The organism is Pseudomonas sp. ANT_J28 (genome assembly GCF_008370005.1).
GTDB lineage: Bacteria > Pseudomonadota > Gammaproteobacteria > Pseudomonadales > Pseudomonadaceae > Aquipseudomonas > Aquipseudomonas frigoris.
Genome location: NZ_VOBM01000010.1, coordinates 113,906 through 166,275, shown reverse-complemented (window position 1 = coordinate 166,275; position 52,370 = coordinate 113,906). Strand labels below are relative to the sequence as shown.

Genomic DNA, 52,370 nt, shown 5'->3' with positions numbered 1-52,370 from the left:
AGCGCGACTAGAGGAAAGAACCATGAATTAAGGACAGGAAAGGCCTGTTTTTCGACCGACTCATGATTTTTTGAACCTCAAGCAGAGAGGGCATGAAAAATCGGTGGGTACTTCAGACCTTCCCTAGTGGGTTACTTGCGATGCCGGTGCATTTCACCGACAGATTACAAGTGGTGAATGACGCAACCGGTGAGCCGATTCCTTATCACCCATACACCATTCAGCGTGGTGACGGCAGCGAAGAGCATGGCGTTACGGATGCGTCCGGGTTTACTCACACCGTCAATTCTCATTTGGCCGAGACCATTAAATTGTTTGTGGAGTGACTGGCATGGCTGGTGATGCAGCGGTGAAACAAGAGTTGCCTAAAAGAGAAGTAAAAACCCATACATTGACCTGTAAAACGGACCAGTCTATTAAACAAGTAGCTGTTACTTTGCGAGACTTGGTTATATTTTTTATTGGTGGTGCGGGCGATCAGGAGAGTTATTACGGTACAGGACCCAATAATAATATCGATTATGTGCGCCGGATTGCTGTTGACGACGCAAAGCAGTTGGAGATTTTGAAGCGCTGTCCATCGTGGGTGCTCAGTTATAATTCGTTTATTAGTAATGATGATCTTGAACGCAATGTGTTGAGTCGAATACCTAATTGCTCCACCGCAATTTACATTGTTGGCCACAGCCTCGGTGGTTGGAATGGTGCCCACCTTTCCAGTGTGCTGACAGACAAAGGCTTCAGAGTAAAAATGCTGATTACACTGGATCCAGTAGGTGAAGGGAAAATCGTCTACGGCATCTCAAGTATCTATAGACGGGAGCCAATACCCAAGGCTGACTACTGGGTAAACATTCGGGCTGCAGCGGTCGACTGGAATGTGTCGGATCTGGTCGCGGACTTTGGTGAACAGTGGGAAGTAACACAGGGACCTAATGTCATGGGGCGGGTGGACGTCAACCATGCCGATGCCGACAGGATGTTTGTGCAGACATTGCCTGGTGGCAAGTCTGCTCGGCAAATATTCAACGAGTCGATTTTGAGCTACTTTAGGGAGTGATTCTGGATGCATAAGTTTTTTTTGTTTTTAACAATCTTGCTGAGTGCATCTTGTTCTCTCAATCATGGAAGACCTATCGCAACGCTTGAATACTCCAGTGTAAAGGAACTTCGTAATACTGGGCTTTACCAAATTTATTTCACTTCCGATGTGGAGCTTCTCCAGTTATTCAAGTCGCGAATAGGTGAGGGGCTTGTCTGTTCTTTAGAAGATGATCTGGATTTTGCCGAAGCACACCATATACAGCGTTCCGGTTTTGGCTTGGTAGAAAAAGTGATTGAGCCGGCGCCATTGCTCTATCGAGCGAATGTCATTTTTAGTGAGTCAGAAAGCGGAAAAGGAGGAGAGGATTATTTGGAAGGAGAGGCCCTGATTCCGCTATTGAAGAAACGTGATTTTATTTCGTGCGTGTTTCGAGTTCATACCACCACGTACAATACGTACTTCTCCAAGGTCATGCACGTGCCGACCGCGGAACTGTTGAAGGCTATTTCTAAACAGTAAAACAAGCCTAGGTGATGCGAGGTTGTTTGCCGGGAAAAAGCAGCCTCTCACTCAGTCACTGGCTTCCCAATTACTATTGATCAATCCGTCGAGGACTTGTCGAACGGTAATCTTGAAAGCCCCGGCCTTCCCTTCGGAAAACGCCGCTTTCCACGCCGTATAGCCCTGACTGAAATCCGGAATCTCTGAAGTTTCCCCCACACGGTTAGCGAGGCTTCGCTCCAGAGCTTTTGCCTGGAAGGGCAAGTGAGGCATGTCGTTGAACTCCTTGCCTGTCACAGGATTGATCATCCGAAAGCCATCGACCCTGATGTGAACGACCTTGCCCAGTTTCGGATAATTTTCGATTTTCAGGATCGTGAGAGTCGATCCATCCTCGCCCGGCCGGTTTTTGTAGGCCCAGATATCACCGACCTTCAAGTCTTTCGATGCGCTGAATGCCGCCATGGACCAGAGCACGCTGCATAACAGCAGAGCCTTTGAAGCAATCTTCATTTTTCTTAATTGAGTGGGGGTACGGCTGCAATGGCCGGGCATTTTAAAGCGTCGACGTAGAAAATCTTGGTACACCTGTAAATCCACACAATGTGGGATCGATATTTATATATTGAGATTTTTATGCGTCCGGGTCTATAGTCCAGCTCACTCACTGCCAATAAACAAAACAGGTGAAGCGATGCTGGCGCAATTGATCGCGCTCGATTGGGGGACAACCTCATTACGTGCTTACAAACTCGCCGCGGGTGGCCAGGTGCTCGAACAGCGTTCGCTGTCGTCGGGGATCATGCAGCTGCCCAGGACGCCGCGAATGATCGCGGGTCAGGAATGTACCGACGGTTTTGAACTGGCCTTCGATGAGGCCTGCGGTGACTGGCTCGACGCGCAGCCCCATTTGCCGGTGATTGCGTGCGGCATGGTCGGCAGCGCACAAGGCTGGCGTGAAGCGGCTTACCGCGATACGCCGGCGAACGTCGCCAATCTCGGAACTTCCCTACAGACGGTTCGCAGTCTTCGCGGTGTCGATGTGCACATCGTGCCGGGCGTGATTCAGCGTTCGCGCCTGCCGAACGTGATGCGTGGTGAAGAAACCCAGGTGCTTGGCGTTCTGCACAATCTGCCGGACGAGGCGGGCAACGATCTGTTGATCGGCTTGCCGGGCAGTCATTCGAAATGGGTGGAAGTGGCCGACGGCTGCATCGTGCATTTCGATACCTTCATGACTGGTGAAGTCTTCGCCGTGCTCAGCGAGCACAGCATTCTGGGGCGCACCCAGCAAAAGGGCGCGTCCTTCGATGGCCAAGCCTTTGATCGTGGGGTGCAGGTGGCGCTGTCGGCGGATGGCGAGATGGGGCCGCTGTCGACAGTGTTCAGTGCCCGCAGCCTCGGGTTGACTGGCGAACTCAGCGCCACCGCTCAACCGGATTACTTGTCCGGCTTGTTGATCGGCCATGAGCTGTCGGCGCTGGCCAGCGTGCAGCGCCGCCGACGCAACAGCGTTCATCTGCCTTCGATCGTCCTCATCGGTAACTCTCAACTCTGTGCTCGCTACGGACGGGCGCTCGACGCTTGTGGTTTTGCCCGGGTGACCCTGGCCGAACAAGCCACCGAACGCGGCTTGTGGCAGTTGGCGGTTGCCGCCGGACTGATCAAATCCAACCCATCCCGTTAAACCTGACTGGAGGTCTGACATGCTCAAGCAAGCATTGGCGCAAAACGGTCTGATCGCGATTTTGCGTGGCCTGCGCCCGCAAGAAGCGGCGGCCATCGGCGAAGTCCTTTACGCCGCCGGATTTCGCGTCATCGAAGTGCCGCTCAATTCCCCTGAGCCGTACGAAAGTATCCGCATCCTGCGCAGTACCTTGCCCGCCGATTGCCTGATCGGTGCCGGTACGGTGTTGACGCCGGAGCAGGTCGAGCAAGTGAAAGCGGCGGGGGGGCAAGTGATTGTCATGCCGCACAGCGATCCCAAGGTGTTGCGCGCAGCGAAAGCGGCGGGGTTGTTCCTGTCGCCGGGTGTGGCGACGCCGACTGAAGCCTTCGCCGCATTGGCCGAAGGGGCGGACGTGCTGAAGATGTTCCCGGCCGAGCAGATGGGCCCGGCAGTCGTCAAAGCCTGGCTCGCGGTGCTGCCCGCGGGAACGATTCTGGCGCCGGTCGGCGGAATCACGCCGGACAACATGCAGGTGTTTATCGACGCGGGCGTCAAAGGCTTCGGCCTCGGTTCGGGGTTGTTCAAGCCGGGCATGACACCAGAGGAAGTGGCCGTAAACGCCAAGGCGTATGTCGCTGCATGGAACGCTCTGCGTTAAGACTTTTTGGCGCCGACTTCGCTACATCTATAAGAGCTGCACTTATAAAAAGAGAGCACAAGATGAAAATCACCAAACTGACCACCTTCATCGTTCCGCCGCGCTGGTGCTTCCTCAAGGTCGAAACCGACGAGGGCGTGACCGGCTGGGGCGAACCCGTGGTCGAAGGCCGCGCTCACACTGTCGCCGCCGCCGTTGAAGAATTGTCCGACTACCTGATCGGCAAAGACCCACGCAACATCGAAGACATCTGGACCGTGCTTTATCGCGGCGGCTTCTACCGGGGCGGCGCAATCCACATGAGTGCGCTGGCCGGTATTGATCAGGCGTTGTGGGACATCAAGGGCAAGGCCCTGGGTGTGTCGGTCAGCGATCTGCTGGGCGGTCAGGTGCGGGACAAGATTCGCGTCTATTCGTGGATCGGCGGCGACCGCCCGGCGGACACCGCTCGCGCTGCAAAGGAAGCCGTCGAGCGTGGTTTCACTGCGGTGAAAATGAACGGCACCGAAGAGCTGCAATTCCTCGATTCCTTCGAAAAAGTCGACCTGGCCCTGGCCAACGTCGCCGCCGTGCGCGATGCGGTGGGGCCGAACGTCGGCATCGGCGTGGACTTCCATGGCCGGGTGCACAAGCCCATGGCCAAGGTCCTCATGAAGGAACTCGACCCGTACAAACTGATGTTCATCGAAGAACCGGTGCTCAGCGAAAACTACGAAGCGCTGAAAGAATTGGCGCCGCTGACCAGCACCCCGATTGCCCTCGGTGAGCGGCTGTTCTCGCGCTGGGATTTCAAGCGTGTGCTCAGCGAAGGTTATGTCGACATCATCCAGCCGGACGCGTCTCACGCCGGCGGCATCACCGAAACACGCAAGATCGCCAACATGGCCGAAGCCTACGACGTGGCGCTGGCGCTGCATTGCCCGTTGGGCCCGATTGCACTGGCGGCGTGTCTGCAACTGGATGCGGTTTGCTACAACGCGTTCATCCAGGAGCAGAGCCTGGGCATTCATTACAACGAGAGCAATGACCTGCTGGATTACGTCAAGGATCCGCGGGTGTTCGACTACGACAAAGGCTTCGTGAAAATCCCGAATGGCCCGGGCCTGGGGATCGAGATCAACGAGGAGTATGTGATCGAGCGCGCGGCAGTCGGCCACCGCTGGCGCAACCCGATCTGGCGCCATGCCGATGGCAGTTTTGCCGAGTGGTGAGTTCCCCCTGACTCCACACATTCCCCCTGTGGGAGCGGGCTTGCTCGCGAAAGCGGTGTGTCAGTCGACTTAAATGGTGGCTGATACACCGCATTTGCGAGCAAGCCCGCTCCCACAGGGTGCAGTGCAAGTCTTTACATCGACCTCAATAAACATAAGAAGAGGCATTCCCCATGCAACCGCAAACCCTCACCGGGCAGGCGTCGTTGGTGACGCCCAGTCGCAAGCGTTTTTTCATCATGGTGCTGCTGTTTATCACCGTGGTGATCAACTACCTGGACCGCAGCAACCTGTCCATCGCCGCCCCGGCGCTGACCAGCGAACTGGGCATCGACCCGATCCACGTCGGGCTGATTTTCTCGGCATTCGGCTGGACCTATGCCGCCATGCAAATCCCCGGCGGCTGGCTGGTGGATCGGGTGCCGCCGCGGATTCTTTATAGCGTCGCATTGCTGCTATGGTCGATCGCCACGGTGATGCTCGGCTTCGCCGCCAGCTTCATCGCACTGTTCGTATTGCGCATGGCGGTCGGTGCACTGGAAGCGCCGGCGTACCCGATCAACAGCCGTGTGGTCACCACCTGGTTCCCCGAGCGCGAACGCGCCACGGCCATTGGTTTCTATACCTCCGGGCAATTCGTCGGTCTGGCGTTCCTGACACCGGTATTGGCCTGGCTGCAACATCAATATGGCTGGCACATGGTGTTTGTCAGCACCGGTGCGGTGGGCATTCTCTGGGCGGTGATCTGGTACGCGGTGTACCGCGAGCCACGGGATTTTAAAGGCGCCAATGACGCTGAAATCGACTTGATCCGCGAGGGCGGCGGGCTGGTGGATATCCAGGCTGAGCAAGCCAAGGTCAAGGCGAAATTCAGCTGGACCGACCTCGGCATCGTTCTGACCAAACGCAAATTGTGGGGTATCTACCTCGGGCAGTTCTGCCTCAACTCGACGTTGTGGTTTTTTCTGACATGGTTCCCGACCTACCTGGTGAAATATCGCGGCATGGACTTCATCAAGTCCGGCCTGTTGGCGTCGCTGCCGTTTCTCGCCGCCTTCGTCGGTGTGCTCTGTTCGGGGTTCTTCTCCGACTGGCTAATCCGCCGCGGCTACACCGTGGGTTTCGCCCGCAAGTTGCCGATCATTGGCGGCCTGCTGATTTCCACTTCGATCATCGGCGCCAACTTCGTCGAGTCGACACCGCTGGTGATTGCCTTCCTCGCGTTGGCGTTCTTCGGTAACGGGCTGGCTTCGATCACCTGGTCGCTGGTTTCAACGTTGGCCCCGGCGCGATTGCTCGGGTTGACCGGTGGGGTGTTCAACTTCATCGGCAACCTGTCGGCGATTACCACGCCGATCGTCATCGGTTTCCTCGCTACCGGTGATTCGTTCGCTCCCGCGATCACCTATATCTCGGTTCTGGCGTTGATTGGCGCGCTTTCCTACATCTTGCTGGTCGGCAAAGTCGAGCGTATCAAGTTGTAGTCGCAGCCATCGGGCGACCATAATGCCGCCCGTTCACTCGCTCAACGGTAAAGGCTGGATATGCAGGAAGACGCCCCAAAAATCGCCAAGGACGCCGCACCGACCGGCACCCAGACATTGCTTCGTGGTCTGGGTGTGGTTCAGGCGGTGGCCAGTGGCGCCCGCGATCTCAAGGAAATCGCCCGGTTGATCGGCACGACACGCAGCACAACGCATCGTCTGGCCAGTTGCCTGGTGGACGAGCGTTATCTGCGTGTGGTGCCGCAAGTCGGTTATCTGTTGGGGCCGAAGTTGATCGAGCTAGGCTTCCAGGCGCGTGAAGAATTGCCGCTGGTCACATTGGCCGGGCCGTATCTGGATGAGTTGTCGGCGTTGACCGGCGACACCATTCACCTGGCGATTCGTGAAGGCGACGAGGTGCTGTACCTGCACAAGAATCCGGGGCGCAATGGCCCGGAAATGCGTTCGCGGGTTGGTCATCGCATGCCGTTGGCGCGCACCGGGATCGGCAAGGCGCTGATGCTCGATGACACGCAGGAAGAATGGCAGCGGCTGTACGAAGTCAGCTTGCCGGCGGGTGGGGAAAATCAGTTCTGGCCGCAGCACCCGGAGCAGTCCTGGGAGCAGTTTCAGCAGCGCATGGTCGAGTATGTGGCAGGCGGTTATGCGTTCGATCTGGAAGATAACGAACCGTCGATCCGCTGTGTGGCGGCGCCGATCCGTGATGCCAGCAAGCGCATCGTTGCCGGCATCAGCATCGCCAGCACCGTGCCATATATGCCGCTGGAGAAAATGGCCGAGCTGATTCCCCTGATCAAAGGGGTCACGGCTCGGCTCTCGGCAGAACTTGGCGCGAAGGTTTAGACCTTGAGCGTTGCCATGTCGATCACGAAACGGTACTTCACATCACCGCCAATCATGCGGGCGTAAGCCTCGTTGATCTGGCGGATGTCGAGCATTTCGATGTCGCAGGTGATGTTGTGCTCGGCACAGAAATCCAGCACTTCCTGGGTTTCGGCGATGCCGCCGATCAGCGAGCCGGCCAGCACACGACGGCCCAATACCAGTTTGGCGGCGTGGACCGGTGGATCGATCGGTTCGATCAGGCCCACCAGAATGTGCACGCCGTCGAAACGCAGCGTATCGAGGTAGGGGTTGAGGTCGTGCTGCACCGGAATGGTGTCCAGCAGGAAGTCGAAATGTCCTGCGGCGGCCTTCATCTGTTCGGCATCGGTGGACACGATCACGTGGTCCGCACCTTGGCGACGACCTTCTTCAGCCTTGCTCGCCGAGCGGGTGAACAGCGTGACTTCAGCGCCCATTGCCTTGGCGAACTTGATGCCCATGTGGCCGAGGCCACCCATGCCGAGAATCCCGACCTTGTCGCCCGCCTTCACGCCGTAGTGCTTGAGCGGCGAATAGGTGGTGATGCCGGCACACAGGATCGGCGCGGCGCTGGCCGGGTCGAGTTTCTCGGGGATGCGCACCACGAAGTGTTCGCTGACCACGATGCTGTCGGAGTAGCCGCCCATGGTGTTGCTGCCATCGACGCGGTCCGGGGTGGCGTAGGTCATGGTCGGACCTTCGAGGCAGTATTGCTCGAGGTTGGACTGACAGGCTTCGCAGCTGCGGCAGGAATCGACCATACAGCCGACGCCGACCAGATCGCCGATTTTGTGTTTCGTGACGTTCGCACCGATGGCGGTAACTTTGCCTACGATCTCGTGGCCGGGCATCAGTGGGTAAACGGCAATGCCCCACTCGTTGCGTGCCTGATGGATGTCGGAATGGCAGACGCCGCAGTAGAGAATATCGATCGCAACGTCGTCGGCCCGAGGGCTGCGGCGTTCGAATTTCACGGGGGCGAGGGGAGTGGTGGCCGACTGGGCGGCGTATCCGATGGCGGTGTACATGATGAACCTCGCAAAAGCTGTGACGGGTGAGGTGGCGCATTCTGGGCTCCGTACCGGCCACCGGCCATGGCGATTCCTCCGGGTGTCATGCCTAATCCTCCGGCATCAGCCTTCAATGCGTCGCATTGGCCATCAGACCTGCGATGATGCTTTCATCCCTGTATCTGCGACTTTTTTGTGAAGAGCCCTCATGTTGTTGACCCGTCATCTCGATGCTAATGCCACGCTGGTTTCGCTGATTCAGCCTTTGACTAATCGCGATGGTTTCGCGCCCACGGCGTTGCCGGGTGTGCAGGTTTTGCGGGCCAGTTGTGATGTGGCTCGCGGCCCGCAAATTTACGAGCCGAGTCTGGTCATCATCGCGCAGGGCAGCAAACTGGCGTATCTGGGGCCGCGTACGCTGGAGTACGGCGCCGGGCATTATTTGATTCAGGCATTGCCGGTGCCGTTCGAATGCGAGACGTTTTCAGCACCCGATGGCCCTATGCTGGGCGTTTCCATCGCCATTGACCGGGTGTTGCTCGGTGAGTTGGTCTTGGCCATGGGGCTGGCGCCGGGGCGTAGTATTGCGGCGCAAACGCCAGAGTCCATGACCTCGGCGGTGCTCGACGATGCGATGCGTGGTTGTGTTGAACGGCTGCTGCGTTGCCTGCACGATCCGCTGGAATGCCAGGTCATGGGGCAGGCGCGATTGCGCGAGTTGTTGTTCGTCGCTTTGCGCGGGCCGCAAGCCGATGTATTGCGAGCGCTGGTGGAGCAACAAGGGCAGTTCGCCCGGATCGCGGCGTCCCTGAGTCATCTGCATGCGCATTACACCGAGCCGCTGAACGTCGAAACCCTGGCCAGTTGCGCGAACATGAGTGCGTCGACCTTTCATGAGCATTTCAAACGCAGTACGCTGTTGTCGCCAGTGCAGTACTTGAAGCGCTTGCGTTTGCTCAGGGCCCAGCAGTTATTGCTGGGCGAGGGATTGGGCGTGGCGCAGGTGGCGCATCGGGTCGGGTATCAAAGTACGTCGCAGTTCAGTCGCGAGTACAAGCGCTACTTCGAGCGTAATCCCGGTGACGAACGCGCTGCCTGACAGACAACAAAAAGGCCCCCGTTCGGGAGCCTTGATGTTCAGGCATTCGACTTACATGTTCGGGTAAGTCGGGCCGCCAGAACCTTCCGGCGCCACCCAGGTGATGTTCTGTGCAGGGTCCTTGATGTCGCAGGTCTTGCAGTGAACGCAGTTCTGGGCGTTGATCTGGAAGCGCTTCTCGCCGTCTTCCATGGTCACCACTTCGTACACGCCGGCCGGGCAATAACGCTGGGCAGGCTCATCGTACAGCGGCAGGTTCTTGGCGATCGGGATGCTCGGATCGGTCAGCTTCAGGTGGCACGGCTGTTCTTCTTCATGGTTGGTGCCGGAGATGAACACTGAGCTGAGTTTGTCGAAGCTGATCTTGCCGTCCGGTTTCGGGTAGTCGATCTTCTTGCAGTCGGCCGCGAGTTTCAGGCAAGCGTAATCCGGCTTGGTGTCGTGCAAGGTGAACGGCAGTTTGCCGCCGAAGATGTTCTGGTCGAGCCAGTTGAAACCGCCGCCGACGATGGCGCCGAACTTGTGGATCGCCGGGCCGAAGTTGCGGCTGGCGAACAGTTCGTCGTAGAGCCAGCTCTTCTTGAACGCGTCGACGTAAGTGGTCAGCTCTTCAGTGCCGTCTTTTTCAGCGAACAGCGCTTCGGCCACGGATTCAGCGGCGAGCATGCCGGACTTCATCGCGGTGTGGCTGCCTTTGATCTTGGCGAAGTTCAGGGTGCCGAGGTCGCAACCGATCAGCGCGCCGCCCTTGAAGACCATTTTCGGCAGCGAGTTCAAGCCGCCTTTGCTGATGGCGCGAGCGCCGTAGCTGATGCGCTTGCCGCCTTCCAGGTACTGCTTGAGTACCGGGTGATGCTTGAGGCGCTGGAACTCGTCGAACGGCGACAGGTAAGTGTTGCTGTAGGACAGGTCGACGATCAGACCGACTACGACCTGGTTGTTTTCCAGGTGATAGAGGAACGAGCCACCGGTGTTCTCGGTGCCCATGATATCCAGCGGCCAACCGGCGGTGTGGACCACCAGGCCTGGTTGATGCTTGGCCGGGTCGATTTCCCAGATTTCTTTCAGGCCGATGCCGTAGTGCTGTGCGTCGGCATCGCTGTCGAGGTTGAAGCGTTTGATCAGTTGCTTGCCGATGTGGCCGCGGCAACCTTCGGCGAAGAGCGTGTACTTGCCACGCAGTTCCATGCCCGGGGTGTACAGGCCTTCTTTCGGATGGCCTTCGCGGTCAACGCCCAGATCGCCGGTGATAATCCCGCGGACCACGCCGTTCTCGTCGAACAGCGCTTCCTGAGCGGCGAAGCCTGGGTAGATTTCCACGCCCAGGTTCTCGGCCTGCTGAGCCAGCCAGCGGCACAGGTTGCCCAGGGAAATGATGTAGTTGCCTTCGTTGTGCATGGTCTTGGGCACAAAGAGGTCAGGAATCTTCTGCGCACTGTCAGCGTTCTTGAGAACGAAGATGTCATCGCGAGTGACCGGCGTGTTCAGCGGCGCGCCGAGTTCTTTCCAGTCCGGGAACAATTCGTTCAGGGCGCGTGGTTCGAACACGGCGCCGGACAGGATGTGAGCACCGACTTCGGAGCCTTTTTCGACCACGCAGACGCTGATTTCCTTACCGGCTTCGGTGGCCTTCTGCTTCAATCGGCAGGCGGCGGAAAGACCAGCGGGGCCGGCACCGACGATGACCACGTCGAATTCCATGTATTCGCGTTCCACAGGTTATCTCCTACTCAAGGCTCAACAGTTTTTTTTCTAATTGGAGGTTTGGTGTCGCATCCATGAATCCCTGCGCAATGCAGGAAGAGGACAATCGATGAACCACCTTTCTCTCTAAGGTGGCGCATTATATCTACACCACTCCTAGCGTCCAATACAAACGTTTGTTTGAATCGGCTCAAAGCCAGAGAAATCAAAGTCACGCGGCTTATGACTGGCCATTTTGCCGTATTGACCGGAATAGGCGTTCCGGTCAAGATACGGTCGGTTTTGCGCTCGCCGTAGGCTGACTGTTGGTTTCAAGAGCACCTCTAAAGACAGGGCGATGGCAGTACAAGGTGATGCGCAGCGCAGGTTCTGGCGCGCAGTTTACACGCCGCGATAATGAATGACTCGTCAGTCACCACTGACGAACGGTCATCTTCATCGTGAGCGCTTGTCACGTGACACCTTTGCCAGCGTTTTTAGAGGTGCCCTTGCGCCGATGAGCATCAAACCGCCAGGTTCGCCTAGGCGACTTTCTTTTCACCGGAGAGTAACGAGGAATCCATGAAGGTTCTTGTAGCTGTCAAACGCGTTGTGGATTACAACGTCAAGGTTCGCGTCAAGGCGGACAATTCCGGCGTCGACCTCGCCAACGTCAAGATGTCGATGAACCCGTTCTGCGAAATCGCAGTGGAAGAAGCCGTACGCCTGAAAGAGAAAGGTGTTGCGACTGAAATCGTCGTCGTCTCCATCGGCCCGTCCACCGCTCAAGAGCAACTGCGCACCGCGCTGGCTCTGGGTGCCGACCGCGCCATCCTCGTCGAATCCGCTGAAGACCTGACTTCGCTGGCCGTTGCCAAGCTGCTCAAGGCTGTTGTCGACAAGGAACAGCCTCAGCTGGTGATCCTTGGCAAACAAGCCATCGACAGCGACAACAACCAGACTGGCCAGATGCTCGCGGCATTGGGCGGCTACGGTCAGGGCACGTTCGCGTCCAAAGTCGAAATCAGCGGCGACACGGTTGCCGTGACTCGCGAAGTCGACGGCGGCGCGCAGACGGTTTCCCTGAAGCTGCCGGCCATCGTCACCACCGACCTGCGTTTGAACGAGCCGCGCTACGCGTCCCTGCCAAACATCATGAAAGCCAAGAAGAAGCCTCTCGAAGTGCTGACTCCGGACGCTTTGGGCGTTTCCACCGCCTCCACCAACAAGACCGTGAAAGTCGAAGCGCCAGCTGCACGCAGCGCGGGTATCAAGGTCAAGTCGGTGGCTGAACTGGTCGAGAAACTGAAAAACGAAGCGAAGGTAATCTAATCATGACTATCTTGGTAATCGCAGAACACGACAACAAAGTGCTGGCCCCGGCCACGCTGAACACCGTGGCTGCCGCCGTTAAAATCGGTGGTGACATCCACGTTCTGGTTGCAGGTCAGGGCGCTGGCGCCGTGGCTGAAGCCGCTGCGAAAATCGCTGGCGTCGCTAAAGTGCTGGTGGCCGATAACGCCGCCTACACTCACCAACTGCCGGAAAACGTTGCTCCTCTGGTTGCCGAGTTGGGCAAGGGCTACAGCCACATCCTGGCTGCTGCCACGTCCAACGGCAAAAACATCCTGCCGCGCGTTGCCGCTCAGCTGGACGTTGACCAGATCTCCGAGATCATCTCGGTCGAAAGCGCTGACACTTTCAAGCGCCCGATCTACGCCGGTAACGCCATTGCAACCGTTCAATCGAACGCTGCGGTCAAAGTGATCACCGTGCGTGCTACCGGTTTCGACCCGGTGGCGGCTGAAGGTGGTTCGGCGGCTGTTGAAGCCGTTGCAGCTGTTCACGATGCTGGTATTTCCAGCTTCGTCGGCGAAGAACTGGCCAAGTCCGATCGTCCGGAACTGACCGCTGCCAAGATCGTCGTTTCCGGCGGCCGCGGCATGCAGAACGGCGACAACTTCAAACACCTGTACGCCCTGGCCGACAAGCTGGGCGCTGCCGTCGGTGCTTCCCGCGCCGCGGTCGACGCAGGTTTCGTACCCAACGATATGCAGGTCGGTCAGACCGGCAAGATCGTTGCTCCACAGCTGTACATCGCCGTCGGTATTTCCGGCGCGATCCAGCACCTGGCCGGCATGAAAGACTCCAAAGTGATCGTTGCGATCAACAAGGACGAAGAAGCGCCGATCTTCCAGGTGGCCGATTACGGCCTGGTGGCGGACCTGTTCGAAGCCATCCCTGAGTTCGAGAAGCTGGTCTAATCCAGCGGCCTGACTTATAAAGAGCCCGACCTTTTGGTCGGGCTTTTTTTTTGTTCCGGATTTGAGTGGGAGAGTGTCGCCATGGATCTGCGCCGCGTTTACGGCTGGTCATTGCTGCTGGGTCTGACGGTGTTGCCGGCGCTGTCCGTCGCCGCGGGCAAGTGCGAACGCCTGGTGGTGACCGGCAGCCCGGACGCGCCGCCGTACCTGTGGCAAGACCCGAAAAACCCCAAGCACCTGATCGGCGCCAGTGCTGACCTGTTGCAGCAAGTGGCGGGGGAGCTGGGGATCAAGGTCGAACTGCTTTATGCCGGCAAGCGCTCCCAGGCCCTGGACGAAGTGCGCAGTGGGCGAATGGACATGCTGGCGGATGCGTCATTGACGGTCAGTGAACTGGACACACTGGATTACATTCATCCGCCGTTACTGGAAAACGATTACCTGGTCTGGACCCGCAAAGACTCGACGCTGGTCTACAACGAAGCGCAGGACCTTCACGGTCATCCCGGCGCATTGTCGGAAAAGTCTCGAATGACTGCGGCATTCGGCACGTTCGCCGAGCAGCAATTGACCCTCACACGCACGACAAACCTGACCCGGGCTTTTCAGAAATTGCTGCTGGGCGAGGTGGAATTTGTCCTCGCGGGACGCTACTCGGGCATGGCCGCCGCGCAGACGCTGAGCATGGCCAACGACCTGATCGCCCATCCACAACCGATCGACAAACCCGGCTTGTTCCTCGCGGTTTCCCACAACTCCGCCTGCAACGATCCGTGGTTGCGCGGACAGCTGGCCAAAAAGATGACAGAATTGCCCGCGTCCGGACTGACGGAAGCCGTGCTGCAACGCAATATCGAGCGCTGGAAGGCGCAGCTCTCACAACCGCAGCAACAACCTGTCAGTACCCCAAAACAGTAGGGATTTTTAGTGAGTATTCGACCTCTTTTCGCTGCCCTGGCCGTTCTGGCTCTGGCGGGTTGTGCAGCCGATCCGGCGCCGAATGAACAAATGCGCCTGACCGAACAGGCACTCGAACAGGCCAAGGCCGTTGGCGCCACCGCCGCCGACGTGCCGGAAATGAAACTGGCTGAAGACAAGTTCAACCGCGCCAAGGGCAGCATGAACGACCAGTCCTTCAAGAACGCGCGCATGCGCGCCGAGCAGGCCGAGCTGGACGCGCGTCTGGCCGAAGCCCGGGTTCTGACCCTCAAGAGCGAAGAGCAGTTGAACGTGCTCAATACCCGCATCACTCGCCTGCGCAAGCAACTGGGAGATGCCCAATGAGCCTCAAGACCAAAGCCCTGGGCGGTTTGATCCTGGCAGGCTGCGCCAGCCTCTATGGTTGTGCCGGTCAGCACAGCGAGGCCACGTTGCAGCAAGCCAGTACCGACTTCCAGAAGGTCAAGGAAGATTCCAACGTGTTGCGAATCGCGCCCAAGGACGTGATACGCGCCGGTGAATCGCTGGCCCGTGCCGATCGACTGTCCAGCTACTGGGGCAGTGGATCTGACGTGCTGCATTACGCTTACCTGAGTGAACGCTATAGCGAAATCGCGCGAGAACACACCAATCAGGTGCTCAACGAAGAACGTGCGGCAAAGCTCGAACTGGAGCGTCAGCGCCTGCAGCTGGCCCTGCGCGAATCCAAACTGCTCAGCGTGCAGCAGCAGGGCAAGTGGCTCGAAGAACAGATTGTCGCGTTGGCGACCACCCAGACCGACCGCGGCCTGGTGATGACCTTGGGCGACGTGCTGTTCGACACGGGCGAAGCGGAGTTGAAAAACTCGGCGAATCGCGTGGTGTTGAAGATCGTGCAGTTCCTGCAGCTCAACCCCAAGCGCGTGGTGCGCATCGAAGGCTACGCCGACAGTACCGGCGGCAAGCAGGAAAACCTCAAGCTGTCCCGTGACCGTGCGCAATCGGTGGCAGACGTGCTGATGGATTTGGGCATCGACGACAAACGTATTCAGGTCGAAGGCTACGGTGATGAATATCCGGTCGACGTGAACGCCTCGGAACGGGGTCGTGCGCAGAACCGTCGGGTGGAAATTGTGTTCTCTGACGAAAAAGGCCAGCTCGGCGCTGCCCGTTAAGGGCTGCGTCACTGGAAAACCCGGCCTGCTCGTCAGCGCCGGGTTTTTTTACGCCTGCTAATCAACTCACAAAACAGTACAGTTTTTGCTGACACTGCACTGTACGGTCGACTATTGTGGCAACTGTCCCCGTACACTTCTAAACTGTTCCGGTATTGTTTCACACAAGAATAAAATGCCCGTGAAATCGAGTGCTGCGTCATGACCAATCTCTTGCTCTACCAACGTATTGCTCAACAACTGGCCGAAGACATCCGCCGTGGCGTCTATCAACCGGGGGAGCGCGTGCCTTCGGTGCGCAAGATGAGCTCGCAGCTCAACGTCAGCCATGCGACGGTGTTGCAGGCTTACGCCAACCTCGAGGATCAGGGGCTGATCCGCGCCCGGCCGCAGTCCGGTTACTACGTGCACCAGACCCCGGCCCTGACCGCGCCGACACCGGACATCGCCCGGGTCGAGCGTCCAGGTCTGGTCACTCGCAGCAGCATCATCCAACAAGTTCTGGTCGAATCCCGCCGCGAGGGTGTGTTTCCCTTGGGCGCGGCGGTACCGAGCGTTGACTATCTTCCGGTGCGGGCGCTGCATCAGCAACTGGCCAAAGTCACCCGTTTCCATAGCCCGCGGGCGTTCAGCTACATGTTCAGCCCGGGTTTCGAACCGTTGCGCCGACAAGTGGCGATCCGCATGCGCGATGCCGGCGTGGTGGTCGATCCGTCGGAAGTGGTGATCACTCACGGCTGTGTTGATGCGTTGCAGATGTCTCTGCGCGTGCTGACCCGCCCGGGCGACCTGATCGCCGCCGAGTCGCCGACCTACTACGGTTTGCTGCAATTGGCTGACCTGCTGGGCCTCAAGGTCATCGAGATTCCGAGCGATCCGGCCACCGGTATGAGCCTTGAAGCCCTGCAATTGGCGGCCAACCAGTGGTCGATCAAGGCGCTGGTGCTGACCACTCGTTTGAGCAATCCATTGGGCGGCACCATGCCCGAAGAGCGGCAAAAGCAACTGCTGCGCCTGGCCTCGGATTTCGATATCCAGATTGTCGAAGACGATATCTACGGCGAACTGATGTTCGAGCAGGGTCGCACCAAATCACTTAAAGCCTACGATCGGCTGGATCGGGTGATCTATTGCTCAAGCTTCTCCAAAACCCTGTCGCCGGGCGTGCGGATCGGCTGGATGATTGCCGGCAAGTACCAGCAGGAAATCCAGCGTTTGCAGACCTTCAGTACCCATTCGGCCTGCAGCGTCACGCAAATGGGCATTGCGGCGTACCTGGAGAACGGCGGCTACGACCGGCATTTGCGCTATATCCGTCAGGAGTACCGCAAGAACCTCAGCGCTTTCCAGCTGGCGGTGCAGCAATATTTCCCGGAAGGCACGCAGATGACCCGGCCGACCGGCGGCTTCATTCTGTGGGTCAGCCTGCCGGGGCGGGTCAACACTCAGGAGTTGCATGTTCGTGCGTTGCAGCAGGGCATCAGCATCGCGCCGGGGCTGATTTTCAGTAACACCGAGCAGTTCAATCACTGCATACGGCTGAACTGCGGCACACCCTGGAACCGTGAAGCCGAACGTGCATTGATGACCCTGGGCATGCTCGCCACCCAGCTCTGTCAGGAGATGGTCGGCGGCTTTTGAGGGGGGCGGGCAGGTTATTCCTGCCCGAGCTTGTCATGTCGCGTGCAACAAGCGAGCATATGGCTCCTGCCGTTTGTACCGTTGGGTCCATGAAGCCGATTTTTCCCGCCGTCTGGCTATCGATCTGCCTGCTGATGACCTTCCAGGCCGAAGGTGTATTAGCGGCTTCCGTTCAAGAAAAACCGGCAGCCAGCGCCACTTCGAAAAAAACAGCACCCGCCAAGAAAGCCGCGCCGGTCAAAAAGAAAGCGGCCAAGGTGAAAAAGCGACCGCCAATTGCCTCCAAGTCCAAACCTGCCAGTGAGATCGTGAAAACCAAGCTTCCTTCGGCCGATCTGGATTTGAGTCTGCCCCAGGACATGGTCGAGGATTTGAAGCCGATCGGTACGGTAGCGTTGCCACGGCACGATGCAGTATTGCCGCAAATGTTCGGTGACAAGGCTGGTCCGTTTCAGCTCAACGGAAGGCTGATCAGCAACGAAATGCAATTGCAACTGCGCAACGAAGAGCGCCGTGAAGTCGAAGGCGCAGCCCTGGAATTCGAGTTCAAACGATAATTCCTTCCCGTTCGTGACCCGCTGGCCAGACGCTTTGTCGGAGACTGGTCAGTCACGCTCGTTTAAGCGAAAAAACCCGGGTCCAGACAATTTTAAACAGGCGTTTTACCGGTTACTCTGTGCCACGTCCTTTAACACATCGCCCATCGAGGAGCTCGTCGTCATGAAATGCCGTGAAGGCTGTGGCGCCTGTTGCATTGCCCCTTCCATCAGTTCACCGATTCCCGGCATGCCCAATGGCAAACCCGCCGGAGAACGTTGTGTACAACTCTCTGTCGATAACCTGTGCGGCATTTTCGGCAAACCGGAACGTCCTGTAGTGTGTTCGGCGTTCGAAGCCGACATTGAAGTCTGCGGAAGCAGCAGTGACGAAGCGATCAATTTGCTGGGTTGGTGGGAGCAAATGACGGCGGCGTGATGTGTTCAACGAACGTATCTTCAACAATAAGGAATAAGACTATGGGTTCGCTGCAACGTATGGCTGTGCTGTGTGGTTTGACGGTTTTGCTCGCCACCACGGCTGCTCAGGCCGAAGACTGGAAAGTCGCCAAGGAACAGGAGGGCATCAAGATCTCCTTGAGCGAGGTGGCCGGCTCCGATTACAAGGCCTACCGTGGTGTCACGCTGATGAAGACCACCGTGGCCAAACTGCGCGCATTGCAGGAAGACGTGCCGGGGGCCTGCGCCTGGATTCACGAATGCAAGACCCAGAAATTGCTCAAACACGAAGGTGATCAGAGCTGGACCTACACTCAGTTCAATACTCCTTGGCCAGTTACCGAGCGTGATTCGGTGCTGCATGTGACCACCGTCGAGGGTGCCGATGGCAGCCTGACCCGTAAGCTTGAAGGTGTGCCGAAGTACATTCCTGAGGAAAAAGGCTTTGTGCGGGTGACCAAGGTCGACGGTTTCTGGAAGTTCGTGCCCAAGGGTGACCAGATTGAAGTGACCTATCAGGTGCACACCGAGCCGGGCGGTAGCATACCGTCGATGGTGGCCAACAAGTTTGTGGTCGATGCGCCCTTCAATACCTTGAAAGCCCTGAAAGAGCGCGCCGAGAAGTAACAGCGCTGCTCTTTTGATAAAACGCCCCGACTGGTTCGGGGCGTTTGCATTTTGTAGTAAAGACGCTGCTTTATTTTGTTTCCGAATATGCGTTGCACGAAATTTTCACAAAGCCTCCAAGACAATTCGCCCGCGTCAGACATGCCGGACAGTAATCAATGGCAATGCCGCGAGTGATCGTGCAACATTTGCGCACCGTGCAAGCCCCGGGGCCGAGTACTGGCCAACAGAGGGCAAGGCGCAGCTGTATTTTTGCAACTTCAACTTCCAATGGGTCCTAAAACGACATGGCAAACCCGGACGCCCTGAGTCAGCAGCGAGCTTCAAGTCGCCTGCTGCAACCGACCGTCAAATCGCATCTGGCCTACACGCTGCTGTGTGCCCTGGTCATGATGGTCATGTTCAGCCTGCTGCGCGTTGCGCTGCTGGTCTACAATCGCGCGATGATCCTCGACACCCCGGCCTCGACCTTTCTCGAAGCGTTCGCCAACGGTCTGCGTTTCGACCTGCGCCTGGTGGTCTACCTCAGCATTCCATTGCTGCTGGCGCTGTTCAGCGCCCGGGCGATGGCCGCACGCGGATTCTTCCGGTTCTGGCTGACCATTGCCTCGAGCATCGCCCTGTTCCTGGGCCTGATGGAGATGGATTTCTACCGCGAGTTCCACCAGCGCCTCAACGGCTTGGTCTTCCAGTATGTGAAGGAAGACCCGAAAACCGTGATGAGCATGCTCTGGTACGGTTTTCCGGTGGTTCGCTACCTGCTGGCCTGGGCCGTGGGCACGTTGATCCTGACCCTGGCGTTCAAGGGCGCCGACCGCGCCACCCGTCCTCGTGGCCCCTTCAGCGGCGGCAGCATCGGCACGCGCCAGATCGCCCCGTGGTACGCACGCATCGCGGTGTTTGTCGTCTGCCTGCTGGTTTTCGTGGTGGCCGCTCGTGGCACCCTGCGTCAGGGCCCGCCACTGCGTTGGGGTGACGTTTACACCACCAACTCGAACTTCGCCAACCAGTTGGGCCTCAACGGCACCTTGTCGCTGGTCGCCGCGGCCAAGAGCCGGATGTCCGAAGATCGCGACAACATCTGGAAGGCCACGTTGCCACAGCCTGAAGCGCAGAAAATTGTGCGTGACATGTTGGTAATGCCAGACGAAAAACTGGTGGATGCCGAGACCGCCGCCGTGCGTCGCGATTACACGCCGCCGGCCGACAAGACCCTGCCGATCAAGAACGTCGTCGTGATCCTGATGGAAAGCATGGCCGGTCACTCGGTGGGCGCCTTGGGCGCACCGGGCAACATCACGCCGCACCTCGACAAACTGTCGAAGGAAGGTCTGCTGTTCGACCGCTTCTTCTCCAACGGGACCCATACCCACCAGGGTATGTTCGCCACCATGGCGTGCTTCCCGAACCTGCCAGGTTTCGAATACCTGATGCAGACGCCGGAAGGCAGCCACAAGCTGTCCGGTCTGCCGCAGTTGCTCAGTGCCCGCAAGTACGACGACGTGTACGTCTATAACGGCGACTTCGCCTGGGACAACCAGTCGGGCTTCTTCAGCAACCAAGGCATGACCAACTTCATTGGTCGTAACGACTTCGTGAACCCGGTGTTCTCCGATCCAACCTGGGGCGTGTCCGACCAGGACATGTTCGACCGTGGTCTGGTAGAGCTCAAGGCGCGGGAAAACGGCAAGCCGTTCTATGCGCTGCTGCAAACCCTGTCCAACCACACGCCTTACGCCTTGCCGACACCATTGCCGGTTGAGCGCGTGACTGATCGCGGTAGCCTGAACGAGCATTTGACCGCCATGCGCTATGCGGACTGGGCGTTGGGCCAGTTCTTTGAAAAGGCCCGCAAGGAGCCGTATTTCAAAGAAACCCTGTTTGTGATCGTCGGCGACCACGGTTTTGGCAACGAGCGTCAGATCACCGAAATGGACCTGGGCCGATTCAACGTGCCGATGCTGATGATCGCACCGGGAATCCAGGAAAAGTTCGGCCAGCGTGACCATACAGTGGGCACGCAGATCGACATCGTGCCGACCATCATGGGCCGTATTGGTGGCGAAGTGCGTCATCAGTGCTGGGGCCGCGATTTGCTCAACCTGCCTGAAGGCGACACCGGTTTCGGCGTTATCAAGCCATCGGGTAGCGAGCAGACCACCGCCATCATCACGGCTGATCAGATTCTGGTGCTGCCGAAGGAAAAGGAAATGGCGCCGAAGATGTACCAGTACGAACTGGGCGCGACACCTCACGCCGAGATCGTTCCGGATGCACCGCGTACCGCTGAGCTGAAGCTCAAGCTCGAAGCGTTCCTGCAAACGGCGACCAAGAGCCTGATCGACAACACCGCCGGTGTGGTTGACGGCAAGCCGGACTAAGTCTTGATGCAATAAAAAAAGAGGCCCTTGAAAAGGGCCTCTTTTTTTTGCCGGTTAAACCTTTATATCTTGCCGAGCAACAGCAGGATCAACAGCACCACCAACACGACGCCGATGATACCCGACGGGCCATAACCCCAACTTCTGGAGTGCGGGAACACTGGTAAACCACCAATCAGCAAGAGGATCAGGATTACGATAAGAATTGTGCCCATGTCTATTTCCTTGTTGGAAGTGTTCTGGAATTACCTGGCGTTTAATTGTCAGCCGGGAGGCTATAAAACCGGGCTGCTTACAAAATCCGACTGTCGCGCATGAAAGAAAATTCCAAGTTTTTTTAATGTTTTTCGAAGAAAGGCTTATTTCGTTTTTAATGAGTCTAGTTGGTTAAGGCGCTGCCACGGTTTGCTCGGGCCATTCAGCAATCTGATGGAGCGTGGGTCGGGCATTGTCCTTCGCTACACTCGAAGCATCTTCCCCGGAACAACAAGGCTGTTTGCTATGCAAAATCGCATGATGATCACTGGTGCGGGCTCAGGCTTAGGTCGCGAAATCGCGCTGCGCTGGGCGCGTGAAGGCTGGCAGCTGGCCTTGTCGGATGTCAGCGAACCCGGTCTGCAAGAAACCCTGAAGCTGGTTCGCGAAGTCGGTGGCGACGGTTTTATCCAGCGTTGCGACGTGCGCGATTACAGCCAGCTGACCGCCTTCGCCCAAGCCTGCGAAGAGAAACTCGGTGGCATCGATGTCATCGTCAACAACGCTGGCGTTGCCTCGGGCGGGTTCTTCAGTGAACTGTCCCTGGAAGACTGGGACTGGCAGATCGCGATCAACCTGATGGGCGTGGTCAAGGGCTGCAAGGCCTTCCTGCCGCTGCTGGAAAAAAGCAAAGGCAAGATCATCAACATCGCGTCGATGGCCGCCCTGATGCAAGGCCCGGCCATGAGCAACTACAACGTCGCCAAGGCTGGGGTGGTGGCGTTGTCCGAAAGCCTGTTGATCGAGCTGGCGCAGGAGGAAATCGGCGTGCATGTGGTGTGCCCGTCGTTTTTCCAGACCAACCTGCTGGACTCCTTCCGTGGCCCGACGCCGGCCATGAAAGCCCAGGTCGGCAAGTTGCTGGAAAGTTCGCCGATTACCGCGGCCGACATTGCCGATTACATCTATCAGCACGTCGCCGCCGGCGAATTCATGATCCTGCCTCACGAACAGGGCCGCATGGCCTGGGCGCTCAAGCAGAAGAACCCGCAACTGCTCTACGACGAAATGACCGTCATGGCCGACAAAATGCGCGCCAAGGCCAAACAAACCGCAGGTTGAGCTTGCCCCCTACACAACACCGTCGTTAGGGTGGCCGCCATCGGCCATCCTCACGAGACGTTTGCATGCTCAATTACCTGTGGTTTTTTTTCGCCGCGCTGTTCGAAATTGCCGGCTGTTTCGCCTTCTGGATGTGGCTGCGCCAGGGTAAAAGCGCCTGGTGGGTCGTGCCGGCTCTGCTCAGTCTGACCTTGTTTGCGCTGCTGCTGACCCGCATCGAAGCGACCTACGCCGGTCGCGCCTATGCCGCTTACGGTGGCATCTACATCATCGCGTCGATCGGCTGGCTGGCGGTGGTCGAGCGGATTCGTCCGCTGGGCTCGGACTGGCTCGGCGTGGCGCTGTGTGTGATCGGGGCCAGTGTCATCCTTTTCGGCCCGCGCTTCTCCGCTTCCTGAAGGATCGGTCCTTCATTCAATGGGTTTGTAGGACGTTTCCATAGGAGCTGTTCAGCGCGCGCTGTAGGGCGGGACTGATTTGCTGCTGTCGCATTGTAGGTCCGCTGAGTGCAGGGCATCTTCAGGGTTCGATAACCCTGAAGGACGAATGCCATGCTTGTACTCAGTCGCGTTGTGGGCGAGTTGATTTCCATCGGTGACAACATTTCCGTGCGTATTCTTGCCGTCAACGGAGGCAGTGTGCGCTTCGGTGTCGAAGCGCCGCAAAACGTCAACGTGCACCGGTCCGAGGTCTACGACCGCATCCAGCTCAAACTGGCGAAAAACAAAGGACGCTGAGGTCTCAGTCGAACAGGTGCTTGGGCACATCGTGTTTGAGCATCAACTGGCATTGCTCGCTTTCCGGGTCGAAGACAATCAGCGCCTGACCCTTGGTCAATGCTTGGCGAACCCGCAGAACACGGGTTTCCAGCGGCGTGTCATCACCGTTGTCCGTACCGTCACGGGTCACGAAATCCTCGATCAGGCGGGTGAGGGTGTCGACTTCAAGTTGGTCGTGGGGTATCAGCATAGGCACCTCGGCTAAACAATGTCGCGATGCTACGGCGGTTGAACGCACAGGACCAGCGTTCGCTTAGTTATCGTTGCGCTGCCCCAACAAGCTATCCACGGACGGCACCCGCGTATCGCTTTCCATCTGCGTCTCATGTTCGATCTGATGACTGAACCGGTCCAGCGACCCCTTGGCAGGTTGTGCATCGCTGGCAAACACTGGCGGACTCAGAATGTAGGCGCCGAGCAGGCGGCTGAGGGCGGCGAGGCTGTCGATGTGGGTGCGTTCGTAGCCGTGAGTGGCGTCGCAGCCGAAGGCGAGCAGGGCGGTGCGAATGTCATGCCCGGCGGTGACCGCCGAATGGGCATCGCTGAAGTAGTAGCGGAACAGGTCACGGCGCACCGGTAACTCGTTCTCACTGGCCAGGCGCAGCAGATGCCGCGACAGGTGATAGTCATAAGGCCCGCCGGAATCCTGCATCGCCACGCTCACTGCATGTTCGCTGGAATGCTGGCCCGGCGCGACCGGGGCAATGTCGATGCCGACGAATTCGCTCACGTCCCACGGTAACGCCGCCGCCGCGCCACTGCCGGTTTCCTCGGTAATGGTGAACAGCGGATGACAATCGATCATCAGCTCTTCGCCGCTGTCGACGATCGCTTTCAATGCCGCCAGCAACGCCGCTACACCGGCCTTGTCATCGAGATGACGGGCGCTGATGTGGCCGCTTTCGGTGAACTCCGGCAAAGGGTCGAAGGCGACAAAATCACCGACGCTGATCCCCAGTGAGTCGCAATCGGCACGCGTAGCGCAATAGGCGTCCAGGCGCAGCTCGACGTGATCCCAACTGATCGGCATTTCATCCACGGCGGTATTGAACGCATGCCCGGAAGCCATCAGCGGCAGCACGCTGCCACGGATCACGCCGTTGTCGGTAAACAGACTGACCCGGCTACCCTCGGCAAAACGGCTGGACCAGCAACCGACAGGCGCCAGGGTCAGACGGCCGTTGTCCTTGATCGCGCGAACTGCCGCGCCGATGGTGTCGAGGTGGGCGGAGACCGCCCGGTCGGGGCTGTTTTTCTTGCCCTTGAGGGTGGCGCGGATGGTGCCGCGGCGGGTCATCTCAAAGGGAATGCCCAGCTCTTCAAGCCGTTCGGCGACATAACGCACGATGGTGTCGGTGAACCCGGTCGGGCTGGGAATGGCGAGCATTTCCAGCAGGACTTTTTGCAGGTAATTCAGATCCGGTTCCGGAATTTTGCTGGTCATGGAAACTCCTGATGAGTTGAGGCCTGATCGTTCCCATGCAGCGCGTAGGAACGATCATGAAGGGGAATGTCAGGCCGCCGGCTGACTATGCGGAAACAACAAATCCACAAACCGCTCGGCCGTCGGCTGCGGTTCATGGTTGGCCAGGCCTGCGCGCTCATTGGCTTCGATAAACACATACTCCGGCTGATCGGCGGCAGGCACCATCAGGTCGAGCCCAACCATCGGAATGTCCAGTGCCCGCGCCGCTCGCACTGCTGCATCCACCAACGTCGGGTGCAGGATCGCCGTCACATCCTCAAGAATCCCGCCGGTATGAAGATTCGCCGTCTTGCGTACGAACAGATGCTCGCCCGCCGGCAGAATGCTGCTGTAGTCGTAACCGGCAGCATTCAATGTGCGCTCGGTCTCATGGTCCAGCGGGATTTTACTTTCACCGCTGGTCGCCGCCTGACGACGCCGGCTCTGGGCTTCGATCAGCGCACCGATGGAATGCTGACCATCGCCCACCACTTCTGCCGGGCGGCGAATGGCCGCGGCGACCACCTCAAAACCGATGACCAGAATCCGCAAGTCGAGGCCTTCGTGGAAGCTCTCCAGCAGCACGCGGCTGTCGAACTGGCGGGCGGATTCGATGGCTTGCTGGACCTCTTCGATGGTCCGTAAATCCACCGCGACGCCCTGGCCCTGTTCACCATCCAGCGGTTTGACCACCACCCGTTCGTGCTCATCGAGAAACGCCAGATTGTCATCGGCATTACCGGCCAGTTGCTGCGACGGCAGGTTCAGGCCGGCGGCCTTGAGCACTTTGTGCGTCAGGCTTTTGTCCTGGCACAACGTCATGCTGATGGCGCTTGTCAGATCGCTGAGGGATTCACGGCAACGTACGCGGCGACCGCCATGGATCAAGGTGAACAGGCCGGCATCGGCGTCATCGACTTGCACTTCGATGCCGCGACGGTGAGCTTCTTCAACGATGATCCTTGCATAAGGATTGAACTCGGCTTCGGGACCCGGGCCCAGAAACAACGGCTGATTGATGCAGTTTTTGCGCTTGATCGCGAAGGTCGAGAGGTTGCGAAACCCCAGCTTGGCGTAAAGACTTTTCGCCTGCCGGTTGTCGTGCAGCACGGACAGGTCCAGGTAACTCAGCCCACGGCTCATGAAGTGCTCGATCAAATGTCGCACCAGCACTTCACCGACACCCGGTCGCGAACATTGCGGATCGACCGCCAGGCACCACAGGCTGCTGCCGTTCTCTGGATCGTTGAACGCCTTGTGATGGTTGAGGCCCATGACGCTGCCGATGATTGCGCCGCTGTCCTCATCTTCGGCCAGCCAATAGACGGGGCCACCCTGATGACGCGGAGTCAGCAGACTCGCGTCGATCGGTAGCATGCCGCGCAACTGATACAGCTGATTGATCGCCTGCCAGTCCGCATCACTTTGGGCCCTGCGGATGCGAAAACCGCGAAACACCCGAGTGGACTGGCGGTAGTCGCTGAACCACAGGCGCAAGGTGTCGGACGGGTCGAGAAACAACTGGGCCGGCTCCAGCCCCAGCACTTGCTGAGGTGCAGCCACGTACAGGGCGATGTCGCGTTCACCGGTGTGCTCGTTGAGCAGCTCTTGGGCCAGGCTCGCCGCATCCGGAAAGGTGTGGCCGATCAGCAACCGGCCCCAGCCGCAGTGCACGGCGATCGGCGCGGCACCCAATTCACTGCCGTCTTCGGCCAGGCGTGCCTGCAAGCGTTCGTAAGAGGGCGCCTGACCGCGCAACAAGCGTTGGCTGTAGGCCGTGGCGTGGGGTTTCATCGATCAGATTCCTTGTTCACTGAGCCACAGGTTCAGGGCCGCCAATTGCCACAGCTTGGAGCCGCGCAACGGAGTCAACTGGCCTTGCGGATCGGTCAGCAGGCGGTCGAGCATCTCTGGCTTGAACAGGCCGCGATCCTGACTCGGATCGAGCAGCAGTTCGCGCACCCAGTTCAGCGTATCGCCCTGCAAATGCTTCAGGCCCGGCACCGGGAAGTAGCCTTTCTTGCGATCGATCACTTCACTCGGAATCACCAACCGCGCCGCTTCTTTCAAGACTTGCTTGCCGCCATCCGGCAGTTTGAATTTGCCCGGCACGCGCGCCGACAATTCCACCAGGCGATAGTCGAGAAACGGCGTACGCGCTTCCAGGCCCCAGGCCATGGTCATGTTGTCGACGCGTTTGACCGGGTCGTCCACCAGCATGATCGTGCTGTCCAGACGCAAGGCCTTGTCCACCGCCGCATCGGCGCCGGGCTGTGCGAAATGTTCTTTGACGAAGTCACCGGCCGCGTCATTGGCCGTCAGCCATTTCGGCTGCACGGTAGCGGCGTAGTCGTCGTAGCTGCGGTCGAAAAACGCATCGCGATAGGCGGCGAAGGGATCGGCGGCACCGTCGACTTGTGGATACCAGTGATAACCGGCGAACAACTCGTCGGCACCCTGGCCGCTTTGCACCACTTTGCAATGCTTGGCCACTTCACGGGACAACAGATAGAAAGCAATGCAGTCATGACTGACCATCGGTTCGCTCATGGCGCGGAACGCTGCGGGCAGTTGCTCGATGATTTCTTTTTCGTCGATGCGCAATTGGTGATGCTGGGTGCCGTAGTGCTTGGCGATCAGGTCCGAATACTGGAACTCGTCGCCTCGCTCGCCGCCGGCATCCTGAAAGCCGATAGAGAAGGTCGACAGGTTTTCAACACCGACTTCACGCAACAGGCCGACCAGCAGGCTCGAATCGACACCGCCCGAAAGCAGCACTCCGACGTCGACCGCCGCACGTTGACGGATCGCCACCGCGTCACGGGTGCTGTCGAGTACACGGTCACGCCAGTCTTCGAGTGTCAGATTCATCTCGTCGGCGTGTGGGCCGTAGGGCAGAGTCCACCAGGTTTTCTGCTCGGTGGTGCCGCCCGCTTCGATGCGCATCCAGGTCGCCGGTGGCAGTTTTTCAATGCCGGCCAACAAGGTGCGCGGGGCCGGGACCACGGCATGGAAATTCAGATAATGATTGAGCGCCACCGGATCGAGGATCGGGTTGATGTCGCCGCCCTTGAGCAACGCCGGCAACGCCGAGGCAAAGCGCAGGCGCTGGCCGGTGCGCGACAGGTACAGCGGCTTCACGCCGAGACGGTCGCGGGCGATGAACAGGCGTTTGGCGTCGCGCTCCCAGATGGCGAAGGCGAACATGCCGTTGAGCTTGGGCAGCAGTGCTTCGCCCCAGGCGTGATAGCCCTTGAGCAGCACTTCGGTGTCACCACCGGAATAGAAGGCATAACCAAGGCTTTCAAGCTCGGTGCGCAGTTCGGGGAAGTTGTAGATCGCGCCGTTGAAGGCCAGGGACAGGCCCAGTTGGTTGTCGACCATCGGCTGCGCCGAGCCGTCCGACAGGTCCATGATTTTCAGGCGACGATGGCCCAGGGCAATCGGCCCCTGGCTGTGGAAGCCCCATGCGTCAGGACCGCGAGGCGCCAGGTGATGGGTGATTCGTTCAACGGCCGCGAGGTCCGCAGGTTGATGATCAAAGCGTAACTCGCCAGCTAATCCGCACATAAATTCCTTACCGGTTTTTCCGTTGGGGAGGGTCAATCGATACCTCGCCAAAAACGGCGGGTACTCAGAAACTGACCCGGCTGAATCCCCGGAGTTTTAGACCGATAAGTTATAAGGCGCGCCGTCAGACTTTTCCGCGGATCAACTGGCGCACGGCGAAACGGTTGGGATGGCAGGCCTCGGCGACTGCTCTGGGCAGGGGCAGCGGTTCGTTTTCGATCCATGCCGCGAGCAATTCACCCGACAGGGGCGCGGTGATCAAGCCGCGAGAACCATGGCCGCTGTTGACGTAAAAACCCTCAAGCCAAGGGCAGGAAATGTCCGGTATTTGCCGGGCGTCCTTGCTCAGTACGGCGTAGGCGTCGGCGAACGCTGCTTGCTCGGCCAACGGGCCAACGATCGGCAGGTAGTCCGGACTGGTGCAGCGGAACGCGGCGCGTCCTTCAAGCTGTTGCGGGTCCAGTGCCTGAGCATGCAGTCGAGTGGCCAGGTCGGGGGAGATTTCCTCGAGCAAGGCGAGGTTGCCGAGGTGTTCGGCGAGGGTTGGGGTCAGGTCATCGCTCTTGAAGTCGAAGCTGGCGCCGAGGGTGTGTTCGCCCAGTCGAGCGGGCGCCACATAGCCTTCGGCGCAGACGACGGTAGCCAGACTCTGGCTTTCAGGGGTTTGCGCCAGTCGGGTGATCTGGCCACGAATGCGTTTGAGGGGCAGCTCGGCGCTGTGTGGAAAACGCTTGATTTCGGCGGCGCCGGCCAGGATCACCACGGGGGCACTGGCCAGCAAATCATCACCGTCCCAGGCCTGCCACTGATCATCAACCTTGCGCAGTTCCAGTACATCGCGATGGGGCAGCCACTGGATGTTCATTGAGGACGCCTGCCAATGGCACAGCGCGGGCGGATGAACCCAGCCACCTTCCGGGAAAAATAATCCGCCGTGTTCCAGGGCGATGCCGGCCTGGGTCTGGGCTTGCGTTTGATCGAGCAAGTGCACCAGGTCTGGCGAAAAGGCTGCGGCCAATTGCGCCTGACGCTCTGCTTCCTTGGCGTTGAAGGCCAGTTGCAAGACCCCGCAATCGTCCCAGTCGACGCCCCGTTGCAGATGTTCAAGCAAGCGTCGGGTGTGACCGAAACCACTGACAATCAACTGCGACAACGCGGTGCCATGGGCCGAAAGCTTGAGGTACAGCACGCCCTGTGGATTGCCCGAGGCTTCTTGCGCCAGCGCATCGTGACGCTCCAGCAGACTGACTTGCCAACCCCGCGCAGCCAGGCTGGCGGCGCTGGCGCAACCGGCCAGGCCGGCGCCGATCACCAGTGCCCGACGCTCGCCGGTCAGTGGCGTCGGGCGCGCGAACCATGGTTTGGCCGCGGCGGGCGCCGGGACTTCTTCAGGCCAGCCGAGAAACACGCCCCGCAGGATTTCCCATTTGTGGCCGATGCCTGGCGTGCGCTTCATCTTGAAACCCGCTGCATTCAGCAGACGGCGCACCCAACCGGTGCTGGTGAAAGTGCTGATAGTTGAGCCAGGGGCCGCCAAACGCGCCAGTTCGGCGAACAGCTCGGCGGTCCACATGTCGGGGTTTTTCGCCGGGGCAAAACCGTCGAGAAACCAGGCGTCGATCTGCGCGTCGAGTTGTGGCAATTGCTCCAGTGCATCGCCGATCAGCAGGGTCAGGGTCACGCGGCCGTTGTCCAGCACCAGGCGCTGGAAGCCTGGGTGGATTGCGATGTATTGCTTAAGCAGTTGATCGGCAAACGGCTTGAGCAGCGGCCACAAGGCCAAGGCACGCTGCAGATCGGGCAGGCTCAACGGGTACTTTTCGACACTGACAAAATGCAGCCGCGCCCCGGCCACCGCGTGCTGTTCGAACAGTTGCCAGGCGCAAAGGAAATTCAGCCCGGTGCCGAAACCGGTCTCGCCAATCACCAGTCGACCGCCGGCCGGCAACGCGGCAAAGCGTTCTCGCAAAGCGTTCTGTTCGAGGAACGCGTAACGGGTTTCGTCCAGCCCCGACAGATCGGAAAAGTACACATCATCGAACACCCGCGAACGCGGGAGCCCTTGGTCGTCCCAGTCGAGCTGGGCGTGGGGCAATACAGGTTTCATGGCAGGCTCGGCAACGGCAAGGCGGCCATTCTAGCCGATCGCCGGCAGGGTGCTTGATCCATGGCAACGTCCGAGCCAGATCGAACGGTGAGAATGGGATTTCTCCCACACAGGCGAGGTCAATCCGCTAGTCTTGCTCAATCCTGGAAGGAGCCGTCCCATGTTCGAATCCGCCGAAATCGGTCACGCCATCGACAAAGAAACCTACGACGCCGAAGAACCGGCCCTGCGTGAAGCCTTGCTCGAAGCGCAGTTCGAACTTCACCAGCAGCGCCGCTTTCCGGTAATCATTCTGATCAATGGCATCGAAGGCGCCGGCAAGGGCGAGACGGTCAAATTGCTTAACGAATGGATGGACCCACGCCTGATCGAGGTCCGCACGTTCGATCAGCAGACCGACGAAGAGCTGGCGCGGCCACCGGCCTGGCGCTACTGGCGGATGCTCCCGGCCAAGGGCCGCATGGGGATCTTCTTCGGCAACTGGTACAGCCAGATGCTGCAAGACCGGGTTAATGGTTTGTTCAAGAACGCGGTGCTGGATCAGGCGATCAACCAGTCCGAGCGCTTTGAAAAAATGCTCTGCGACGAAGGCGCATTGATCTTCAAGTTCTGGTTCCACCTCTCCAAGAAGCAAATGAAGGCGCGGCTCAAGGCGCTGGCGGATGACCCGTTGCACAGTTGGCGCATCAGTCCACTGGATTGGCAACAATCGCAAACCTACGACAAATTCGTGAAATACGGCGAACGCGTGTTGCGCCGTACCAGCCGCGACTACGCGCCTTGGCATGTGATCGAAGGGGTGGACCCTAATTACCGCAGCCTGGCGGTGGGCAAGATCCTGCTCGAAGGCCTGCAAAATGCGCTGAAGCGTCCCGAGGTCCATCCCGACAAGGTCAATGCCGCGCCTTTGCCCATTCATGTCGATCAGTTGAACCTGCTCGATAGCCTGGATTTGACCCAGCGCCTGGACAAGGACGATTACGAAGAACAATTGATTACCGAGCAGGCGCGATTCTCCGGCCTGATGCGCGACAAACGCATGCGTCGGCACGCCTTGGTGGCGGTGTTCGAAGGCAATGATGCAGCAGGCAAGGGCGGGGCGATCCGTCGGGTTGCGGCGGCCCTCGATCCGCGTCAGTACAGCATCGTGCCGATTGCCGCGCCCACCGAAGAGGAACGTGCGCAACCTTATCTGTGGCGGTTCTGGCGGCACATCCCGGCCAAGGGCAAGTTCACGGTGTTCGATCGTTCGTGGTACGGGCGGGTGCTGGTGGAGCGCGTCGAAGGTTTCTGCCCGCCGGCGGACTGGTTGCGGGCCTACAGTGAAATCAATGATTTTGAAGAGCTGATCGCCGAGGCCGGGGTGATCGTGGTCAAGTTCTGGCTGTCCATCGACAAGCAGACGCAACTGGAGCGTTTCCAGGCGCGGGAAGAAATTCCCTTCAAGCGTTTCAAGATCACCGAAGATGACTGGCGCAATCGTGATAAATGGGACGACTACCGCGCGGCGGTCGGTGACATGGTTGATCGCACCAGCACCGAGATATCGCCCTGGACGTTGGTGGAAGCCAATGACAAGCGCTGGGCGCGGGTCAAAGTCTTGCGCACCATCAATCTGGCGCTGGAACAGGCTTTCGAAAAGTCCGACAAGCACAACAGGAAAGCGAAACAGCACAAGAAGTGAGCGATGGTTGCGCATACGCGGGGTGAATGATTGTCGCGGTCAGTAATGCAGTGGACTTATGCTCGGTCCACTCTCAACCGACAACAACAATGAGGTATGCCATGCGTGAAGTGGTGATCGTCGACAGCGTGCGGACCGGCCTGGCCAAATCCTTTCGCGGCAAATTCAACCAGACCCGTCCGGACGACATGGCGGCCCACTGTGTCAATGCACTGCTGGCGCGCTCGGGCATCGACCCTGCCAGCGTCGAGGACTGCATCGTCGGTGCCGGTTCCAACGAAGGTGGCCAGGGCTTCAACATCGGTCGCAACATCGCGGTGCTGTCACGCCTGGGCACCGGCACTGCCGGCATGACCCTCAACCGTTTTTGCTCGTCGGGCCTGCAGGCTATCGCTATCGCCGCCAACCAGATCGCTTCGGGTTGCAGCGACATCATCGTCGCCGGTGGCGTCGAGTCCATCAGCCTGACCATGAAAAGCATCAACACCGACAACCTGATCAATCCGCTGCTTAAAGAGCAGGTGCCCGGCATCTATTTCCCGATGGGCCAGACCGCCGAAATCGTCGCTCGTCGTTACAACGTCAGCCGCGAAGAACAGGATCTGTACGCGCTGCAAAGTCAGCAACGTACCGCTCAGGCTCAGGCCGCTGGATTGTTTGACGACGAAATCGTGCCAATGGCGGTGAAGTATCGGGTTGAAGACAAGGCCACCGGTCAGGTGCAGATCCTTGACGGCATCGTCGATCACGATGACTGCAATCGCCCGGGCACCACCCTGGAAAGCCTGGCGGGATTGAAACCGGTGTTTGCCGAAGACGGTTCGGTGACGGCCGGCAATTCTTCGCAGCTGTCCGATGGCGCGTCGATGACGCTGGTGATGAGCCTGGAAAAAGCACTGGAACTGGGGTTGAAGCCCAAGGCGTTCTTTCGTGGTTTCACCGTGGCCGGTTGCGAGCCGGATGAAATGGGCATCGGCCCGGTGTTCTCGGTGCCGAAGTTGCTCAAGGCCAAGGGTTTGCGAATGGGCGACATTGATCTGTGGGAACTCAACGAAGCGTTCGCCTCGCAATGCCTGTACAGCCGCATTCGGTTGGAGATCGATAACGACAAGTACAACGTCAATGGCGGCTCGATTTCCATCGGCCATCCGTTCGGCATGACCGGTTCGCGTCAGGTCGGGCATCTCGTGCGTGAAATGCAGCGCCGCAACGTGCGTTACGGCATCGTCACCATGTGTGTGGGTGGCGGGATGGGGGCGACCGGGTTGTTTGAAGCAGTGCGTTAAGTCTGGGAGTTGTGTGTTGCCTGATTAACCGCTATCGCGAGCAAGCCCGCTCCCACAGGGATCTAGTGTGCGGCATAGATCCAATGTGGGAGCGGGCTTGCTCGCGAAGGCAGCGCCGCGGTCTATAGGCTCATCCGCAAAAGCAGCATCCGCTCGATGTAAGCCTGTACCTCCCGCGCCAACTTCTCCGGGTTTTCAAACGGCCCCTCAAGGGTGTTTTCCCGGGTGCTGAAATACAACTCCCCATTCACGCGACACACCCGGTCACAGCGAAAGTGAGTGGCGGGGGCATTGTCCTGGGCGCGTTTGCCGTACATGGCGATCTCCTGAGGAATGTTCCTGTTGGCGAATTCCATGAGCTTATGCATGAACCACTTGCAACGCCTGGCCAACCGATCGACGGCATAGCGCCAATTTAATGGTGCGACCTGCACAGTTTCATTCGCGGCCAACGCCCAACTGTCCCTGTGTGCCGAACAGCGCTAAGCCTAGAATGACTGTTCTCGCCACTTGGCTTCGGGGTTCGCAATGCACATTTCATCGGGTCGCTGGGTTTACGGTCTGGTACTGGCCTTGGTGACCGCGCTGCTGTGGGGAATTCTGCCGATCAAACTCAAGCAAGTGCTGCTGGTGATGGACCCGGTGACGGTGACCTGGTTTCGACTGATCGTATCCGGCGGGTGCCTGTTCATTTATCTGGCGGCGACCAGACGCCTGCCAAGCCGCAAGGTGCTCGGGCCGCGAGGTGGCTGGTTGGTGTTGATGGCGGTGCTCGGGCTGGTGGGCAACTACGTGCTGTACCTGATGGGCCTGAACCTGCTCAGCCCCGGCACCGCGCAACTGGTGGTGCAGATGGGCCCGATCATGTTGCTGATCGCCAGTCTGTTTGTGTTCAAGGAACGGTTCAGTGTGGGGCAGGGGATTGGCCTGCTGGTGCTGTTGATCGGCTTTGCCCTGTTTTTCAATCAGCGGCTGGCCGAGTTGCTGACCTCGCTGACCGATTACACCGCCGGCGTGCTGTTGGTGTTGTTGGCGTCCACGGTCTGGACGTTCTACGCCTTGGGCCAGAAGCAATTGCTCACGGTGTGGAATTCGTTTCAGGTGATGATGGTGATCTATCTGTTCTGCGCGCTGTTGTTGACGCCGTGGGTGCATCCGCTGGAAGCGCTGCAACTGAGTCCGCTGCAAGGCTGGCTACTGTTGGCGTGCTGCATGAACACCCTGATCGCCTATGGCGCGTTTGCCGAGGCTCTGGCCCATTGGGAGGCGTCGCGGGTCAGTGCGACGCTGGCGATTACGCCGCTGGTGACGTTCGCTGCGGTGGCCGTGGCCGCGTGGTTGTGGCCGGAGTTTGTGCATGCCGAGACGATCAATGGTCTGGGTTATGGCGGAGCGGTGCTGGTGGTGCTGGGGTCGGCGCTGGTGGCGTTGGGGCCGTCGTTGATTGCGGGGCTCAGAGCTCGAAAGGCCCGAGTAGCGGTCGGCTGAGGATCTTCAGCGCTGCCAATCGCGAGCAAGCTCGCTCCCACAGTTGACCGCATTCTTCTGAAAGAACCCGGTTAATGTGGGAGCGAGCTTGCTCGCGATGGCGGACTTATTGTCAACGCTGATCTCAGCCCTTGGCGCCAGCCTCCAGCATATTCTCCGGCCTTACCCAGGCATCAAACTCTTCATCCGTCAGATACCCCAACTGCAACGCAGCCTCACGCAAGGTCAGCCCTTCTGCGTAAGCCTTTTTGGCAATCTCCGCCGATTTGTCATAACCAATGTGCGGATTCAGCGCTGTCACCAGCATCAACCCACGCTCCAGATGTTCAGCCATTTTCTCTGCATCCGGTTCCAGACCGGCGATGCAATGCTGCTGGAAGTTGCTGCAGCCATCGCCCAGCAGGCGGATCGATTGCAGCAGGTTGTGGATGATCACCGGTTTGAACACGTTCAGTTGCAGGTGCCCCTGGCTCGCGGCAAACCCAATCGCGACGTCGTTGCCCAATACCTGACAAGCAAGCATCGATAGCGCTTCGCACTGAGTCGGATTGACCTTGCCCGGCATGATCGAGCTGCCCGGTTCGTTGGCCGGCAGTTTGACTTCGGCGAAACCTGCTCGCGGCCCGGAGCCCAGCAGGCGCAGGTCGTTGGCGATTTTCATCAGGGTCACGGCGAGGGTTTTCAGCGCGCCGGACAGTGTCGTCAGCGGTTCATGGCCCGCCAGGGCGGCGAATTTGTTGGGGGCGGTGACGAACGGCAGGCCGGAGAGGGCGGCCAACTCGGCAGCAATGGCTTCGCCAAAACCGTGGGGCGAATTCAGCCCGGTGCCGACCGCGGTGCCGCCCTGGGCCAGTTCACAGACGGCCGGCAGCGCGCTGCGGATCGCCCGCTCGGCGTAATCCAGTTGCGCGATGAACGCCGACAGTTCCTGACCGAAGGTGATCGGCGTCGCGTCCATCATGTGGGTGCGGCCGGTCTTGACCAGTTTCATATGCCGCGCGGACAGCTCGGCCAATCCGCCCGACAGTTCGTTGATCGCCGGCAGCAATTGCTGTTGCACTGCCTGGGCTGCCGCAATGTGCATGGCGGTCGGGAAACAGTCGTTGGAACTCTGGGAGCGGTTGACGTGATCGTTAGGGTGAACCGGCGACTTGCCGCCGCGAGCATTACCGGCCAGTTCGTTGGCCCGACCGGCAATCACTTCGTTGACGTTCATGTTGCTCTGGGTGCCGCTGCCGGTCTGCCAGACCACCAGCGGGAACTGGTCGTCATGGCTGCCGTCGAGTACTTCGTCGGCGGCCTGTTCGATCAGGCGGGCGATGTCGGCGGGCAGGTCACCGTTGCGGTCATTGACCCGCGCCGCGGCTTTCTTGATCAGCGCCAGGGCATGCAGTACCGCCAGAGGCATGCGTTCGTTGCCAATCGCGAAGTTAATCAGCGAGCGTTGCGTCTGAGCGCCCCAGTAGGCTTCATCCGGGACTTCCACCTGGCCAAGGCTGTCGGTTTCGATACGGCTCATCATGCACACTCCTGTAGGTCTGATAGCGCAGTTTAGGCTGTGATCGCCGGCCGTGGTTCCATCAGTCTGGAATTTGACCGTTCAACCCCTTTAAATCAGGCCCGACAAGGCTTGGGGTTGAGCGACACACTTTTTTAGGCGCAGAATGGATGCCCTTGGGGTTTTACCTCGCCTGCTAGAAAAGGAAACTCGATGACTCGTCTTCGTGCCATCTGTACCGCGGTTGCACTGGTTTGCGCCAGCGGCCCTGTTTTTGCCGATACCGCCAGCCACAACGCCAGTGCCGAAGCTTTCCTGACCCTGGCGCACGCTGACAAATTGGGCACTCCGGTGTACATGCAAGTGCAGCAAATGTTCGCTCAGCGCTTTGAACAAACCAAAGCCCCTGCGTCGAAAAAAGCCTTGCTGGAAACCTACCAGGCCAAAGCCAACGCCGCGCTGGACCAAGCCATTGGCTGGAACAAGCTGAAGCCGGACATGGTTAAGCTCTACACCACAAACTTCAGCGAATCCGAGCTGAAAGATCTGGTCGCGTTCTACCAGTCGCCACTGGGCAAGAAAGTCCTGGAAAAAATGCCGCAGCTGACTCAGCAATCGGCCCAGATGACTCAAGCCAAGCTGGAAAGCGCCGTGCCTGTGGTCAACAAACTGCTGGCTGACATGACGGCCGAGCTGGAGCCTAAAGGCGCCGCTGCTCCAGCCAAGAAAAAGCCTTAAGCGGAGTTCGGTATGACCATGCAACAACGCATCGAATCGACGCTGGGCCTGTTGCAGCCGCAGCATCTGCAAGTGCTGGATGAAAGCCACATGCACAGCCGTGGGTTGCAGACTCACTTCAAGGCCGTGGTGGTCAGCCAGCAGTTCGAAGGGCTCAACCGCGTCAAGCGTCACCAGAAAGTCTACGGCACGCTCGGCGAGCTGATGGGCGAGTTCCATGCGTTGGCGCTGCATACCTACACGCCAGAAGAATGGGCACAGATCGACGCGGCTCCGGCCTCGCCGACCTGTGCTGGCGGCAGCAAGCATTAAGCATCGGTTTTTTGCTAGAATCCGCAACGCGCCGCTCACCCGGCGCGTTTTTTTTCGCATCCGGTTCACCCCTTACGAGGGTAGCCACCTGGAGAATCACCCATGACACAACAGATTGTCGTGGCGGCACTGTATAAGTTCGTCACCCTGGAAGATTACGTCGCCCTGCGCGAGCCGCTGCTGCAAGCGATGGTCGACAACGGCATCAAAGGCACCCTGCTGATCGCCGAAGAAGGCATCAACGGCACCGTGTCCGGCAGCCGCGAAGGCATTGACGGGCTGATGGCCTGGCTCAAGAACGACCCACGCATGGACGACATCGACCACAAAGAGTCGTACTGCGATGACCAGCCGTTCTATCGCACCAAAGTCAAACTCAAGAAAGAAATCGTTACCCTCGGCGTCGAAGGCGTGGACCCGAACAAGAAGGTCGGCACCTACGTCGATCCAGAGAACTGGAACGCGCTGATCAACGATCCACAAGTGCTGTTGATCGACACCCGCAACGACTACGAAGTCGCGATCGGCACTTTCGAAGGCGCCATCGACCCGAAGACCACCAGTTTTCGCGAGTTCCCCGACTACATCAAAGCCAACTTCGACCCGGCCGTGCACAAGAAAGTCGCGATGTTCTGCACCGGCGGCATTCGTTGTGAAAAGGCGTCGAGCTACATGCTCAGCCAGGGATTCGACGAGGTCTATCACCTCAAGGGCGGCATTCTGAAGTACCTCGAAGAGGTGCCGCTGGAAGAAACCAAATGGCAGGGCGACTGCTTCGTGTTCGACAACCGTGTGACTGTGCGCCACGACCTCAGCGAAGGCGACTACGATCAATGTCATGCCTGTCGTACACCGATCAGCGCCTCCGACCGCACATCCGAGCACTACGTGGCCGGCATCAGTTGCCCGCATTGCTGGGATAAGCTGAGCGAGAAGACCCGTCGCAGTGCCATCGACCGGCAAAAGCAGATCGAACTGGCCAAGGCTCGCAACCTGCCTCACCCGATCGGCTACAACTACAAGCAAACTCCTTCCGAGGCTTGAACCATGTCTGTGCAACGCCTGCTCTATGTGATGGACCCGATGTGTTCCTGGTGCTGGGGCTTCGCGCCGGTGGCCAACGCGCTGGTCGAGCAGGCGCAAGCAGCGGGGGTGGACGTGCACCTGGTGGTGGGCGGTCTGCGTACCGGCAGCGGTTCCGCGCTGGAGCCGACCACCCGGCGCTACATCCTTGAGCATTGGCAGGCGGTCACCGAGGCGACTGGCCAACCGTTCAAGCTGGAAGGCGCATTGCCCGACGGTTTTGTCTACGACACCGAACCTGCCTGTCGGGCGCTGGTGACCGCGCGCAACCTGGCGCCGGATTGCGCGTGGAAACTGCTCGGGCTGATTCAGCACGCGTTTTACGCCGAAGGTCGCGACGTCACTCACGCCAGTGTTCTGGTTGAGCTGGCGGAGCAGGCCGGTTTGCCGCGCATCGAGTTCGCCGCCGCGTTCGACCGTGCCGATCAGCACGCTGCGACGGCGGCCGATTTCACTTGGGTCCAGGACCTGGGCATTGCCGGTTTCCCTACCTTGCTGGCTGAGCGTGATGGTCAATTGGCGCTGTTGACCAATGGCTATCAGCCGCTCAGCGTATTGTCTCCGTTGCTCGGCCGCTGGCTGGAGCGCGCTGCCTGTGCATGATTCGCCCGACGACGCGCCACCTGCTTCGCGTGTCGACCGTCTGAGCTGGGCGGAAATCCGTCGCCTGGCGCTGCATCACAAGAAATCCCTTTGGATCGCCAACGGCGTGGCGGTGTTGGCAACCCTGTGTAGCGTACCAATTCCCTTGCTCCTGCCGTTGCTGGTGGACGAAGTGCTACTGGGCCACGGCGACGCCGCGCTGAAGATCATGAACCACGCGCTGCCCGACGACTGGCAAAAAGCGGCGGGCTACATCGGCCTGATGCTGCTGGTGACTTTGTTGCTACGCTGTGGCGCCTTGTTCTTCAACGTGGTTCAGGCAAAGTTGTTTGCGGCACTGGCCAAAGACATCGTGTATCGCATTCGCACACGGCTGATCGAACGGCTCAAGCGCATTTCCCTGGGCGAATACGAAAGCCTGGGCAGCGGCACGGTCACCACGCACCTAGTCACCGACCTGGACACCGTGGACAAATTCGTCGGCGAAACCCTCAGTCGCTTCCTCGTGGCCATGCTGACGCTGGTCGGCACCGCGAGCATTCTTATCTGGATGCACTGGAAGCTGGCGCTGCTGATCATGCTGTTCAACCCACTGGTGATCTACGCCACGGTACTGCTGGGCAAACGGGTCAAACACCTGAAGAAACTCGAGAACGACAGCACCTCGCGCTTCACCCAGGCGCTGACCGAAACCCTCGACTCCATTCAGGAAGTGCGCGCCGGTAACCGTCAGGGTTTTTTCCTCGGTCGCTTGGGGCAGCGAGCCCGGGAAGTGCGCGATTACGCGGTGAACTCGCAGTGGAAAACCGATGCCTCGAACCGTGCCAGCGGCTTGCTGTTCCAGTTCGGCATCGATATTTTCCGTGCGGCGGCGATGCTCACCGTGCTGTTTTCCGACCTGTCCATCGGCCAGATGCTGGCGGTGTTCAGCTACCTGTGGTTCATGATCGGTCCGGTGGAACAGCTGCTGAATCTGCAGTACGCCTATTACGCGGCCGGCGGCGCACTTTCGCGGATCAACGAGTTGCTGGCCCGGGCCGATGAGCCTGAATACCCGGGCGGTGTCGACCCGTTCAACGGTCGCGAAACCGTTGGCATCGAAGTCCAGGGATTGAGTTTCGGTTACGGCGACGAGCTGGTGTTGAACCAGATGAACCTGTCGATCGTCCCCGGCGAAAAAGTCGCGATTGTCGGCGCCAGCGGTGGTGGCAAAAGTACCTTGGTGCAGTTGCTGCTGGGCCTGTACACGCCGCTCGCCGGGACGATCCGCTTCGGCGGCTCGACCCAGCAAGAGATCGGCCTGGAAACCGTGCGGGAGAACGTCGCCGTGGTCCTGCAACATCCGGCGCTGTTCAACGACACCATTCGCGCCAACCTGACCATGGGCCGCGAACGCAGCGACGAAGCCTGCTGGCAGGCTTTGGAGATTGCTCAGCTGCACCACACGGTTCGTGAGTTGCCCAATGGCCTGGACAGCATCGTCGGACGTTCCGGCGTGCGCTTGTCCGGCGGCCAGCGTCAACGCCTGGCGATTGCGCGGATGGTCCTGGCCGAGCCCAAGGTGGTGATCCTCGACGAAGCCACCTCAGCGCTGGATGCCGCCACCGAATACAACCTGCACCAGGCGTTGGCGCGGTTCTTGAGCAACCGCACCACGCTGATCATTGCGCACCGTTTGTCCGCGGTGAAGCAGGCTGATCGGGTGCTGGTGTTTGATGGCGGGCAAATTGCCGAAGATGGTGACCATCAGCAGTTGATTGCTGATGGGGGGTTGTACGCCAAGCTTTATGGGCATTTGCAGCAGCACTAGCCAATGCGCACTGAGCTGTTGTTCGCTTTGTTTGTCTGCCGGGCTCCAAAAAAACAGCGACTTATAGACACTTCCCCGCAACGGTAGTGGGTACTCGCTTGCCGGGATCAAGAACGCACCCTAGTCTAGCTGTAGCGATCACGTTGGATGATGATCTGGCAGTGCTAAAACAAGGGACCTCATGAATCAAGCGCGGACTCTCGGAACGCCACGGTTGTTAGGCATCGTCTGGCCATTTATTGCCGTCGTGTTATTTCAAGCCTTGCTGGGCGGTGTCAGCCTGTATGTTCTGTCGGCGGTTCGCGGCTACGTTGCCGGTGAAAGCCTGTGGTCCAAAGGCCAAAAAGACGCCATCTATTACCTCAATCTCTACGCCGACAACCGCGACGAGACGATTTTCCTCAAATACCAGAACGCCATTGCCGTACCGCAGGGGGGCCACGAGTTGCGTGTGGCGCTGGATCATCGGCCACCTAATATCGAAGCGGCGCGGGTGGCGATCCTCAAGGGAGGTAACCACCCGGATGACGTCTCCAGTGTGATCTGGCTTTACCTCAATTTCCGGCACTTCAGTTACCTCGAAAAAGCTATCGACCTTTGGACGGTGGGCGACGCGTATCTGGTGCAACTCGATGACGTTGCGAAGGAAATGCATCAGCACATACCTGTCAATCAGGCCGCCGAGGCTGACATCAAGCGCTGGAAAGACCAGATATTCGCCATCAACGAGGGTGTGACACCGGCGGCGAAAGCCTTCAGCGATGCCTTGGGCGAAGGTTCACGGGTGATCCTGCGGCTGCTGCTGGTGACCAACCTCGCCACCGCTCTGGGCTTGATTGCGCTGGCCTTGATGCGCACCCACAAACTGCTCAAGCACCGCAATGCGTTCGCCGAGGCCCTGCAGTTGGAGAAGGACCGGGCGCAGATCACCCTGCAATCGATTGGCGATGGCGTGATCACCACGAATGTCGACGGCGCGATCGCCTACATGAACCCGGCCGCCGAGGCGCTGACCCACTGGAAGGCCGAGCAGGCGACGGGTTTGCCGCTGGCGGCGCTGTTCAATCTGCTGGACGAGAGCGCTCAGGCCGATGGCTTCACGTTGATCGAGCACATTTTGAGCGGACAACTCAGTGGAGGCAGCGAACACTCAAAACTGATCCAGCGCCTGGATGGCAGCACGGTTTCGGTCACCCTGGTCGGTGCGCCGATCCGCAATGCCGGCAAGGTCAGCGGTACCGTGCTGGTATTGCACGACATGACCCAGGAGCGGCAATACATTGCCAATCTGTCCTGGCAGGCGACCCATGACGCCTTGACCGGGCTCGCCAACCGCCGCGAGTTCGAATATCGCCTGGAACAGGCGCTGCACATCCTGGCGCGGCAGTCGGGGCGCCATGCCTTGATGTTCCTCGATCTGGATCAGTTCAAACTGGTCAACGATACCTGCGGCCATGCGGCGGGCGACGAGTTGCTGCGGCATATCTGCGCTCTGTTGCAATCCGGTTTGCGCGAAGGCGATACCCTGGCCCGCCTGGGTGGCGACGAGTTTGGCATCCTGCTGGAGAACTGCGCTCCGGAAGCCGCTGAGAAAATCGCTGAAAGTCTGCGTCAGACCGTGCAGAACCTGCACTTCGTCTGGAAAGGCCGACCGTTCGTGACCACTGTGAGCATCGGACTGGTTCACGTCACTCAGAATCCGACCACTCTCGAAGCCTCGCTGCGTGCTGCTGATATGGCTTGCTACATGGCAAAGGAGAAAGGCCGTAATCGGGTTCAGGTCTATCACGCCGACGATTCGGAGCTGTCCCTGCGCTTCGGTGAGATGGCTTGGGTGCAACGCTTGCACATGGCGCTGGAAGAAGACCGCTTCTGTCTGTATGCCCAGGAAATCGCACCCCTTGGACATATAGAAAAGGGCGGTGGACATATCGAAATTCTGTTGCGCCTGCATGACGAAGCCGGACGGATGATTCTGCCCGACAGCTTTATTCCGGCTGCCGAACGTTATGGTCTGATGACGTCCCTTGACCGCTGGGTTGTGCAGAACGTTTTCAAAATTATTGCCCAATGCATAGCCGAACAGCACAAAGGACCATTGGCCATGTGTGCGATTAATCTGTCAGGCACAACTATCGGAGATGAGGCGTTTCTGCACTTCCTGCGTGAACAGTTTGTTACTTACTCCATACCGCCTGAAATGATTTGTTTTGAAATCACTGAAACCAGTGCTATTTCCAATCTCGGAAGTGCAATCAGATTTATTAATGAACTCAAAGGCTTAGGTTGCCATTTTTCACTGGATGACTTTTGCGCCGGAATGTCCTCATTCGCCTACTTGAAACATTTACCTGTAGACTTCCTGAAGATCGACGGGAGTTTCGTAAAGGACATGCTGGACGACCCGATTAACCGCGCCATGGTCGAAGTGATCAATCACATCGGTCATGTTATGGGTAAGCGTACGATTGCCGAGTTTGTTGAAACACCCCAGATCGAGCAGGCATTGCTGGAAATCGGGGTGGATTACGCTCAAGGGTATGTTATTGAACGCCCGCATTTGTTTACCTGCGACAGTTTACAAAGTCGTCCAGCCAGGCCTCAGCCTTTGTTATTCAAGGCGCCTGGCACGTTCCGTTGAAATCTCTTGCTGATCCTTATAATCACAATCAAAAGGAGCTCGACAGTGATCGACACATTTAACCGAACCGGACCACTCATGGAAGCTGCAAGTTATCCCGACTGGGCTCAACGCCTGATCCAGGATTGCAGCGAGAGCAAACGCCGGGTTGTCGAACACGAACTGTATCAGCGTCTGCGTGATAACAAACTCAGTGCAAAGACCATGCGCCAGTACCTGATTGGTGGCTGGCCGGTAGTCGAACAGTTCGCGTTATATATGGCACAGAACCTGACCAAGACTCGCTTTGCCCGCCATCCAGGTGAAGACATGGCGCGTCGCTGGTTGATGCGTAACATTCGCGTCGAGTTGAACCATGCCGATTACTGGGTGCACTGGAGCCGTGCTCATGGTGTCAGCCTGGAAGATCTGCAAGCGCAAAAGGTTGCCCCTGAACTTCACGCCTTGAGCCACTGGTGCTGGCACACCAGTTCAGCGGATTCGCTGATCGTTGCCGTCGCTGCCACCAACTACGCCATTGAAGGTGCGACCGGCGAGTGGTCGGCGCTGGTCTGTTCCAGTGGCGTCTACGCGGCCTCATTCCCGGAGGAAGATCGCAAGCGGGCCATGAAGTGGTTAAAAATGCATGCCCAGTACGACGATGCCCATCCGTGGGAAGCGCTGGAAATCATCTGCACGCTGGCGGGTATGAACCCAAGTAAATCCCTGCAAGTGGAATTGCGTCAGGCCGTCTGCAAGAGCTACGACTATATGTTCCTGTTCCTGGAGCGTTGCATGCAGCTTGAGCATGCGGAAAAGGCTCCTGTCGTGCGTGAACGCATGGCGCTGGCCGAGAGCTGATCGGTTAATACGCGCCATTGAAAAAGCCCGCTCCCCTTGTCTGTATCGATGGGGGAGCGGGCTTTTTCGTAATGGCAGCAAACAGTCAGGCGCTGATCTTCAGCCCGACCAGCCCGGAAATGATCAATGCCACGCTGGCCAGTCTGAACAGTGCCATGGATTCACCGAACAGAATGATCCCGGCGATCACCGTCCCGACGGCACCGACACCCGTCCAGATTGCATAGGCCGTGCCCAGCGGCAATTCCTTCATGGCAAGGCCCAGCAAGCCAAGGCTGATGGCCATGGCGGCAACGGTCAATGCGGTGGGGAGAGGGCGGCTGAAGCCATCGGTGTATTTCAGGCCGACGGCCCAGCCAACTTCGAACAGGCCGGCGAAAAACAGAATGATCCAGGACATGAAAGACCTCCATCGATTGACGGGGTCGTCCCCAGATTAATGACTCGATCGAGCCGCGAGGTCGTCCTCGCGTTTTGCAATAGAGTGCCCATCATTAACCCGGGGATCAAGTTTTCGGATCAGTCGATAGCCTGCTGCGCCGCAGTTTCCCGATCTTCTTTCTCGCTCATCCGGCGGAAATACGTCGAGAGCAGCGCACCAGAGATGTTGTGCCAGACGCTGAACAACGCACTCGGCACCGCCGCCAGTGGTGAGAAGTGCGCACTGGCCAGGGCCGCACCCAACCCGGAGTTCTGCATGCCGACTTCCAGCGCCAGGGATTTACGCTGGGCCAGTGGCAATTTGAACAGCCTTGCGGTGAAGTATCCCAGCAAATAGCCAAAGCTGTTGTGCAGCATCACCACGGCCATGATCAGCAGGCCGGATTCGGCAATCTTCGCCTGGCTGGCGGCCACCACGGCTGTGACGATAATGACGATGCTCACCACCGAGATCAGTGGCAGCACCTCCACCGCGTGGCGAACCCGATCACCCAGCAGGCGCTGGGCAACCACGCCAAGCACGATCGGCAACAGCACCACTTGCAGGATCGACCAGAACAGCTCCATGAACGACACCGGCAACCAGGCTGAGGCCAGCAGCCAGATCAGCGCCGGGGTCAGCAGCGGGGCGAGGAGGGTGGTGACAGCGGCGATGGCCACCGACAGCGCCAGATCGCCGCGAGCCAGCCAGGTCATCACGTTCGACGAGGTGCCGCTAGGGCAGCAGCCGACCAGGATGACGCCGACAGCGATCTCCGGCGGCAAGTGGAAAGCCTGGCAAAGCAACCACGCCACACCGGGCATGATCACGAAATGCGCAACCACGCCCAGGGCCACGCGCCATGGATGGCGAGCGACTTCGGCGAAGTCTTCGAGTTTGAGGGTCAGGCCCATGCCGAACATCACCAGGCCCAACAGCGGCACGATCGCGCCCTTCAGGCCGATGAACCAGGTCGGTTGCAGGAACGCCACGAAGGCGAAAATCAGTACCCAATAAGCGAAGGTGTTGCCGACAAAACGACTCAAAGCAGCCAGTGCACGCATGGCCTGATCCTTGTTATTCGTATTCGAAAATTACGCAGGCCCAATGTGGGAGCGGGCTTGCTCGCGAAGGCGTCCTGACAGTCAACATCATCGCTGAATGTCAGTCCCTATTCGCGAGCAAGCCCGCTCCCACATTAGCAATCACCAGCCTTTAGATCCCCTGCGGAGTCTCTTCGCCGCCCAACGCTTCAACCAGCGCCGGCAGGAAGTCGCCGAAGGTCAGCATCATCAGGGTGAAGCTGGCGTCCAGTTGGCCGAGGGCTTCTTCGCCACCGTCCTGTTCCGCCTGGTCTTGCAGCAGGTCTTCGAACTTCAGGCGCTTGACCACCATCTTGTCGTCAAGAACGAAAGACAGCTTGTCTTGCCAGGCCAGCGACAGCTGAGTGACCACTTTGCCGGTGCTCAGGTGCAGCTGGATTTCTTCGCTGGTCAGGTCCTGGCGCTTGCAACGCACGATGCCGCCGTCTTCGTGGGTATCACGCAGCTCGCACTCGTCCAGCACGAAGAAATCGTCCGCGGCTTTCTGGGTGGTGACCCATTCAGTCATGGTCGCGGTAGGGGACATCTTCACGGTCAGCGGACGTACCGGCAGCGTGCCGATGACTTCACGCAGGGTGGACAACAGGTCTTCAGCACGTTTCGGGCTGGCCGAGTTAACCAGGATCAGGCCCTGTTTCGGCGCGATAGCAGCGAAAGTCGACGAACGACGAATAAAGGCGCGCGGCAGGAAGGCCTGGATGATTTCATCCTTGATCTGATCGCGTTCCTTTTTGTAGACCTTGCGCATTTGTTCGGCTTCGATCTCTTCGACCTTTTCCTTCACCGCGTCTCGCACGACGCTGCCCGGCAGAATGCGTTCTTCTTTACGGGCGGCGATCAGCAGGAAGTCGCCACTGATGTGCGCCAGCGGAGCCTCTTCGCCCTTGCCGAATGGCGCGACGAAACCGTAAGTGGTCAACTCCTGGCTTGCACATGGACGCGCCAGTTTGGTGGCCAGTGCAATTTCCAACGCCTCGGCATCAAAAGGCAGATCTTGGGTCAGGCGATAGATAAGCAGGTTTTTGAACCACATGGGGCGAGTCTCTCCTTTATACAAAGGGGGGCATTATTCTCTTCGTAGCGCCATAGGCCAACCCTTCTCTAAGCCTTTGGAAGGCCTGAAAAAATTAATTAAAAAAGTGCTTGCCAGAGATGTGGTCGCTCCGTAGAATGCGCGCCACACCGAAAGTGAAGGGTGATTAGCTCAGCTGGGAGAGCGTCTGCCTTACAAGCAGAATGTCGGCGGTTCGATCCCGTCATCACCCACCATTCGCTTCCAGTGTTACGCGCAGCGGTAGTTCAGTCGGTTAGAATACCGGCCTGTCACGCCGGGGGTCGCGGGTTCGAGTCCCGTCCGCTGCGCCATATTCGGTTATCTGGAACGCTGAACGCCAGGTCACCACGGAAAAGCCCGCTAACGCGGGTTTTTTTCTGTCTGTAGTTCCTGCAGGGTGTATCGTTTTACGGGATTTCAGATTTTTTGATAAATTTATCAATTAAATCAACATGTTATGAAAAACTGTGGCACAATGCGCCCCGCAGCGAAGGTAAAGGGTGATTAGCTCAGCTGGGAGAGCGTCTGCCTTACAAGCAGAATGTCGGCGGTTCGATCCCGTCATCACCCACCACTACTTTCAAAGTTTCGCGCAGCGGTAGTTCAGTCGGTTAGAATACCGGCCTGTCACGCCGGGGGTCGCGGGTTCGAGTCCCGTCCGCTGCGCCATATTCGGTCACCTGGAGCGCTGAACGCCAGGTCACCACAGAAAGCCCGCTTAATGCGGGCTTTTTGCTGTCTGGGGTTTAGTGATTCTGCGTTGAGTGGATATAACTATGTAGTGCCTGACAGGCACGCAGCTTTCGGACAATGGGCAACGTTCTCCATGACAAACTCCTGTCATGGAGCAAGTTCATTGTCTACCGAGAGCCTGTAATCATGAAGTCCAACCCTTCCGACGTTGATGTTCTGTCTCCCTCTACCGGCTCGATCCTTACGCCGAATCCGGCTTTCGTAACCTGCGATGACGCCGCTGCCTTTTTGCACGAATCGCTGCAAGGCCAACGAGGCGCCGAGTTCTCCGGGTTTATCCTCAAAAACGAGGAAGGTCACTTCTTTTGTGCCGCCGAGGCGATGTACTCCGATGAAACTACTGACGCACAAGTAAGCCCGAACTTTGCGTTAGCCGTATCCGTGAATGTAAAGGGTGAGCTGGAGGTTCCGAACGGATACATCATCGAAGCGCGCATGCTTTCCCATGCCGACAAGTTCAGAGGTCTGGAGGAAAGCAACGTAGAGTGGATCCAGCGAAAGCTGTTCTTTTCGGTTCCCGACTTGTTCGAAGTGATGACCCGGCGTCGAAAATTCTCCAGGTGTTATTTGTCTGGAAGTGATGGCGGCCTGATCTCTTACACCTCAAAGGACTCACAGTTCGAGCAGGAGTTGTCACGCGAGCTTGGGAGAAAGCCCGATGGCAGACTTCAATCCTTCGAGAGCTTGTATGAAAGAGGTGCAGTGCCAGGCAGCATTCTGATTTTGTTGGCTGTGGCAGCCGGTGAGGTCGTCACGGTGGTACCAGGTAGTCTTTGGAGGATAAGGGGCAAGCTGAAAGCCAGCTGGAGGAAGGACATATTGCAGCAAAATCCGCTGATCGGTCTGATGCCGGTCTGTGGGCCGATCCTCAAGGATGCCAGGGAAGTCGCTCGGTATCTTCATACGAAAATGCAAAAGCTATCGTCCACACAGCAGCAGGTCGGCATCGTTCTCAAGCATAAAACGCAGGAAATTTTTGTCGTCACCGTTCCTGTTGCAAGCGATTACGCCACGTTCAATCGGGAAGTTCTCTTTCCGAAGGATCACCACGGTAATCCACTGCTCCCGGAAACATTTCGCGTTCACGGTTTCTACCACTCGATGAATCCGGTCCCGGTAAACCGACTGCCCTCCACAGATGTCGAGCTTTATAAAAACTTCTTCTCTCCCGCGGACATGCGAGTCGGTCTTGGCCGGGTTGCCGTTGCGCCTCATCATCGCCTGTTTCTATGCACGCCCGATGGGGCGGTATTACGTTTTGCCAAACCGGAGTCCGAGAAAGTAATGGAGCTGAGGGCGAAGCTGGATCTGTATACCAATGGTCAGCAAGACATAGAGCAGAAAATAGTGAGGGGTGACATAAGTCCGAGGGCGTTCGTCGATTGGGTGGCGGCTGCCGGGGCCTTGGGTGTCCTTTATACGAGTAAGGTCTGGCCACGGGCCGGTAAGGTTAGCGTTCCCGATACCGTCGTGGCCGTCGATCCGGAGGCGATGCAGTGATTACTCAGCATTACGGCTGTGCCGGTAATCGCTCACCGCTTCATACACGGCTTTGCGCAACCGGTTGATGCCGCCAACGGGGCGATGAGCCTCAAGGCCAAACCACGGGTTGAACGACTGGTTATCGCATTGCACGTTCAGCGCAGGCGTATCGAAGTCCTGGGCGGGTACTTTGATTCGCGCCACGGTCTCGAACAGGGCATCGCTTTCCTGCCACTCAATGCTCGTGTCTTCTATCGGCATGTACTTGGCCGGGTCCTGGCGCTGTATCTGCAGGACGAAACAGGCCGGCATCCGGTCGGTCGACAGTTGCTGGTTCAGCGCATTGCGCAGGAAGTTCGGCAGCTTCTGGTTTTGCGCGGGCAAGCTGTAGGTCAGGCAGCTTTTCAGATCGGGCATGACACGGAACTTGGCATTGGCTTCGCCGAATTTGTAGGGCGAAACCGAAAAGTAAGTTGTCTGGGTCGGGCTTTCCGGGGCGGGTGAAAGTGTCGCCAGCGCGATAAACAGATGGCGAACCTGCCAGGTCCGTGGGTTCCAACCCGGAAAGAACGCCGTCAGCTTCTTGCCGTCAGCCTGTGCGGCTACGTTCTGACGGTACTCGGCGACATCACTGACGAAGAAATTCGGATGGCTGAACATCACGAAGTCCTGTTCACCGCGACTCTGTTGATCATGCAGCAGTTGTTTACCGGGCACATCGAGCAACTTGATCGCCATGCCCCGTGCATCGCGGATGCTGTCGAACTGCGGGTAGGCATTGCCGTTGGACAGCCGCATCGTCGCTTGCCAGGTTTTGCCGGGTTCGCTGAACACACCCTGACGCAGTTCGCCCGCCAGATCCGGCAGCACCTGAACCTCGGCCTTCACGCAGCCATGGGCCTTGGCATGGGCGTCGCGCAGGTAGCGGGTGCTTTCACGGTGCTGATCGACGATGCGCACGGCCGTCTGGATGATGTCTTGGGTCATCGCGGATTCGCCATCCGGAATCAGTTCTTCAGCCGAAACCGGGCCGCTGTGCTGCCAGGCGAACCACGCCGTGGCCAGCGCCCAACCGAGCAATCCAAGGCCCAGCAACCACAGCAGGGTTTTGCCGAGAAAAGCGCCAAAACGCATCCAGAGTCTGCTCATGGCAATTGTGCCTCCAATGGACCGCCCAACACTTTCAGATACTCCAGTAGCGCCCAGCGCTCTTCCGGTTGCAGCAGGCGACCGATGACGCCGTTGCCACGCTTGCCTGCCCGGAATTCATGGCCGCTGTTGTGATTGCCGGTGATGCGCGTGTCGAACAAAAATCCATTGGTGAAAGCCTCGGTGCGATAGCCGAGGTGACTCGGGTCGTACTCGAAAGTGCCCTTGTAGAAGGTGGTTGCACGTTCATCCTGGGGCGAGAGCAGCTGATAAATGCTCGGCACCGAACCGTTATGCAGAAACGGTGCGGTCGCCCAGACTCCCGCTAGTGGTCGCGCCTTATAGGCGCGCAATTCGCGCACGCCAATCGGCAGGCTGAAGCCATCCATGTCCGGTCGTTCGGCGGTAGGAATGTTTGCTTCACGGTAGGCCCGGTTTCCGACGAAAGCGGTGACGTAGGCCAACCCTTTGGCCGATGAGAGCTTGCTCAAATCCAGCGATTCAGTGGGCGTCGGCTGCAATTGCACATCCAGTTGTGCCAGCTCTGCCGGGTCCCATTTCAAGGCTGTGAGGTCGAAGCGATGGTCGGCGATGTTATTGGCCGCGCCCGGGTCTGTGCCGATGAACTCCACGGGCAGCATTTTCAAATGTTGCACCCAGCGCCCGTCGCTTTGGACCGATCGAGGTACATGGCAGCCGGCGCAGTTCTCGGTGAATAATACGCGACCTTTTGCTGCCTGGGTTTTGTCGATGGCGCCCAGCAGTTCTTCCGGCCACGCAGGTGGTTTAAGCCGTTGCAGGGTTTGTTCGATCAGGTGCAGGTCGCGCAAGCGGACACTGGACGGATAGCGAGCGTCACCTTTGAGCGGTTGGCCGTTAGCGTCGAAAAAATTCAGCGTGGCGCCCACACCCAAGGCCTCGCCGATGTTGCGTGCCATCGGTTGCTGCGCCGAACCGTTCCACTGCACCCAGTCGAAGGTCCACATGTCCCACAGTTGCGGATAGTCGACCGGAGCGTTGGCCACACGGTAGTTGGCGGGGGAAATCGCATCGCCGAAACTGGCGTTGGCAATGCGCCCGAAAGCGTCGGTGCGGCCGGGGCCTTCTTCAGTGGGATAGAGCCCGCGATGGGTGTCGTTCCAGGCCACCTTCAAGAAGGTATCGAGAGAGACTTTGAAGTCTTTGCGCAGTTGTTGATGCCGGGCATCGTAGTCCTGGCCCAATACGTTGCGTGCGAAACGTTCGAATTTCCACGGGTTGTAGTAAGTCGACGTCAGACTCGCTACCAGCGCTTGTCCGAAACTGCCGCCGCGCAACGTAGGAACGCTGGATGGCAGAACGTGTTGCGCCGAACCGCCATCGATGCGCACGGCCTGGCCGTTAAAGCGCAGTTCGCCGGTGTGGCAGGCAGCGCAGGTAATGTCCAGAAACTCGTCCTGGCTTCCAGGGTTTTGATGACGGGCAAAACCCACGGGCAGATTGCCGGGGTTGTTCGGTGTGGGGCTCTGGCTGGGGTCGATCAGAAAACCGAAGCGGGCGAGGTATTCGGGAGCGGCGAATCGCTGTTGCGAGAACGGCAATTCGAGGGCCTTGAACCAGTCATAGCGCAAGCCTTTGACCTGAGTGCCTTGGGGCGTGAAGTAGTAAATCTCGCGGTCGGCGGCGCTCCATTGCTCCAGGTAGTGCACCTGCTGCACAGGTGACCAGGCCGGCAGTTTCGGGTTGGCAACGTAGTACAGAACCAGGGCGAGGCCCAACCCCAGCAGGAGTGCGAGCAGAACCAGCAAGCGGAAGAAGAGGCGCAAGATAAACGTCCTTGTCGATTTATAGCTCCCTTATGCCTTAGTACCTGAAGTGCGGCAAGTGGCCATTACGCCAGAAGCTGGGGCTCTGCTATCGGTCTCTGTGAGCGCAAGATGACAGATGCTTCATCAGCCCATT

Annotated in this window: 48 protein-coding genes, 4 tRNA genes and 1 pseudogene; 37 read left to right on the top strand and 16 right to left on the bottom strand. The window is 58.7% G+C overall.

The window, feature by feature from the left end; genetic code table 11:
- Nucleotides 1–125: 125 nt before the first annotated feature.
- The 3 genes and pseudogenes from FQ187_RS09815 to FQ187_RS09805 all read left to right on the top strand — a co-directional run.
- Nucleotides 126–326 (top strand): annotated as a pseudogene (locus FQ187_RS09815) (hypothetical protein); the annotation flags it as partial.
- 5 nt (nucleotides 327–331) lie between these two features.
- On the top strand, nucleotides 332–1,060 hold the full coding sequence (locus FQ187_RS09810; protein WP_149629310.1) for an alpha/beta hydrolase: 729 nt from the start codon (nucleotides 332–334) through the stop codon (nucleotides 1,058–1,060).
- A 6-nt stretch (nucleotides 1,061–1,066) separates the two neighbouring features.
- Nucleotides 1,067–1,564 (top strand): hypothetical protein, encoded by a 498-nt coding sequence (locus tag FQ187_RS09805; RefSeq protein ID WP_149629309.1) that lies wholly within the window; start codon nucleotides 1,067–1,069, stop codon nucleotides 1,562–1,564.
- A 51-nt stretch (nucleotides 1,565–1,615) separates the two neighbouring features.
- Here FQ187_RS09805 and FQ187_RS09800 read toward each other — a convergent pair whose 3' ends face one another.
- Nucleotides 1,616–2,134 carry a hypothetical protein gene (locus tag FQ187_RS09800; RefSeq protein ID WP_256667287.1) on the bottom strand — a complete coding sequence of 173 codons (519 nt, stop codon included), beginning with the start codon at nucleotides 2,132–2,134 and terminating at the stop codon, nucleotides 1,616–1,618.
- Nucleotides 2,135–2,240: 106 nt separating this feature from the next.
- On the opposite strand from FQ187_RS09800, the gene FQ187_RS09795 reads away from it, so the two are divergent.
- The 5 genes from FQ187_RS09795 to FQ187_RS09770 all read left to right on the top strand — a co-directional run bounded on the left by FQ187_RS09795 (nucleotide 2,241) and on the right by FQ187_RS09770 (nucleotide 7,432).
- A complete protein-coding gene (locus tag FQ187_RS09795; protein ID WP_149629308.1) occupies nucleotides 2,241–3,233 on the top strand; it encodes a 2-dehydro-3-deoxygalactonokinase in 993 nt (330 codons plus the stop codon).
- A 19-nt stretch (nucleotides 3,234–3,252) separates the two neighbouring features.
- Nucleotides 3,253–3,873 carry a 2-dehydro-3-deoxy-6-phosphogalactonate aldolase gene (locus tag FQ187_RS09790; protein WP_149629307.1) on the top strand — a complete coding sequence of 207 codons (621 nt, stop codon included), beginning with the start codon at nucleotides 3,253–3,255 and terminating at the stop codon, nucleotides 3,871–3,873.
- 62 nt (nucleotides 3,874–3,935) lie between these two features.
- Nucleotides 3,936–5,084: a galactonate dehydratase gene (gene dgoD, locus FQ187_RS09785; RefSeq protein ID WP_008152275.1), complete on the top strand. Its 1,149-nt coding sequence runs from the start codon at nucleotides 3,936–3,938 to the stop codon at nucleotides 5,082–5,084.
- A 173-nt stretch (nucleotides 5,085–5,257) separates the two neighbouring features.
- On the top strand, nucleotides 5,258–6,568 hold the full coding sequence (locus FQ187_RS09775; protein ID WP_149629305.1) for an MFS transporter: 1,311 nt from the start codon (nucleotides 5,258–5,260) through the stop codon (nucleotides 6,566–6,568).
- 60 nt (nucleotides 6,569–6,628) lie between these two features.
- Nucleotides 6,629–7,432 carry an IclR family transcriptional regulator gene (locus FQ187_RS09770; RefSeq protein WP_149629304.1) on the top strand — a complete coding sequence of 268 codons (804 nt, stop codon included), beginning with the start codon at nucleotides 6,629–6,631 and terminating at the stop codon, nucleotides 7,430–7,432.
- Here FQ187_RS09770 and FQ187_RS09765 read toward each other — a convergent pair.
- Complete coding sequence (locus FQ187_RS09765; RefSeq protein ID WP_149629303.1) at nucleotides 7,429–8,481, bottom strand: NAD(P)-dependent alcohol dehydrogenase; 1,053 nt, start codon at nucleotides 8,479–8,481, stop codon at nucleotides 7,429–7,431. The two genes, FQ187_RS09770 and FQ187_RS09765, sit on opposite strands and share 4 nt — an antisense overlap.
- 190 nt (nucleotides 8,482–8,671) lie before the next feature.
- Between FQ187_RS09765 and FQ187_RS09760 the strand changes: the two genes are divergently transcribed.
- A complete protein-coding gene (locus FQ187_RS09760) occupies nucleotides 8,672–9,562 on the top strand; it encodes an AraC family transcriptional regulator (RefSeq protein ID WP_046049104.1) in 891 nt (296 codons plus the stop codon).
- A 51-nt stretch (nucleotides 9,563–9,613) separates the two neighbouring features.
- On the opposite strand, the gene FQ187_RS09755 is transcribed toward FQ187_RS09760, so the two are convergent.
- Nucleotides 9,614–11,278, bottom strand: a complete 1,665-nt coding sequence (locus tag FQ187_RS09755; RefSeq protein ID WP_149629302.1) for an electron transfer flavoprotein-ubiquinone oxidoreductase — start codon at nucleotides 11,276–11,278, stop codon at nucleotides 9,614–9,616.
- 549 nt (nucleotides 11,279–11,827) lie between these two features.
- Here FQ187_RS09755 and FQ187_RS09750 point away from each other — a divergent pair.
- From FQ187_RS09750 to FQ187_RS09705, 10 genes are all read left to right on the top strand, one after another.
- Nucleotides 11,828–12,577 carry an electron transfer flavoprotein subunit beta/FixA family protein gene (locus FQ187_RS09750; protein WP_149629301.1) on the top strand — a complete coding sequence of 250 codons (750 nt, stop codon included), beginning with the start codon at nucleotides 11,828–11,830 and terminating at the stop codon, nucleotides 12,575–12,577.
- A 2-nt stretch (nucleotides 12,578–12,579) separates the two neighbouring features.
- Nucleotides 12,580–13,509, top strand: a complete 930-nt coding sequence (locus FQ187_RS09745; RefSeq protein WP_149629300.1) for an electron transfer flavoprotein subunit alpha/FixB family protein — start codon at nucleotides 12,580–12,582, stop codon at nucleotides 13,507–13,509.
- Between the two features lie 81 nt (nucleotides 13,510–13,590).
- Complete coding sequence (locus tag FQ187_RS09740; protein ID WP_149629299.1) at nucleotides 13,591–14,427, top strand: ABC transporter substrate-binding protein; 837 nt, start codon at nucleotides 13,591–13,593, stop codon at nucleotides 14,425–14,427.
- 9 nt (nucleotides 14,428–14,436) lie between these two features.
- A complete protein-coding gene (locus tag FQ187_RS09735; protein ID WP_008147008.1) occupies nucleotides 14,437–14,793 on the top strand; it encodes a DUF4398 domain-containing protein in 357 nt (118 codons plus the stop codon).
- The gene (locus FQ187_RS09730; RefSeq protein WP_149629298.1) at nucleotides 14,790–15,602 is read left to right on the top strand and encodes an OmpA family protein; all 813 of its coding nucleotides are present in this window, start codon (nucleotides 14,790–14,792) and stop codon (nucleotides 15,600–15,602) included. Before FQ187_RS09735 ends, FQ187_RS09730 begins: the two co-directional genes overlap by 4 nt.
- A 201-nt stretch (nucleotides 15,603–15,803) precedes the next feature.
- Nucleotides 15,804–17,243, top strand: a complete 1,440-nt coding sequence (locus tag FQ187_RS09725) for a PLP-dependent aminotransferase family protein (protein WP_008146981.1) — start codon at nucleotides 15,804–15,806, stop codon at nucleotides 17,241–17,243.
- A gap of 89 nt (nucleotides 17,244–17,332) precedes the next feature.
- On the top strand, nucleotides 17,333–17,800 hold the full coding sequence (locus FQ187_RS09720; RefSeq protein WP_149629297.1) for a translation initiation factor 2: 468 nt from the start codon (nucleotides 17,333–17,335) through the stop codon (nucleotides 17,798–17,800).
- Between the two features lie 163 nt (nucleotides 17,801–17,963).
- A complete protein-coding gene (locus FQ187_RS09715; protein ID WP_149629296.1) occupies nucleotides 17,964–18,218 on the top strand; it encodes a YkgJ family cysteine cluster protein in 255 nt (84 codons plus the stop codon).
- A gap of 41 nt (nucleotides 18,219–18,259) precedes the next feature.
- Entirely contained in the window at nucleotides 18,260–18,865 is a 606-nt protein-coding gene (locus FQ187_RS09710; protein ID WP_149629295.1) for an START domain-containing protein, read from the top strand.
- Between the two features lie 287 nt (nucleotides 18,866–19,152).
- On the top strand, nucleotides 19,153–21,246 hold the full coding sequence (locus tag FQ187_RS09705; RefSeq protein WP_149629294.1) for an LTA synthase family protein: 2,094 nt from the start codon (nucleotides 19,153–19,155) through the stop codon (nucleotides 21,244–21,246).
- A 62-nt stretch (nucleotides 21,247–21,308) separates the two neighbouring features.
- On the opposite strand, the gene FQ187_RS09700 is transcribed toward FQ187_RS09705, so the two are convergent.
- Nucleotides 21,309–21,467 (bottom strand): DUF3309 family protein, encoded by a 159-nt coding sequence (locus tag FQ187_RS09700; RefSeq protein ID WP_172901242.1) that lies wholly within the window; start codon nucleotides 21,465–21,467, stop codon nucleotides 21,309–21,311.
- 280 nt (nucleotides 21,468–21,747) lie between these two features.
- On the opposite strand from FQ187_RS09700, the gene FQ187_RS09695 reads away from it, so the two are divergent.
- From FQ187_RS09695 to csrA, 3 genes are all read left to right on the top strand, one after another.
- Entirely contained in the window at nucleotides 21,748–22,563 is an 816-nt protein-coding gene (locus FQ187_RS09695) for an SDR family oxidoreductase (protein WP_149629293.1), read from the top strand.
- 65 nt (nucleotides 22,564–22,628) lie between these two features.
- The gene (locus tag FQ187_RS09690) at nucleotides 22,629–22,961 is read left to right on the top strand and encodes a YnfA family protein (protein WP_149629292.1); all 333 of its coding nucleotides are present in this window, start codon (nucleotides 22,629–22,631) and stop codon (nucleotides 22,959–22,961) included.
- Between the two features lie 153 nt (nucleotides 22,962–23,114).
- Nucleotides 23,115–23,300, top strand: coding sequence for a carbon storage regulator CsrA (gene csrA, locus FQ187_RS09685; protein WP_149629291.1), 186 nt, complete (start codon nucleotides 23,115–23,117; stop codon nucleotides 23,298–23,300).
- A 4-nt stretch (nucleotides 23,301–23,304) separates the two neighbouring features.
- Here csrA and FQ187_RS09680 read toward each other — a convergent pair whose 3' ends face one another.
- The 5 genes from FQ187_RS09680 to mnmC all read right to left on the bottom strand — a co-directional run bounded on the left by FQ187_RS09680 (nucleotide 23,305) and on the right by mnmC (nucleotide 30,484).
- Nucleotides 23,305–23,532 carry a YheU family protein gene (locus FQ187_RS09680; RefSeq protein ID WP_003199186.1) on the bottom strand — a complete coding sequence of 76 codons (228 nt, stop codon included), beginning with the start codon at nucleotides 23,530–23,532 and terminating at the stop codon, nucleotides 23,305–23,307.
- A gap of 63 nt (nucleotides 23,533–23,595) precedes the next feature.
- Nucleotides 23,596–24,786, bottom strand: a complete 1,191-nt coding sequence (locus FQ187_RS09675) for an osmoprotectant NAGGN system M42 family peptidase (protein WP_149629290.1) — start codon at nucleotides 24,784–24,786, stop codon at nucleotides 23,596–23,598.
- Between the two features lie 69 nt (nucleotides 24,787–24,855).
- Nucleotides 24,856–26,601: an N-acetylglutaminylglutamine synthetase gene (gene ngg, locus FQ187_RS09670; protein ID WP_149629289.1), complete on the bottom strand. Its 1,746-nt coding sequence runs from the start codon at nucleotides 26,599–26,601 to the stop codon at nucleotides 24,856–24,858.
- 3 nt (nucleotides 26,602–26,604) lie between these two features.
- Entirely contained in the window at nucleotides 26,605–28,377 is a 1,773-nt protein-coding gene (locus FQ187_RS09665; protein ID WP_149629288.1) for an N-acetylglutaminylglutamine amidotransferase, read from the bottom strand.
- A gap of 124 nt (nucleotides 28,378–28,501) precedes the next feature.
- Nucleotides 28,502–30,484, bottom strand: coding sequence for a bifunctional tRNA (5-methylaminomethyl-2-thiouridine)(34)-methyltransferase MnmD/FAD-dependent 5-carboxymethylaminomethyl-2-thiouridine(34) oxidoreductase MnmC (gene mnmC, locus FQ187_RS09660; RefSeq protein ID WP_149629287.1), 1,983 nt, complete (start codon nucleotides 30,482–30,484; stop codon nucleotides 28,502–28,504).
- A 160-nt stretch (nucleotides 30,485–30,644) separates the two neighbouring features.
- Between mnmC and pap the strand changes: the two genes are divergently transcribed.
- Both pap and FQ187_RS09650 read left to right on the top strand, forming a co-directional pair.
- Nucleotides 30,645–32,168, top strand: a complete 1,524-nt coding sequence (pap, locus tag FQ187_RS09655) for a polyphosphate:AMP phosphotransferase (RefSeq protein ID WP_149629286.1) — start codon at nucleotides 30,645–30,647, stop codon at nucleotides 32,166–32,168.
- Nucleotides 32,169–32,269: 101 nt separating this feature from the next.
- Nucleotides 32,270–33,454: a thiolase family protein gene (locus FQ187_RS09650; protein WP_149629285.1), complete on the top strand. Its 1,185-nt coding sequence runs from the start codon at nucleotides 32,270–32,272 to the stop codon at nucleotides 33,452–33,454.
- 122 nt (nucleotides 33,455–33,576) lie between these two features.
- Here the strand turns inward: FQ187_RS09650 and FQ187_RS09645 are convergent, their stop codons facing one another.
- On the bottom strand, nucleotides 33,577–33,771 hold the full coding sequence (locus FQ187_RS09645) for a DUF6316 family protein (RefSeq protein ID WP_149629284.1): 195 nt from the start codon (nucleotides 33,769–33,771) through the stop codon (nucleotides 33,577–33,579).
- A gap of 211 nt (nucleotides 33,772–33,982) precedes the next feature.
- On the opposite strand from FQ187_RS09645, the gene FQ187_RS09640 reads away from it, so the two are divergent.
- On the top strand, nucleotides 33,983–34,942 hold the full coding sequence (locus FQ187_RS09640; protein WP_149629283.1) for a DMT family transporter: 960 nt from the start codon (nucleotides 33,983–33,985) through the stop codon (nucleotides 34,940–34,942).
- 124 nt (nucleotides 34,943–35,066) lie between these two features.
- Here FQ187_RS09640 and FQ187_RS09635 read toward each other — a convergent pair whose 3' ends face one another.
- Nucleotides 35,067–36,461 carry a class II fumarate hydratase gene (locus FQ187_RS09635; protein WP_149629282.1) on the bottom strand — a complete coding sequence of 465 codons (1,395 nt, stop codon included), beginning with the start codon at nucleotides 36,459–36,461 and terminating at the stop codon, nucleotides 35,067–35,069.
- Nucleotides 36,462–36,653: 192 nt separating this feature from the next.
- On the opposite strand from FQ187_RS09635, the gene FQ187_RS09630 reads away from it, so the two are divergent.
- The 7 genes from FQ187_RS09630 to FQ187_RS09600 all read left to right on the top strand — a co-directional run bounded on the left by FQ187_RS09630 (nucleotide 36,654) and on the right by FQ187_RS09600 (nucleotide 44,467).
- A complete protein-coding gene (locus FQ187_RS09630; protein ID WP_149629281.1) occupies nucleotides 36,654–37,178 on the top strand; it encodes a DUF2059 domain-containing protein in 525 nt (174 codons plus the stop codon).
- Nucleotides 37,179–37,190: 12 nt separating this feature from the next.
- The gene (locus tag FQ187_RS09625) at nucleotides 37,191–37,490 is read left to right on the top strand and encodes a BolA family transcriptional regulator (protein ID WP_008151216.1); all 300 of its coding nucleotides are present in this window, start codon (nucleotides 37,191–37,193) and stop codon (nucleotides 37,488–37,490) included.
- A 102-nt stretch (nucleotides 37,491–37,592) separates the two neighbouring features.
- A complete protein-coding gene (locus FQ187_RS09620; protein WP_149629280.1) occupies nucleotides 37,593–38,534 on the top strand; it encodes a rhodanese-related sulfurtransferase in 942 nt (313 codons plus the stop codon).
- A gap of 3 nt (nucleotides 38,535–38,537) precedes the next feature.
- The gene (locus tag FQ187_RS09615; protein WP_149629279.1) at nucleotides 38,538–39,176 is read left to right on the top strand and encodes a DsbA family protein; all 639 of its coding nucleotides are present in this window, start codon (nucleotides 38,538–38,540) and stop codon (nucleotides 39,174–39,176) included.
- Complete coding sequence (locus FQ187_RS09610; protein ID WP_149629278.1) at nucleotides 39,169–40,986, top strand: ABC transporter ATP-binding protein; 1,818 nt, start codon at nucleotides 39,169–39,171, stop codon at nucleotides 40,984–40,986. Before FQ187_RS09615 ends, FQ187_RS09610 begins: the two co-directional genes overlap by 8 nt.
- 181 nt (nucleotides 40,987–41,167) lie before the next feature.
- On the top strand, nucleotides 41,168–43,627 hold the full coding sequence (locus tag FQ187_RS09605) for an EAL domain-containing protein (protein WP_149629277.1): 2,460 nt from the start codon (nucleotides 41,168–41,170) through the stop codon (nucleotides 43,625–43,627).
- Between the two features lie 78 nt (nucleotides 43,628–43,705).
- On the top strand, nucleotides 43,706–44,467 hold the full coding sequence (locus FQ187_RS09600) for a TenA family transcriptional regulator (RefSeq protein ID WP_371925530.1): 762 nt from the start codon (nucleotides 43,706–43,708) through the stop codon (nucleotides 44,465–44,467).
- An 85-nt stretch (nucleotides 44,468–44,552) separates the two neighbouring features.
- Here FQ187_RS09600 and sugE read toward each other — a convergent pair whose 3' ends face one another.
- The 3 genes from sugE to rdgC all read right to left on the bottom strand — a co-directional run bounded on the left by sugE (nucleotide 44,553) and on the right by rdgC (nucleotide 47,024).
- Nucleotides 44,553–44,867: a quaternary ammonium compound efflux SMR transporter SugE gene (gene sugE / locus FQ187_RS09595; RefSeq protein ID WP_008151200.1), complete on the bottom strand. Its 315-nt coding sequence runs from the start codon at nucleotides 44,865–44,867 to the stop codon at nucleotides 44,553–44,555.
- 119 nt (nucleotides 44,868–44,986) lie between these two features.
- Complete coding sequence (locus tag FQ187_RS09590; RefSeq protein WP_149629275.1) at nucleotides 44,987–45,952, bottom strand: bile acid:sodium symporter family protein; 966 nt, start codon at nucleotides 45,950–45,952, stop codon at nucleotides 44,987–44,989.
- 151 nt (nucleotides 45,953–46,103) lie between these two features.
- Nucleotides 46,104–47,024, bottom strand: a complete 921-nt coding sequence (gene rdgC / locus FQ187_RS09585) for a recombination-associated protein RdgC (protein WP_149629274.1) — start codon at nucleotides 47,022–47,024, stop codon at nucleotides 46,104–46,106.
- A gap of 160 nt (nucleotides 47,025–47,184) precedes the next feature.
- Here rdgC and FQ187_RS09580 point away from each other — a divergent pair.
- From FQ187_RS09580 to FQ187_RS09560, 5 genes are all read left to right on the top strand, one after another.
- Nucleotides 47,185–47,260 (top strand) — tRNA-Val (locus FQ187_RS09580).
- Between the two features lie 19 nt (nucleotides 47,261–47,279).
- A tRNA-Asp gene (locus FQ187_RS09575) sits at nucleotides 47,280–47,356 on the top strand.
- A 187-nt stretch (nucleotides 47,357–47,543) separates the two neighbouring features.
- Nucleotides 47,544–47,619: transfer RNA gene (locus FQ187_RS09570), tRNA-Val, on the top strand.
- Between the two features lie 18 nt (nucleotides 47,620–47,637).
- A tRNA-Asp gene (locus FQ187_RS09565) sits at nucleotides 47,638–47,714 on the top strand.
- Between the two features lie 210 nt (nucleotides 47,715–47,924).
- Nucleotides 47,925–49,298 (top strand): hypothetical protein, encoded by a 1,374-nt coding sequence (locus FQ187_RS09560; RefSeq protein WP_178122695.1) that lies wholly within the window; start codon nucleotides 47,925–47,927, stop codon nucleotides 49,296–49,298.
- On the opposite strand, the gene FQ187_RS09555 is transcribed toward FQ187_RS09560, so the two are convergent.
- Together FQ187_RS09555 and FQ187_RS09550 are read right to left on the bottom strand one after the other, a co-directional pair.
- Nucleotides 49,299–50,429 (bottom strand): catalase family protein, encoded by a 1,131-nt coding sequence (locus tag FQ187_RS09555; protein ID WP_149629272.1) that lies wholly within the window; start codon nucleotides 50,427–50,429, stop codon nucleotides 49,299–49,301.
- Nucleotides 50,426–52,234, bottom strand: coding sequence for a di-heme-cytochrome C peroxidase (locus FQ187_RS09550; RefSeq protein ID WP_149629271.1), 1,809 nt, complete (start codon nucleotides 52,232–52,234; stop codon nucleotides 50,426–50,428). Before FQ187_RS09550 ends, FQ187_RS09555 begins: the two co-directional genes overlap by 4 nt.
- Between the last annotated feature and the right edge of the window lie 136 nt (nucleotides 52,235–52,370).

What these genes read in the sequence shown, in the direction of transcription:
- FQ187_RS09555 (WP_149629272.1), bottom strand. Translation starts at nt 50,429, where the DNA reads ATGAGCAGACTCTGGATGCGTTTTGGCGCTTTTCTCGGCAAAACCCTG.
- FQ187_RS09765 (WP_149629303.1), bottom strand. Translation starts at nt 8,481, where the DNA reads ATGTACACCGCCATCGGATACGCCGCCCAGTCGGCCACCACTCCCCTC.
- FQ187_RS09740 (WP_149629299.1), top strand. Translation starts at nt 13,591, where the DNA reads ATGGATCTGCGCCGCGTTTACGGCTGGTCATTGCTGCTGGGTCTGACG.
- FQ187_RS09640 (WP_149629283.1), top strand. Translation starts at nt 33,983, where the DNA reads ATGCACATTTCATCGGGTCGCTGGGTTTACGGTCTGGTACTGGCCTTG.
- FQ187_RS09690 (WP_149629292.1), top strand. Translation starts at nt 22,629, where the DNA reads ATGCTCAATTACCTGTGGTTTTTTTTCGCCGCGCTGTTCGAAATTGCC.
- csrA (WP_149629291.1), top strand. Translation starts at nt 23,115, where the DNA reads ATGCTTGTACTCAGTCGCGTTGTGGGCGAGTTGATTTCCATCGGTGAC.
- FQ187_RS09615 (WP_149629279.1), top strand. Translation starts at nt 38,538, where the DNA reads ATGTCTGTGCAACGCCTGCTCTATGTGATGGACCCGATGTGTTCCTGG.
- FQ187_RS09760 (WP_046049104.1), top strand. Translation starts at nt 8,672, where the DNA reads ATGTTGTTGACCCGTCATCTCGATGCTAATGCCACGCTGGTTTCGCTG.
- FQ187_RS09680 (WP_003199186.1), bottom strand. Translation starts at nt 23,532, where the DNA reads ATGCTGATACCCCACGACCAACTTGAAGTCGACACCCTCACCCGCCTG.
- FQ187_RS09645 (WP_149629284.1), bottom strand. Translation starts at nt 33,771, where the DNA reads ATGTACGGCAAACGCGCCCAGGACAATGCCCCCGCCACTCACTTTCGC.
- FQ187_RS09590 (WP_149629275.1), bottom strand. Translation starts at nt 45,952, where the DNA reads ATGCGTGCACTGGCTGCTTTGAGTCGTTTTGTCGGCAACACCTTCGCT.
- ngg (WP_149629289.1), bottom strand. Translation starts at nt 26,601, where the DNA reads ATGAAACCCCACGCCACGGCCTACAGCCAACGCTTGTTGCGCGGTCAG.
- FQ187_RS09795 (WP_149629308.1), top strand. Translation starts at nt 2,241, where the DNA reads ATGCTGGCGCAATTGATCGCGCTCGATTGGGGGACAACCTCATTACGT.
- FQ187_RS09705 (WP_149629294.1), top strand. Translation starts at nt 19,153, where the DNA reads ATGGCAAACCCGGACGCCCTGAGTCAGCAGCGAGCTTCAAGTCGCCTG.
- rdgC (WP_149629274.1), bottom strand. Translation starts at nt 47,024, where the DNA reads ATGTGGTTCAAAAACCTGCTTATCTATCGCCTGACCCAAGATCTGCCT.
- FQ187_RS09675 (WP_149629290.1), bottom strand. Translation starts at nt 24,786, where the DNA reads ATGACCAGCAAAATTCCGGAACCGGATCTGAATTACCTGCAAAAAGTC.
- FQ187_RS09630 (WP_149629281.1), top strand. Translation starts at nt 36,654, where the DNA reads ATGACTCGTCTTCGTGCCATCTGTACCGCGGTTGCACTGGTTTGCGCC.
- FQ187_RS09790 (WP_149629307.1), top strand. Translation starts at nt 3,253, where the DNA reads ATGCTCAAGCAAGCATTGGCGCAAAACGGTCTGATCGCGATTTTGCGT.
- FQ187_RS09600 (WP_371925530.1), top strand. Translation starts at nt 43,706, where the DNA reads ATGGAAGCTGCAAGTTATCCCGACTGGGCTCAACGCCTGATCCAGGAT.
- FQ187_RS09810 (WP_149629310.1), top strand. Translation starts at nt 332, where the DNA reads ATGGCTGGTGATGCAGCGGTGAAACAAGAGTTGCCTAAAAGAGAAGTA.
- mnmC (WP_149629287.1), bottom strand. Translation starts at nt 30,484, where the DNA reads ATGAAACCTGTATTGCCCCACGCCCAGCTCGACTGGGACGACCAAGGG.
- FQ187_RS09560 (WP_178122695.1), top strand. Translation starts at nt 47,925, where the DNA reads ATGAAGTCCAACCCTTCCGACGTTGATGTTCTGTCTCCCTCTACCGGC.
- dgoD (WP_008152275.1), top strand. Translation starts at nt 3,936, where the DNA reads ATGAAAATCACCAAACTGACCACCTTCATCGTTCCGCCGCGCTGGTGC.
- pap (WP_149629286.1), top strand. Translation starts at nt 30,645, where the DNA reads ATGTTCGAATCCGCCGAAATCGGTCACGCCATCGACAAAGAAACCTAC.
- FQ187_RS09725 (WP_008146981.1), top strand. Translation starts at nt 15,804, where the DNA reads ATGACCAATCTCTTGCTCTACCAACGTATTGCTCAACAACTGGCCGAA.
- FQ187_RS09650 (WP_149629285.1), top strand. Translation starts at nt 32,270, where the DNA reads ATGCGTGAAGTGGTGATCGTCGACAGCGTGCGGACCGGCCTGGCCAAA.
- FQ187_RS09805 (WP_149629309.1), top strand. Translation starts at nt 1,067, where the DNA reads ATGCATAAGTTTTTTTTGTTTTTAACAATCTTGCTGAGTGCATCTTGT.
- FQ187_RS09750 (WP_149629301.1), top strand. Translation starts at nt 11,828, where the DNA reads ATGAAGGTTCTTGTAGCTGTCAAACGCGTTGTGGATTACAACGTCAAG.
- FQ187_RS09715 (WP_149629296.1), top strand. Translation starts at nt 17,964, where the DNA reads ATGAAATGCCGTGAAGGCTGTGGCGCCTGTTGCATTGCCCCTTCCATC.
- FQ187_RS09695 (WP_149629293.1), top strand. Translation starts at nt 21,748, where the DNA reads ATGCAAAATCGCATGATGATCACTGGTGCGGGCTCAGGCTTAGGTCGC.
- FQ187_RS09770 (WP_149629304.1), top strand. Translation starts at nt 6,629, where the DNA reads ATGCAGGAAGACGCCCCAAAAATCGCCAAGGACGCCGCACCGACCGGC.
- FQ187_RS09745 (WP_149629300.1), top strand. Translation starts at nt 12,580, where the DNA reads ATGACTATCTTGGTAATCGCAGAACACGACAACAAAGTGCTGGCCCCG.
- FQ187_RS09775 (WP_149629305.1), top strand. Translation starts at nt 5,258, where the DNA reads ATGCAACCGCAAACCCTCACCGGGCAGGCGTCGTTGGTGACGCCCAGT.
- FQ187_RS09620 (WP_149629280.1), top strand. Translation starts at nt 37,593, where the DNA reads ATGACACAACAGATTGTCGTGGCGGCACTGTATAAGTTCGTCACCCTG.
- FQ187_RS09605 (WP_149629277.1), top strand. Translation starts at nt 41,168, where the DNA reads ATGAATCAAGCGCGGACTCTCGGAACGCCACGGTTGTTAGGCATCGTC.
- FQ187_RS09625 (WP_008151216.1), top strand. Translation starts at nt 37,191, where the DNA reads ATGACCATGCAACAACGCATCGAATCGACGCTGGGCCTGTTGCAGCCG.
- FQ187_RS09665 (WP_149629288.1), bottom strand. Translation starts at nt 28,377, where the DNA reads ATGTGCGGATTAGCTGGCGAGTTACGCTTTGATCATCAACCTGCGGAC.
- FQ187_RS09710 (WP_149629295.1), top strand. Translation starts at nt 18,260, where the DNA reads ATGGGTTCGCTGCAACGTATGGCTGTGCTGTGTGGTTTGACGGTTTTG.
- sugE (WP_008151200.1), bottom strand. Translation starts at nt 44,867, where the DNA reads ATGTCCTGGATCATTCTGTTTTTCGCCGGCCTGTTCGAAGTTGGCTGG.
- FQ187_RS09720 (WP_149629297.1), top strand. Translation starts at nt 17,333, where the DNA reads ATGAAGCCGATTTTTCCCGCCGTCTGGCTATCGATCTGCCTGCTGATG.
- FQ187_RS09730 (WP_149629298.1), top strand. Translation starts at nt 14,790, where the DNA reads ATGAGCCTCAAGACCAAAGCCCTGGGCGGTTTGATCCTGGCAGGCTGC.
- FQ187_RS09635 (WP_149629282.1), bottom strand. Translation starts at nt 36,461, where the DNA reads ATGAGCCGTATCGAAACCGACAGCCTTGGCCAGGTGGAAGTCCCGGAT.